Genomic DNA, 57,671 nt, shown 5'->3' with positions numbered 1-57,671 from the left:
CGCTGATAGTGTAATAACGCCGTAAATAAAAATGAAGTTTTCCTGAAAGGCAAGAAAAATCGGATTATTTACTGATTAACTTTTATGAGCTGTCGAAAACGTCCTCAAAAAATTAAAAGGCACGTATACACTTTATATGATTAAAATTTAAAGAGTTAGTTATTCTTATTGCTCCCTAACGCATAGTACTAAGTACACATCATTGATCACGTAGATTAGAAGAATTCATAGGCAACCTGATTGAAGTGTTTTATCCTGCCAGGTAAAGTTGCGCTTAGCACGGTCACCCGTTCGGGCAAGAACTGATTACAGATTGTTCATATTGATATCGAATCGGCCCTCGGTGACGTGCACGATCTCTTTACTCACAATATATTGCGCGTCAAATTCGAAGGTTCCCGACACAATCCGATTGAGGGTGTCCAGGCGCGTGATCACTAGTTTGCCCGGATTTGACTCTATTGTATTAAAAAGCCTGAACTGGTTATCGTAGTAAATAGCGAAGGGGTCATTATATCCATTTGCCAACTTATTCGTACCAATCACCCCATTGGGCAGGGTTAACTGAACGCGGTCTTTGGTGCTGGCATTGGTATGAATAAACAGATAAAAAGAGGTGGCGCTTAATTGCCTGAATTCTACTTCGATTGCCTTGGCCGCTGGTCCCTGGTCGTTACGAATGCCATTGGCTACCCAAACCTTACCATTGATCTTGCAGCCAAATGTATTGAGCCCTTCTGTGGTCGGTGCTGGCAAGACGTCTTCTTTGGGCTTACAGCTTGCGGCCATTAAAAATCCCCAGGCAACCAGTAGCAGAGATTTGAGGAAATAATTCATAGTACAGAAAGGTTATCGGCTAAAAATCAGCACAAAGAAATAGGTTTCTAAAAAATCGTTGACAACTTGTTTCAGCTCTTAGTTAATAAAGTGTATCGTATTGTGCAGTATACTTAAAGGTCAACCTCCAAAGCATGATCGCATTGATTGAGGGCATTGGTGATGCTGGACTTGCAGCATAATACCAGGCAAAAACTTAAGCTACATGTTGGAATTGCTCACTGTTGGACTTAAAAGGGGAAATATAGCTCAGCGCTGACCAGGCTGCCGGCATAGTATCTTTGTTGCCTATTGTACCGCCGGGCGGCTATTCAATCGGACTATTCCAGTTTAATCCTGATTCGATACTGAACATGAGTTTTCATTGAGTAAATCAGGTTTTGTTGAAACTTTCCTACGTATGATCTTGAAGTACAATGATGAACTCATACGGATTTCAGCGAAAAATTGAACTGATTCCTGCGGTCAAGTTTGCCTCAACGGTACTCTTGTCAATTATTGATTTAACCTTCAGTAGATTATAGGTTCTGATTCAGGAGAAGTTACCAGAAAGTAAAAACGTGTAATCGCTTCGACACACTTTAATGAGAATGTTGCTGATGATCAGCCTGGGTATGTTAACAAAAAAAAGTATGGGAAGGCGTAAGGTAGTGGCCATCCTCGGGTATAGTTTATTCGTGCTTCTTTATCGCCCTGACGGATTGGCCTTTGCGCAGAATAAACCCCAGCCTGTGGCAGAATCACTTAATTCTCCCTTTGAGCTTAAGAATGGCGATAGAGTGGTTTTTCTGGGGAATTCGCTATTCGAAAATGATTTTCAGTACGGTTATATTGAGCTGGCCCTGACAACCCGATGGCCCGACCGGGATGTTACTTACCGGAACATCGGCTGGACTGGCGATAATGTGTTCGGCGTTGCCCGCAGCACGATTACAAATCCGCCTACTGCCTATGAATTGCTGATGGAACACCTTACAAAAGCACAACCAACTGTTGTTTTTGTGGCATATGGTGGCATTGAAGCGCAGGACGGTGAGGCTGGGCTTCCCGCTTTTAAAGAAGGATTAACTAAACTGATCGACAAAATTGACCAGCTTGGGGCAAAAGCCGTTTTGTTATCACCCATTCCAATCCTATCCGCCGACTCGGCTCAAAGCGTGGTGAAACGCAATGCCATGCTGGAACTGTATACGGCCACAATAGCTACCATAGCCAGGGAGCGTGGCAAACGGTTTATCGATATTTTCAAACCGATTCAGGAAGCCGGTAAAAACGTAGCACTTACCGAAAACGGCATTCACCTGAATGAAACCGGCTACTATAATCTGGCGAGTATTCTCGAAAAAGGACTGGGGTTGGGCCCACGAACTGAGCCGGTTGCCATATCGATTTCTAAAAGTGCAGCGGAAACTACGAATCCGGCGAAAATTCTGGATTCTGGGACAAATGCTACCGGACTGAAATTCACGATCGAGGAACGTTACCTTCCACTGCCACTGCCTTCGGGCGAATCTGGCTTAACAACTCCTGGACAGGTGGTTAAAATATCGGGCCTGAAAAAAGGATTTTATACCCTTACAATCGACAATTCGGAGGTAATAACCGCATCGGACAAACAATGGGAAAAGGGAGTCGAGATCAAACAGGGGCCTTCAGTTGAGCAAGCGCACGAATTGCAACAGATGGTTTTGAAAAAGAATGATCTATTTTTCTTTCAGTACCGACCGCCGAATACGACCTATATTCTTGGTATGCGTTCCCATGAGCAGGGTCGGCATGCGAAGGGATTGGAAGATCAAAGCCTGATCATCAAATGGTTAGAAGGGCAGATCGCCTTAGTTCGCACACCTAAGTCAAGAGTTTATCAACTTACCCTTCTGAAGTAATAAGAACGTCATGAAAACAAGATGGTCCCTGAAGTTCTTCCGTAGACTGATAATCATCCCAATCATCTTATTGATTACCTCATCCGCCAATCAGATTGATCGAAAAGACGATCCTGATCCAGATGTGAAGCGTGAACTTGAGTCTTTCAAGGTTGCCGATGGTTTCGAGGTAACGCTGTTTGCGGCTGAACCACTGGTGGCCAAGCCCATCCAGATGAACTGGGATGCCGATGGCCGACTGTGGGTGGTGAGCAGTACGGCGTACCCGCACCTGAAAACGGGTGAGGAGGCAAACGACAAGATTTTTGTTCTGGAAGATACCGATGGGGATGGTAAGGCCGATAAATCAACCATTTTTGCCGAAGGTTTGATAACACCCACTGGTATTCTGCCAGGAGATGGTGGCGTCTATGTGGCCAATTCAACGGAAATTCTCCATTTCGCGGATACCGATGGGGATGGCAAGGCCGATAAAAAGCGTCGGATTTTAAACGGCTTTGGTACCGCCGATACGCATCACCTAATTCATACTTTCCGATGGGGACCCGAAGGCCTGCTTTATTTCAACCAGTCCATCTACATCTATAGCCACGTTGAAACGCCGTCGGGAATCAAACGCCTGGAAGGTGGTGGTGTCTGGCAGTTAAATCCTAAAAAACTCGAACTTGACATCTACGCCAAAGGATTGGTTAATCCGTGGGGCTTGCAGTTTGATCGCTGGGGGCAATCCTTTCTGACAGATGGGGCTGGTTTTGAAGGAATCAATTATGCATTTCCGGGAGCCACATTTCTTACCTCGCCGGGTGCTGCCCGAATTCTTCGCGGGCTAAATCCGGGCCAGCCCAAGCACAGTGGCCTGGATGTGATTTCGGGCCGTCACCTTCCTGAATCCTGGCAGGGTAGTGTCATTACCAACGATTTTCGGGCTAACCGCATTAACCGATTTAAGCTGGAAGAACAAGGCAGCGGGTATGCCTCCAAGCAGGCCGAGGATTTATTATGGACGGACCATGTTGCCTTTCGGCCTGTAGACATCTCGGTTGGTCCGGATGGTGCTATTTATGTGGCTGATTGGTATAACCCCATTATTCAGCATGGTGAGGTAGATTTTCATGATCCGCGCCGGGATCATGAGCATGGCCGTATCTGGCGGATCATTGCCAAAAACCGCCCTTTAATTAAAAAACCGCAGTTAAGTAAGGCCAGTGTCAGCGAGCTTTTAGAAACCCTGAAGTTGCCGGAAAACTGGACTCGCTCACAAGCCAAGCAGGTTCTGAAAGCGCGCGGTGCTAAAGACGTGATCCCAGCCCTTGAAAAATGGATTCAGGATTTAGATAAAAAGGATGCTGACTACGAGCACCAACTGCTGGAAGGACTTTGGGTGTATCAAACGCTTGATGTGGTGAACGAGCCACTTCTGCTTCGGCTGTTGAAGGCAGAAACGCACAATGCCAGGGCAGCTGCATTGCGGGCACTTGAATTATGGTATCCTAAATTGACCAATGTGCCAAGTCTGCTTACCGTAGCCGTAACGGACAAGCACCCTCAGGTGCGTCTTGAAGCCGTGATTGCCCTCCGGAAAGTACAAACGGCCGAGGCCGCCCGTACAGCTTTATCGGTACTGGATAATCCAATGGACGAATTTCTGGACTTTGCCCTCTGGCAGACGGTTCGTGAACTGGAACCGTTTTGGATGTCCCGGCTGAAAACAGATCCCGAATTCTTTGGTGATTTCCGCAAAACCACCTTTGCGCTCAAGTCGGTCAGCAACCCTGCTTCGGTTTCTCGACTGGCTCAGTTGTATCAACAGAATCGGATTCCCGAAGAATACCAGAAGGACGTGCTGGGTTCGCTTGCTAAATTCGGCAGCGCTGCCGATTTGACGATTCTTTTTGATAAAGCCGTTCAGGCGAATACGGGTTCGGGTAAATCAGTGGCGACTCAGTTGGGTGCCCTCGAAGAAGCCGCTCGACGGGGCCTAAAACCTGAGGGCAAGTTGAATCGGATTACCGGTATTATCGAAAATGATGATGAAGCCATCTCTACAAGCGCCATCCGGTTGATTGGTTTATGGCATCTGGATGAGCAGAACGCAGCCCTGGTCAGCCTGGCTCAAAAAGAAGATAAAAGCAAGCGAAAAGCCGCTCTGGAGTCATTGGCCGCTTTGGGGAATGAGCAGGCCAGAAAGTCACTGGTTGACATGACCAGCGGAAAAAATCCGGTTGATCTGCGGCTGGCAGCGGCTTCTCAACTGGTTTCTCTGAACGTTTCGGAAGGGGCCAGAATTAGCGCTGATCTGTTGCGGACTTTACCAGCACAAACGGACGTATCTGAACTTTTTCAGGCATTTTTAGTCAATAAGCAGGGCGTGCGTGCGCTCGCTGACGAGCTGACAGCCAAAAAGATACCAGAAAACAGGGCAAAGGAAGGTCGGCAGATCGTGCAGCGTAACCTGCCTTACAACCGGCGTAATGGCGAAGATGTTAAGCTCCTGACGCAGGCACTGGAGGCCTCAGGTGGTGTTTTACTCCCCGAAAAGATGCCTCAGGAGCTTACTGCTCAGGAAATCAGCAGTCTGGCGAAAACAGCAAAAGAAACCGCTGATCCTGTTAAAGGAGAACTGGTATTCCGGAAAAGCAACCTTACCTGCCTTACCTGTCATGCGATTGGCGGAGCTGGAGGGCGTATTGGTCCGGATTTGAGCAGCCTGGGAACGAGTTCTCCCGCCGAAACCATCATCCGATCCGTTCTGTACCCAAATCTATCCATCAAGGAAGGATATGAACTTCAGCGTATCGTGAAAAAAGATGGTAGTGAGCAAATGGGCTATCTGGTTGGTAACGGCACCTCCGAACTAGTGATACGCGATGTGAGTGGTTTAGAAGTTGCCATTCCCAAAAGCCAGGTCAATGCCATTGAAAAAGTACCTGGTTCGCTGATGCCTCCGGGATTGACAGCCAGTTTAGACAAAGAAGAGTTTGTCAATCTGATTGGATTTCTGTCGAAAATGGGCGAGTCGGGGAAATTCCGCGTCCCCACAGCCCGATTTGTGCGTCGCTGGAACACCGTTTCTGCCACTAAAGAACTGACCCGGAAAATCCTGGCCGATGGACCAGGCTATGTTACGAAGGATAATGCAAAAGTGGCCTGGCAACCAGCTTATAGCAAAGTTTCCGGCGACCTGCCTTTGGATGAACTGGCGGTCGTTGATGTGAATGCTGGTAAACAATACAGCTTCGTTCGGTTCGATATTGAAGTGATCAGCAAAGGCAATGTAAATCTGGCCATTAACTCAACTGCTGGTTTAAGTGCCTGGGTAGGCTCAAAACCGCTAAAACTCACCGATCAGGGAATCGTTGCCGATTTTGCTCAGGGTGTTCACTCGATCACGGTGGCTATTGACAGAACCCAGCGTAAAGAAGGTCCACTTAGCATTCAACTCCTGGATGCTGAAAGTTCACCCGCTCAAACAAGGCTTGTAATTGGGCGATAGAACAGGCCGAGGGAGAAGAAGACTGCCGGTCATTTAATCAGAGGGGTTTAGACTACAAATCAAGTCTACAAACTGACTTTGCCGCTATTAATGCAGCTTGTAATAGTGTTTGGAACAAAAGTCAAACGTTAAAATTGAACGATAACCGGGTAAAATAGTACTGTGCTATTGGTTGTATCTTCACTATTTTTGTAAAATAGTATCATAATCAATTGGTTCACTTGTATGCCTGTCTGGTCTGACATACGATTTCGGTGTATTCTGTTCAGCTCAACGGTTGGGTTGTTCTGTACGTCAGTCTGGCTTACGTCCTGTCAGAAATCGGTTGAGAAACCCGCCGAATTGATAGCTGCTGAGGTTCACTTACCCGAAAAAGTCGATTACAACCTGCACGTTAAGCCTATTCTTTCGGATCGCTGTTTTGCGTGTCATGGTCCCGATAAAGCAAAACAACAGGCCGGTTTACGGCTGGACACACCCGAGGGTGCTTATGAAGCCTTAGCGAAAAGCGGTCATACGGCCATTGTACCGGGAAATCTGGCCGAGAGCGAGTTAGTACGTCGCATCATCAGCACTGATCCTGAGGAGATGATGCCTACGCCCAAATCGAATTTAAGCCTGAACGCTGAGGAAAAAGCCATGCTGTTGCGCTGGGTCGAGCAGGGGGCCGAATACAAAAAGCATTGGTCGCTCATTGCGCCAACAATGCCCGAAATACCGAAGGTTAAGGATGAAAAGTGGGTAAAAAACGAAATCGATCGGTTCGTATTGGCTAAGCAGGAGGGTCAGAAAGCAGGCCACGCACCTGAAGCCGACAAAACAACGCTGCTTCGTCGGGTAAGCCTGGATTTGACGGGCCTCCCACCGACTGCTGCCGAGGTCGATGCGTTTCTGGCCGATAATTCCCCAAATGCTTACGAAAAAGTCGTAAACCGGCTGCTAAACAATCCGCATTATGGTGAACGACAGGCAGTAGAATGGCTCGATGTAGCTCGCTATGCCGATACGCATGGGTATCAGGACGATGGACTGCGAACCGTATGGCCATATCGCGACTGGATCATTCGGGCTTATAATCGTAATCTTTCCTTCGATCGGTTCATTACGTGGCAGTTGGCCGGTGATCTATTGCCAAACCCGAATCGGGATCAACTGATTGCGACGGCGTTTAATCGGAACCACCAGCAAAGCCAGGAGGGCGGTATTGTCGATGAAGAATACCGGGTTGAATACGTAGCCGATCGGGCTAATACGTTCGGTAAAGCCATGTTGGGGTTGACGGTCGAATGCGCCCGCTGCCATGATCACAAATACGATCCGATCAGCCAGAAAGATTATTATTCACTGTTTGCCTTCTTCAATAGTAACAATGAACGTGGACAGATTCCCTACAATGGCGAAGCTGCGCCAACCGTTACACTCACTAAGCCCGAAACCGACGCTAAACTGAAATTCATTCGTGAAAAACTTACGCCCTTAGAGCAAAAGTTAAACCCGAATCGTCCCGATTATCAGCAACGGTTTGGGCAGTGGCTGGCAAGTGCACCGCAACATGTAGGCTCGTCAACCGATTCAGGATTAATCGCGCATTATACATTCGATGAAGCTGATCGGACCGACATCAGTGCGTATGTGAAAGCCGAGAACGAAAAGAAAAAACTGGAAGACGCTAAGCGTAAAAAAGAAGAAGTGAAGAAGGCTCAAACGACGAAACCAGACAGTAAGAAACCTGAAAAGAAGGAAGCTCCTAAACGTAAAACAAAGGAAGAACTCTGGAAAGATCCGCGTAATGCATTTGTAAACACGGTAAATGATACGCTTCCGGCGCGGCTCGGTGGCGACCCCGATAAGGTGCCTTATGCGGTTCCTGGCCGCTTCGGAAAAGCCCGTTTCCTGCCGGGCGACAGTTTTATTGAGCTTCCCTGGGGGTTTGGCGCTTTTGAGCAAAATCAGCCGTTTACAGTAAGCAGCTGGTTTAATCTGGCTAAGCCGCAAACGGCTCTTACACTCATGGGACGCACGACCGGACCCATGGACGGTCAGCGCGGTTATCAACTCGATCTACTGGCCGATGGACGACTGAAACTTACCTTTAACCATGTATGGCCAGCCAATGCGATCGATATTGAGTCGGTTGATAAAGTGCCGGTTCACCAGTGGTTTCAGGTCGCCTTTACCTACAATGGTATGGGTCGTGCCAGCGGCCTGACGCTTTATCTGAATGGCAAAGCTGTACGCACGAAAGTGGTGGCCGATAATCTTATTCATAGCATGGTGTATGGAAAAGATCGTACACACTGGGCGCAGCATACGTTCTATGTGGGCCGGATGCACGATTATTTCTACAAAGATTTCGCGGTTGATGAGTTGCGTATCTACGACCGTTGCCTGGCACCGATCGAAATGCCCAAACTAGCTGGTCAGCCCGATGCGCTTACCGCAGCCCTGCGCACTCCGGTAACAAATCGTAGCCCCGTGCAACGGACAGGTCTGTACACCTATTACGTAACCACCCAGGACTCTGTATATCGTGATGAGTATGCCAAAGCCATGAAACTCCGTGGCGAGCAACTGATGCTTTATACGAATTCAGATCAGGTAATGGTCATGCAGGAGCGGTCGGTGCCGCGCGAAACGCACTTATTGAAACGGGGGGCTTATGATGCGCCGGGAGAAGTTGTTACGCCTGCTGTATTGCATAGCCTGAATCCTATACCTGAAGAATGGCCTAAAAACCGACTTGGTCTGGCCAAATGGTTATTGATGCCCGAAAATCCTTTGTTCGGACGGGTAATGGCCAATCGGTTCTGGCAGCAATATTTTGGGCAGGGGCTGGCCAAAAATAGTGATGATTTTGGCAATCAGGGCGCACTGCCGACACACCCGGAATTGCTGGATTATCTGGCTGTAAAATTCCGGGAATCTGGCTGGAATGTCAAAGCGATGCATAAACTGATCGTTATGTCGGCCACTTATCGGCAGTCATCGAGTGTTTCCGAAAAAGCACGGGAAGCCGACCCTGATAATGTTTTCCTTACTCGGGGGCCAAGCTATCGGATGTCGGCCGAGCAGGTTCGTGACAATGCACTGGCCGCCAGTGGCTTATTGAATCAGCGCATTGGTGGGCCAAGTGTTCACCCTTACCAGCCGGCTGGGATCTGGGAGGCTCTGGCTACACGCAACGCCGTAAAGTATGTGCAGAACCATAATGATAGCCTCTATCGGCGGTCGATGTATACGATCTGGAAGCGGAGTTCGCCCCCGCCCATGATGCTCAATTTCGATGCTGCCGAACGGCATACCTGTATTGTGAAGCGTCAGAAAACCAGCACGCCCTTACAGGCATTGGTGACGCTCAATGATCCGCAGTTTGTGGAAGCTGCCAGAGTACTGGCGCAGAAAAAACTGGGCGAAGGGAAAAAGGAAGAGCCAGAGAAAGGAGTGATCGAATCCGTCTTTAAAGCGGTTATCAGTCGTCCCGCCCGAGTGGAAGAGCTTAACCTGATGAAGCAGCTCTACGCGGAAGAACTGGCCGATTTCAGGAAGAACCCAAAACGAGCCACGGAACTGCTGGCAGTGGGCGAATATCCTGTTGATAAAACACTCAATCCGGCCGAGCTAGCTGCCTGGACAGTCGTTACGAGTACAATAATGAATTTCGACGAAGCGATTATAAAACGATAGTCATACGTTCTGCGCGCTGTCCATTCGTGGCCTGCGATAAGGACTACTATTGACGACTCTTATGGATATTCAGGACGAAATACATGATCAACAAAGCCGCCGGACATTTCTCGGTCAGGCCAGTGCGGGGCTAGGCACGATTGCGCTGGCGTCGCTGCTGAATCCAACCAGTTTATTTGGCGGTACCACCACGTCGGCAGACCGGCCCGGCGAAAATCCGGCGGTGGGTAAACCACACTTTCCGCCGAAGGTGAAGCGGGTCATTTATCTGTTTCAGAGTGGAGCTCCCTCGCAGCTGGAACTGTTCGATTATAAGCCCAGACTTGAAGCCATGTGGGGGCAGGATTTACCCGAGTCGGTTCGCAAAGGACAGCGTCTGACAGGTATGACTGCCGGGCAAAGCCGTTTTCCACTGGCTGCATCGAAGTATAAATTTGCTCAGTATGGCCCCGGTCAGATGTGGATTAGTGAATTGCTGCCACATACGGCTCGGATTGCCAGTGATCTGACCTTTATACGTTCGTTGCACACTGAAGCCATTAATCATGATCCTGCCGTAACATTCTTTCAAACGGGGAGCCAGCAGGCTGGCCGACCCAGTTTCGGGTCATGGATTAGTTACGGACTAGGCTCCGATAATCAGAATCTTCCTGCTTTTGTCGTTCTGCTTTCTAAAGGCCGCAATGGTGATCAGCCGCTTTATGCCAAACTCTGGAGTAATGGCTTTTTGCCGTCAGTGCATCAGGGCGTCGTGTTTCGGTCAGGACCAGATCCGGTTTATTACCTCAATAATCCGCCGGGCATCGATAAAACCAGCCGCCGTCGGATGCTCGACTATCTGACGAAACTGCATCAGGAGCAGTTTAAGCACGTATTGGACCCCGAAATCAACAGCAGGATGGCACAATACGAAATGGCTTATCGGATGCAGACCTCCGTGCCTGAAACGCTGGATATTTCTAAGGAGCCAGACTATATTTTTGATATGTATGGCCCCGAGAGCCGCAAGCCCGGCACATTTGCGGCCAATTGCCTCTTAGCCCGGAAGTTGATCGAAAAAGACGTAAAATTCGTGCAGTTATACCACCAGGGCTGGGATCAGCACGGCAATTTGCCCAACGATATCAAGATTCAGACGAAGAGCGTCGATCAGCCGTCGGCGGCCTTGATTATGGATCTTAAACAACGGGGCTTACTGGACGATACGCTCGTGATCTGGGGTGGTGAGTTCGGGCGTGGTGCCTATTCGCAGGGTAAATTGACAAGAGATAATTATGGCCGGGATCACCATCCCCGTGCGTTCTCGGTCTGGATGGCGGGAGCCGGTGTTAAAAAAGGGATGGTCTACGGTGAAACCGATGATTTTGGCTACAACGTTATCCGTGATCCGGTGCATGTGCATGATTTTCAGGCAACGGTGCTGCATCTGCTCGGTGTCGATCACGAAAAATTGACCTTCAAAAGTCAGGGCCGACGTTATCGTCTGACTGATGTCCACGGGAAAGTGGTCAAGCCGCTGCTGGCGTAGAGTTAGGTAGCATTTGTTTAGTTGCGGCAATTCGTGGTGTAGGCCCGGATTGCCGCAATTCGTTTTTATAACCTGACGCCAACCGTCACATCTCCAATACGCGATCATCTGTTTTCAGAAGAAAACACGGATTGGCCAGGACGTAATTTATAAAGCCCTGATGGCTAGTTTGTTTGACTGGTTGTGCCGCATGTACCTAATCATAATCAGGTACATGGCTGATCTGCATCATATAGCAGAAGGGCTACGGACTGTTGTTTTGTAGCATAATCTAACGCTTAAGACAATGGCAACGCTCACACACTCAACAACTGCTTATACGCACTCCCAGGAGGCTAACTGGATTACCACCTATAAAAACTTTGTCACTAAGGCGGAGTTCAACCGAATTGGATGGGCCGCTACGTTTGTAGCCATTCAGGGCTGTATACTATCTCCGGCTTTGCTACTGGTCATGGCCTACATGGGTGGTGGCGACTGGCAGTTTTTAGTCAGCAATCTGTGTTTTTTAGCCGTGTTGATTCCCGTGCTATCCGTATTGCCGATGAAGTACATTTTCCCATCATTTGCCATGAGTACGGTAATTCATCTGGCCATAATTCTACTCGATATCCTATCGTAAAGAATCGGTTAGCGTATCCCTAAACCGACTAATTCACCACTATTCATCGGCCCGTGTAGTTGGCCACTCAGATTTGTATTGTTATGAAAACGATTGTTCTTGCTACTGATTTTTCCCACAATGCCAATCAGGCCGCCCGGTTTGCTGTTCAACTGGCTCGTGACTGGAAGGCCGAATTGATTCTGCTTAATGCGTATCATTTCTGGCCCGATAATCCAGCTAAATCCGGCGATTTCCCATTGAGCGAAGAGGCCATTCGGGAAACCAGCGAAAAGAAGCTCAGGCATCTGGCCGATGAATTAAGGGAAGTAGCTGTTGTGCCTATTCACTGTCTGGTACAGGAAGGGCATACAATGAATGCTATTCGGGCTGTAACGAAAGCGAAAAATGCAGACCTGCTCATTATGTCGACGGTAGGGACAGCGCCTAAAAGTACGCAGCTACTGGGCAGCATAGCGACCGGAATGGTGGAAGAAACCGAGGTGCCACTTCTGTTGATTCCTCCCGGCATTGGCTATGCGGGTATAAAAAATATCGTACTGGGAGTCGACCTGGCAATTCCGCCTAACGCTATAGCCTTAGAAACGGCACTGGAATTCGCACGGGCCTCAGACAGTTTGATCAATGTAATTTGCATTACCGAGAAACCGAATAATCCTGAATTAAGAGATCGAGCCGAGCATATCCGGCGACTATTGCTTCAGGTACCCCATACCATGAGCCTGATAAATGGAAGCGAAGTGTATGATACGTTACTCCAGTTTTCTCACGACAATAAAGCCGATCTGATTATGATGCTACCCCAGACCCGAAGCTGGCTCTGGAAGTTATTTTCAGAAGGTGAAACGCAGCGTATGGCCCGGTTGACAGATATTCCGCTTTTGGCCGTTGTCTGATTTTTTATAGAACAAAACTTTCGCAAAACCCCGTACCACGGTTATTAGAGCGTCATGGTTAACCGTGGCACGGGGTTTTGCGAAAGTCCTGTATAATTCCGTTTCTAAACGCACCAATCCGATCAATCTGCTATCACAGATTGACCGGATCGAATTTTATAACACGAAACAAACCCGCGAAAGTCTGCTAATTGGCAGAAAAGTGGGTTTTTATTTGTAGTTCAACTGGCTGGTTTGTTTTGCCCGTGAGCTAATTAGACAGTTTGCGAGAATAACCGGGTTTGAGGCTGGGCATAGTTAAGTCGTTCATCGAACGCCATGCAGATATTTCGCAGAAACGGCCGACCTTCGGGGCGCACCGATAGTCCTTCAACATCATAGTCCAGCAAGCCGTCGAGCCAGAATTCTTTCAGGCGGTTGTTCAAGGTTTCCCACTCTCGTTTTGACCAGCTGCCCAGCGGCCAGCAGGTTTTTCCCTGGCACATGATATTCAGAATTTGCTGGCGCAGGAATTGATCCTGATCATCGAGAATGTGGCCGCGCAATAAGGGCAAATCACCTGCCAGAACTCGATTCATATAGCGATTAGGGTCTTTTTCATTCTGGGCAAACGCTGACCAGCCATCACTGATCGACGATGCGCCAAGACCGAGTAAAACGCGTGTTTTAGTCGTCGTATAGCCCATAAAGTTCCGGTGAAGAGTGCCTGTTTGTACGGCATTATAGAGCGAATCATGAGGGCGTGCAAAATGATCCATGCCGATTTCTGCGTAACCTGCCTGCTCCAGTAACGCTCTTCCGGTTTCGTACAGAACTCGTTTTTGATCTCCGCTGGGGAGATCTTCCTCACGAAATCCCCGCTGTCCGTTTATGCCTTCAATCCAGGGCACATGGGCATACGAATAAAAGGCAATGCGGTCGGGTTGAAGGGTCAGCGTTTTATGAATTGTGTCGATTATAGAATCGGGCTTTTGGAAAGGCAGGCCAAATACTAAATCATGGCTGATCGAGGTATACCCAATTTGGCGAGCCCAGCCGGTTACCTGTCGAACATTCCCGAACGGCTGAAGGCGGTGAATGGCCCGCTGCACAATTGGCGTGTAGTCCTGCACACCAAAACTCACCCGTCGAAATCCAAAATTGTAAAATAACTGAAGATGTTCGCTGGTTGTGTTGTTAGGATGTCCTTCCCAACCATAATCAGGCGATTCTGTTGGCGTGGTCCGCTTAAAAATACCCGTCAGCAATCGGTTAAGTTGTTCGATAGAAAAGAAACTGGGTGTTCCTCCGCCCAAATGAAGTTCGGCGATGCGGGGCCGGTCTGGCAATAAGTCGCAATATAGATTCCATTCTGCCAGTAAAGCATCAACATAAGGGCCTTCAACGGTATGATTGCGGGTAATGTGCTTGTTGCAGCCGCAAAATGTACACAGACTTTCGCAATAGGGCAGGTGAATGTACAGACTGATGCCTGTAGTGCTGTTGCTGATCGAAAATGCCCGTTGCAGGTGGCGCACCCAGGCGGTTTCACTGAACGTGGTTTCGTCCCAGAACGGTACGGTCGGGTAGCTGGTGTAGCGTGGACCGGGTACGTTGTATTTCTGAATTAGCGAGTTCATTGTCGTTTCAGGGAGCCGTTTTGTCGGCCCCTGTGCTCCCTGCAAAACTGGATAGGTTATGGGTGTCAATCCCTGAGTCGTATCAGGTCAACGGCTGATGCTGGTCAGGGTTTGGCTAGCCACACCATGCCAACTTGCTTCAAAATTCAGAGGTATGAGCACAGCAACGATTCCATCGACCAGTTGCTATCATTGTGGTAACGATTGTGCAGGAAATAACATACTAGTCGAAGACAAGCGCTTCTGTTGTGAAGGCTGCAAAACGGTGTATACTATTCTGAGCCAGCATCAGCTTTGCCAGTATTATACGATAGAATCTGGCGAAGATGGCCTTCGGCGAGGTAATATGATCAAAGCCAGTAATCAATCTCAATCAGAACAATCGCGACTTGTCTTTCTGGACCATCCGGATATCATAGCACAACTGCTGGAGTTCTCAAATGAGGCCATTGCCAAAGTTACATTTTACATTCCGACCATTCATTGCAGCTCATGCCTGTGGCTGCTTGAGCACCTCTATCGAATACATCCCGGCATTCAGCAGTCACGGGTGGATTTCCTGAAAAAACAGGTTCACTTTACCTACCAGCCCGATAAGCTAACGCTGCGCCAGCTTGTTGAACTGCTCAGCTCCATTGGGTACGAACCGCTGATCAGCCTCAATGATGTCGTTAAAGAGCAGCAACAGCCATCGGACCGGCCGCTATTATACCGACTGGCCGTTGCCGGATTTTGCGCGGGTAATATCATGCTGTTCAGTTTTCCTGAATACCTTGGCCTGAACGATCCATCGTTCAGGCAGTTGTTTGGTATTCTTAATATCCTGCTCGCTCTGCCGGTCGTAATCTACTCCGCGTCGGGCTATTTCGAATCCGTCTGGAAAAGCCTGAAGAAAGACATTATTAATATCGACTTTCCTATTTTACTGGGTATTCTGGTAGCTTTTTTTCGGGGCACCTACGAGGTTCTGTTTTTGGCGGGTGCGGGCTACTTCGATTCGCTGACAGGTTTGATCTTTTTCCTGTTATGTGGGAAGTGGTTTCAACAACGAACCCACGATTTTCTATCGTTCGAGCGCGATTATAAATCCTATTTTCCGCTTGCCGTGACACTACTTGGGCGAAGAGCGGAGCAGGGGATGGAGGGGCCAATTGATAAGGTTGCCCAGCAGTCACCAGATACCTCGTTTCTTACCGTAAACCCTATTTCTTCTGTTCCTGAGCAGATCGTACTCGTATCCCAGCTTCGCAAGGGCGACCGCATTCGCATACGTAATCACGAACTGATTCCAGCCGATGGTCTTCTTTACAAAGGCAAGGCCATGATCGATTATAGTTTCGTAACCGGCGAATCGGAACCAGAAGCGAAGACACCAGGCGCGTTAGTATACGCAGGCGGCAAGCAACTGGGTGAAGCCATCGAGCTGGAGGTTGTTCGCGATGTATCGCAAAGCTACTTAACCCAATTGTGGAATAACGATGCCTTCCGAAAAGGGAATTCATCCCGGATGCTCACTTTTGCTGACATCGTCGGAAAGTATTTTACCCTGATGGTCATTATGGTTGCCACGTTGGTCGGTCTGTACTGGTATCATGAAGATCCGTCGCGCGCCATCAATGCGTTTACGGCCGTACTTATCATCGCTTGCCCGTGTGCGCTTTCGTTATCGTATCCATTTGCCCTCGGCAGCGGGCTTCGTAAGCTGAGCCAACAGAAATTATACCTGAAAAACGCAGGCGTAATTGAGCAAATGGCTGCCTGCGACACGATCGTTTTTGATAAAACCGGTACACTGACCAATACGGGGCAACACGATGTTCAGGAGTCGTTTTTGCAACCATTAACGGCCTACGAACGAGCACTTATTGCCTCGTTGGTTCGTCAGTCGGCCCACCCGCTCAGTCGCAAACTGACGGCTTATCTGGCAGATAGTCAGTCATTTTCTATTGACGGATTTGCCGAATTTTCAGGACATGGTGTTCAGGGGCTCGTCGATGGCTGGTTTGTAAAGGCCGGATCGCGCTCCTTCGTCAATCTGGATTATAACGCATCGACTGATACGGATGATCCCGCTGGAGCAACGGTCCATATTTCTATTGCGCAGATATACCGGGGGTGTTTTCATTTTTCTTCTCACTATCGGGCAGGAATTGATACGATGCTACAGAATTTGCGCGGGCCATACCGGCTTTATCTGCTATCGGGCGATACTAAAGCCGCTCAGACGCAGTTAAAACATTGGTTTCCCAAAGCCGGGCAGATGCATTTCAATTGCCGTCCACAGGAGAAGTTAGCGTTTATTCAACATCTACAGGTCCGGGGACGGCGGGTATTGATGGTAGGCGATGGGTTGAACGATGCCGGAGCACTGAAACAGGCCGATGTTGGCATGGCCGTTACCGACGACACGATTCAGTTCACACCTGCCAGCGATGCCATTCTGGAAGCATCTTCGTTGAATCAACTGCCTGATATGCTGCGCTACACCCGTTTCGGAATGCGTCTGATCCGGTTCAGCTTTGGCATTTCACTCCTGTATAACTTCGTCGGTTTATCCTACGCGCTGACGGGCAGCTTATCGCCCGTGGTAGCCGCCATTCTCATGCCCATCAGTTCGGCTACCATGCTGGCGATTGCTACGTTGGGTATGCGGGGATATAGTCGATGGAAACCTACCAGAATGCCCTGATAGACGTCTGATCGACTTGAATGGCTATCTTTGGGAATGCTCACCTCTTCCCGTATCAATGCTCAATTACTGGTCGTAGTATTCGCTCAATTTGCCGGCACTTCACTCTGGTTTGCCGGTAATGCCATTCTCCCTGAACTTCAACCCCTGCTAAAGACGGCGGGACTTACCAGCTGGATTACGTCGTCTGTCCAGATTGGATTTATCGCTGGCACACTGATCTACGCGGTCTTAGCCATACCCGATCGTTTTCGCTCAACCCAGGTCTTCCTCATCTCCGTAACGCTGGCGGCTGCGGTCAATTTGATCTGGCTTGTTCTCCCGCTAAAAGCGGAAACGGTTTTAGCCAGCCGATTCATGACGGGCTTCTTTCTGGCGGGTGTTTATCCAGTGGGCATGAAAATTGCTGCCGATCGATTCAGACCCGTTCTGGGGCGGGCGATGGGTTTTCTGGTCGGTGCGCTGGTATTGGGAACAGCCTTCCCGCACCTGATCCGGGGTTTAGGGAGTAGCTTACCGTATCGTACACTAATTGTATCGGTCAGTTTGCTGGCTATTAGCGGTGGCGTTTTGCTCGCGGTCGTTGTCCCCGCAAAATCCGTACAGGCCAGCGGCAATTTCTTCCGCTTCCAGGCATTGCTTTCGCTATGGAAGCCCTCGGCCTTTCGCCCGGCTATGCTGGGTTATTTTGGCCATATGTGGGAACTGTATACGCTTTGGGCTTTTCTGCCAACCCTGATTGGCTACTACAGACAGCAACATCCCGACGCAGCCATAACGACTTCGTTATGGGCGTTCGGGGCTATTGCTGCGGGAGCCGTGGGTTGTGTGGGTGGTGGCTATCTTGCCTTACGGATCGGTAGCGCACGAGTTGCCCGGTATTTACTGCTGACGTCGGGGCTTTGTATTGCCCTGACGCCGTTTCTGGTGGCTGCACCGTACTATCTGTTCGGGCTGTTTCTGCTTGTGTGGGGGGCGGCAGCCGCTGGTGACTCTCCGCAATTTTCAACGCTGGTTGCCAGTCATGCTGCGGTCGACAATCGGGGGAGTATTCTAACGCTCGTTACCTGCTTTGGTTTTCTATTGACGGTGGTATCCATCCAGCTGATGGCCTGGCTGGTCACTTATCTTGGTATATCGGGTGGGCTGTTTTATGTGCTGCTTCCCGGACCGGCATTAGGTCTTTGGGCGATGCGCCAAATGTCGCGGCCTGATCGTTTATAGCTCTGATATGTGAGCGGTACGGATAGCTCACATATAGGCTTCGTCGCGTCCTGTGCGCAACTTGATGATCTTAAGCCCATTCAGCACCTTTAGCAGCGGATAGGCCGGATCGAACTCGTGCCAGCGGAATCCGCCGAAATTGGCCCGCCCACCATATTTGTGGTGATTGTTGTGATACGATTCGCCCATCATCAGAAAGTCAAACGGTAAGAGATTCTTCGCGGTGTCATCCAGCTTGAAGTTGGTATAACCGTAGCGGTGAGCATACCAGTTAATAATGGCTCCATGAACTGGCCCCATCAGAAACTGCACGGGTAACAAAAGAAATAACCACGGCGATGTTGCAAACTGGATATAGATCAAGGTGTAAGCTGTTCCCCAGGCCAACCGAACCGGCCACCGATCGCCGAAGTGTTCCATCCACGGCCAGTTTGGTACTCCTTTCTTGAACTTTGCCGGAATCGTATCCCGATTATTCAGGATGTCATTGTAATAGATGCGGGTCTTCCACATCATATCGAACAGATTTTTAGAAAACTCCGGCGAATGCGGGTCCTGGTCCGTATCGGCGTGAGCATGGTGTAGGCGGTGCATGATTCCGTAAGCGCGTGGACTCAGAAAGGATGATCCCTGCCCGATGAATGTCAGGACGTAAAAGACTTTTTCCCAGGCTTTGCTCATGGTGAACATCTGATGGGCCGCGTAGCGATGAAGAAAGAGGGTTTGCATTGACACTGATAAATACCAGTGCGCCAGAAAGAAAGCGAGAATGATCATTAGACAAAAAGCAGGAGAACAGGGCGTTTAAGCGCCACCGAATTAAAATAGATTCAGGGTTACCATAACCGACAAAAACTGATAGCATCCAGCCTTGATCCGGCCGAGCTCATCCATCAGGGAGCGCAACTGTGAATCGACGGCGAGGGTAGCGTATAGACCAATCCGTGGTTCGCGGCAGGCCAGGCGTTCCGAAGGATTACAAGCCACACCTTCACAGATCATATCGAGCTTTAAGCGTTGAAATCGACTTTTCAGGTGGTTCAGATCACCGTAGTAATCAACCGCACGCTGGCGCAGGCTCTTGTACTGTTGATAATCCAGCAAATCGGACAGAATTGCCAGGAGCTGGTCTATTTCCTGTTCGTTCTGAGCAATCGTCATTGCCCAGGTCTGATGCTGGCTCCGGCAGGTCTGGATGTGTAAGGGGTCATCATCCTGAGGGAGCGTAATACGTGTGTCGGTCATAGCCTGAAACGGAGTAGAGAATAACTCCTGACGGTAAAAGTAGCCGCTTCAAAAAAGACCGTTACTGATGGTTGTCAGGTTTTCGATTGAGTTTTATTAGCTCTTTATTATCCTGAATTCTATCAGCCATTTCCCTGATAAATCTCATATACGGCCGGTCAGATCCTCCGCACATTTGCCTCATCAAACGCTTTGGGGTATGCACATTATCTTTTTTATGATTGGCATTAGCCTGCTGATGGCCCTGGGATTTCTCGGCGCTTTTCTGTGGTCGATACGAACGGGTCAGCAAGACGATTTATATACGCCCTCCATGCGCATACTACTTGATGACAATGAACCAACCGCTACGGATACGACCGTTTAACCGCCTGTTACCGCTATGAATGTTTCGCAGAAACCGCCCACAATCATCTCGTCCGACCGGTCCCTTCTGGGGCAGGGAACTGCTCCTGCCGTGGAGTACTTCAACTACGATAACCGTACGGTTCGCAATTTTGCTATCGCTACGATTATCTGGGGAATCGTAGGTATGCTGGTGGGTGTACTGATTGCCAGCCAGTTATTTGCACCATCGGCCAACCTCGGCAACCAGTACACTACCTTCGGCCGGATTCGACCCCTGCATACGAACGCGGTCATTTTCGCCTTCGTCGGCAACGCCATTTTTATGGGCGTTTATTACTCGCTGCAGCGACTTTGCAAAGCCCGGATGTTCAGCGATTTGCTGAGTAAAATCCACTTCTGGGGCTGGCAAGCCATTATTGTGGCAGCTGCGATAACGCTGCCTCTGGGGTTGACTACCTCACACGAATACGCAGAACTTGAATGGCCAATCGACATTGCCATTACGCTGATCTGGGTTGTGTTCGGCATAAATATGTTCGGTACGATTATCAAACGTCGGGAGCGGCATCTTTACGTAGCTATCTGGTTTTACATTGCCACATTCGTAACCGTGGCCGTTCTGCATATTGTCAATTCGTATGAGATGCCGGTCAGTTTATTCAAAAGTTATTACGTCTATGCCGGAGTGCAGGATGCGCTCGTGCAGTGGTGGTACGGTCATAATGCGGTGGCATTCTTCCTGACAACGCCCTTTCTGGGTCTGATGTATTACTTTTTGCCCAAGATGGCCAACCGGCCTATTTACTCCTACAAATTATCAATTCTGCACTTCTGGGCGTTGATCTTTATCTACATCTGGGCGGGTCCACACCATTTACTATATACGTCTTTGCCCGACTGGGCGCAATCGCTGGGTGTTGTGTTCTCCATCATGCTCATTGCTCCGTCGTGGGGTGGTATGATCAACGGGCTGCTGACACTGCGCGGAGCCTGGGACAAGGTACGCGAAGATACCATCCTGAAATTCATGGTTGTGGCCGTTACCGCCTATGGTATGGCCACGTTTGAAGGGCCGATGCTTGCGCTCAAGAATGTAAATGCCATTGCCCACTTCACCGACTGGGTCGTTGCCCACGTGCACGTAGGTGCCTTAGGCTGGAATGGGTTTATGACGTTCGCTGTTCTGTACTGGCTCATTCCGCGCGTATATCGTACTCCGCTGTACTCCAGAAAACTGATGGGCGTTCACTTCTGGATCGGTACCCTGGGCATCTTGTTTTACGCCGTTCCCATGTACATATCCGGCTTCACGCAGGGGATGATGTGGAAAGAGTTTACACCCGAAGGTGTCCTGAAGTATCCCAATTTTCTGGAAACGACCCTACAGTTGATACCCATGCACAAGATGCGGGCAGTGGGTGGTACGTTCTATCTGTTAGGGGCAATACTGATGGCGTTTAACCTGTTTAAGACGATGGCCGCCGGAAAACTGGTTGCTAACGAACCCGCCGAAGCACCCGCTCTGGTGAAAGCCTATGTGCCAACCGGAAGCGATACCTACTGGCATCGCTGGTTTGAGCGGAAGCCTATTCCGTTGCTGATTGGTTCGCTGATCGTCATTCTGATTGGTTCGCTGGTCGAATTGGTACCAACATTTATGGTGAGTTCCAACGTGCCGACCATTGCGTCTGTGCAGCCCTATACCGCCCTCGAAGTACAGGGCCGCGACCTCTATATCAAGGAAGGCTGCGTCAATTGCCATAGCCAGATGGTCAGGCCGTTCCGCAGCGAAACAGAGCGCTATGGTGAGTACTCCAAAGCGGGTGAGTTTGTGTATGATCACCCGTTTTTGTGGGGAAGCAAGCGCATCGGGCCTGATCTTCACCGCATTGGTGGTAAATACCCCAACTCCTGGCATTATCACCACATGCGTGATCCGACGTCGATGTCGCCGGGGTCCATTATGCCATCATATCCGTGGCTGCTAGCGAATAAACTGGACATCTCGAATACGTCGGATAAACTAAAGGCCCTCCAAAAAGTAGGTGTTCCCTACGATGATGTAACCATTACCTACGCGAACGAAGACCTCCAGAAACAGGCTCAACAGCTAAGTAGTCAGTTGGCTAACGATGGTATCAACGTAAAATCCGACCGCGAGATCGTGGCCCTGATCGCTTACCTCCAGAGACTCGGAACGGATATCAGGAAAATGGAACCGTCAGGCAAATAAGTGAACAATGGATAATAAGGAATGATTGACAACGGCTCAGCAAAAGACGGCTGGCTGTCAGTATACGTTCCTTTCAATCAGGAAATTATGTTCAAGCAATTCATCTCCAGAATTCCCGGCGCTGACGTCTACATGGTCGGCTCATTCGTTACCTTCTTAAGTTTTTTTGTGCTGGTCGGCCTGTATTTGTTACTGGTCGATAAAGCCCACATCCGGCAAATGGGTCGGATGCCGCTCGATGATTCCTCCACCGATTAACACCACTCTCCACCGATGAACCTATTTATTTTAATCGATAGCGGTCTTCTTTCCCTAAAACCGGCTCAATCAATCTGGGCCATCTCGTCGGGTCAGGATTTAGTGATGCTCATCCTGGGCGTGATCGTGCTGGTTGGTATGGTATTAATTGGGCTGGTCGCATTCTATCTGTTGCTCATTCTCAAAAAAGCCCTAGAACCCGAATCTGTTAAGAAACCTGTCGATACCCGTTCGTTATGGCAACGCCTATCGGGCCTGCATGCACTGAGCCAGGAAAAAGAGCTGGTGATGGAGCATGCCTACGATGGCATTGCCGAACTCGACAATCCAACGCCACCCTGGTTTATGTGGCTGTTTTACAGCACAATTGTCTTTTCGGTGATCTACCTGTTCGTCTTTCATGTCATCGGATCGGGCGACATCATGGCGCAGGAGTACACGCAGGAAATGGCTATTGCCGACCAGCAACGGGAGGAATACATCAAGAAAGTGGCAGGTTCCATTAATGAAAATACTGTAACCCTGCTAAAAGATGCGAAGGGCGTTGAATCAGGAAAAGTGCTTTATACCCAATACTGCGTGGCCTGTCACGGAGCCAATGCCGAGGGTAAAGTCGGCCCGAACCTGACCGATGCGTACTGGCTGCATGGCGGTGACGTTAAGGCTGTTTTTCACACCATTACCGAGGGCGTACCCGAAAAGGGAATGATTTCCTGGAAAAAACAGCTTAATCCGCTTCAGGTACAACAGGTTGCCAGCTATATTCTGTCGCTGCAAGGGTCAAATCCGGCTGGCGCGAAAGAGCCGCAGGGTGAGAAAATAGCAGGTGCTGTACCGGTGGCACTACGTAATTGATCAACCGAATGAACACTAGCGTAGTACCTTCTTCATCCAATTTTCGCAATGAACTGCCAACGACCGATTCGGCAGGTGGTCGGCGGTGGTTATACCCTCGTAGTGTTACGGGTCGGTTTACCCGTTGGCGCACAGTGGTAGCACTGGTACTGCTGGTTGCGTTGTTTGCCGGGCCCTTCGTATGGGTGGATGGGCATCCACTGTTTCTATTCAACGTGCTTGAACGCCGGTTTATCTTTTTTGGTGTATCATTCTGGCCGCAGGATTTTTATCTGCTTGCTTTTGGGCTGGTTACTTTTATCGTATTTGTTACCCTCTTCACCGTTGTGTATGGACGGGTATGGTGCGGCTGGGCTTGTCCACAGACGATTTTTATGGAAATGGTTTTTCGTAAAATCGAAGTCTGGATCGAGGGCGACTATAACGCCCGCAAACGGCTCGATACCAGCCCCTGGACAGGCGAAAAAGTAGCTAAAAAAAGCCTGAAGCATGGTGTCTTTTTGCTGATTTCATTCGCTATCAGTAACACATTCCTGGCGTATCTCATTGGCCGTGACCAGTGGCTGACGCTTATTACTGATAACCCGAATGCACACATAGGCGGCCTTGCATCGATATGGCTATTCACGGGTGTTTTCTACCTTGTTTTTGCCCAGCTCCGTGAAATTGTCTGTACCACGATCTGCCCTTATGGACGATTACAGGGTGTTTTGCTGGATAAAAATTCGTTGATTGTTGCCTATGATTTCATTCGGGGTGAGCCGCGTGGAAAGAAGGTGCGGGGTGAGGAGCGGGGAGTCAGGAGCACAGCTATACAAAATACGTTTTACCCACTGCCAATCGCCAAAGGCGACTGCATCGACTGTAAACTGTGCGTACAGGTTTGCCCTGCCGGTATCGATATTCGCAACGGTACACAATTGGAGTGCATCAATTGTACCCTGTGTGTTGATGCCTGCAACGAGGTAATGCACAAGATCAATCGGCCACTCGGGCTGATCCGGATGGATTCGCAACAGGGTATTGAACAGGGTAAACCGTTTCGGTTCACAAGCCGGATAATGGCCTATAGCGGGGTACTTATCGTTTTACTGGGTATTCTGGGGTTTCTGCTCGTCAGTCGCCCATCGCTGGATGTGACAATACTTCGGGCACCGGGGCAACTGTTTCAGCGCGAAACCGGCAAACAAGTGTCGAACCTCTATCTGGTGGAGATTATGAACAAAACGTACCGGCCAATTCCCGTGCGTTTCCGACTCAGTCGGTCTGACGCTAAGCTGATTTTTGTTCAGCCTCTTTCCACCGTTCCGGCAGGCGAACTAACAAAGGGAATGTTCTTTATTAACCTGCCCGAAAAAAGTATCCGCCAAAACAGCACGCCACTTCAGGTTGACGTTTTAGTCGGCAATCAGGTCGTAAAACAACTGGAAACGACCTTTTTAGGGCCCGTCCATTGAGTGAATGGGTGGTATTTTTCACCCTTTCGCTCATTCATCCTTTCACACATTAACACTATGAACTGGGGGAAAGCAATCATACTCACCTTTGTCCTGTTTGCCGGATTCATTGGCACGATGATTTACCAGATGTGCCGTCAGCACATCGATCTGGTACGGGATGATTATTATCAGACCGAAATTGCTTACCAGCAACAGATAAATCGAATTGTTCATGCCAGTCAGCACGAACCTGTTGCTATGGACTATCAGGCCGACAAACAACAGCTGATCTTTGTGCTGCCTACAACGCTCCGCAAGGGTGAAATTCATTTTTATCGTCCATCTGACAACCGGATGGATTTTAGCGTGCATCTTCCCGCCAGTCACGCTGGTCGGCAGGTTATTTCAACGGCCAGGCTGGCGCGGGGTTATTGGCGCGTGCAATTTACCTGGTCTGACGGGCATCGCGACTATTACACCGAACAGAAACTGTCTTTATAACCACCCCCATGAATCTACAACCGATCTGGTGGACAGTAGCCCTGGCGACGGGTGTAGTCGGCAGCCTGCACTGCGTTGGTATGTGCGGGCCATTGGCTATGGCTTTACCCGTTGGGCGACTGGCTCGTTCACAGCGTGGGTTGGCCATAGGTCTGTATCATAGCGGACGCGTAACGGCCTATGCCGGACTGGGTCTGCTGATGGGTTCTATCGGCGAGGGGTTATGGCTCGCAGGATTACAGCGCCCCGTTTCTATTGTGGCTGGCCTGTTTCTGTTGTTTTGGACATTGGTTAACCGGGGTCTATTTCCGGGGCTTACTATGAGCCGTGCGACACATTGGATCGTTCAGCCAATGACCCGTTTTCTGCACCAACCTACGCTGCGGGCTTTTATGTGGCTGGGATTTTTAAATGGCTTGCTCCCCTGCGGATTTGTATATGTAGCTCTGACAGGAGCCATTACAACAAGCAATGCGGTTACTGGAGTGGCTTATATGGTATTGTTTGGACTAGGAACAATTCCGGCGCTTGTTACGGTACGTTTCCTTCCTGATTTGTTCCCGGCAAGGCTACGCAGTCGGTTTACAGTATTTATGCCCGTTGTGACTGTACTACTGGGCCTGTTGCTCCTGATTCGCGGGGTGTACAATCCGGTTAGAAATGTTAAGGAAGGCGGTGAGATACCGCTCTGTCATGGACGAACGGCCCAGTTGACACCAAAAGTCCATTAAGTTGATTCTCCAGAATAAGCAATGACAAAGAAAGGCATGTTTAATTATGGAGTAACCGTTGAGAAACGGCTGAGAATGAATTTTCATCCGACGCGCCTTCATACCGCCATAACTCAACGCCTTGCTGCACCAGAACAAATGCAGGTAAGTGGGTTATTGCGAAGCTCCGCACTACTTCCGGATGCATAGGTTCGTCGATCCTTAAGACACGAACCGACTCGCCGACCTGTTGTTGTAGTGACTGAACAAATTTTATTAACGACGCTGGCTGGCCAATAGCCTCGCGCCTGGATACCGATGGTAGAAACACCAGCAATACCGTCGTTTTAGCAGGGATCAGAATTGGATCAGGCATGTTAAGTTTCATAATAAATGGATACAGTCAGTACTTGAAAACCGGAACAGTAGAATTGGATGTAAAATTGAAATTCTGACGAGTAGAACTATATGATACCGGTCAAAAAAAAGGCTGATTTTCGACAGATTTGCTTTAAACTCATGTTAGCTTAGTGCAAATCTCCATTTAGGTACGGCTCATAACCCAAGCCATTTTTATTTATGCTTTCAAACCAGCCCACAAATACCCTCATCGACCTGCTTTTTGAACAGAGCGACGATTTTATTGGCGTATACGATACCGAAAATGAACGGTTTATACGGATCAATCAGGTGGGCGTTCGTATGCTGGGATTTCTTTCGGAACAGACGTTGCTGGATGACCCCATCTGGTCTAAATCGTTGCTGATTGCTCCGCAGACGGATGAGCAGCGGGTTAATTTAATTCATGAAGTTAAACAGGCGGGTCATTATGAGCAGGAGACCGAACAGAGTAGTCAGGATGGTACACGATTCTGGGGGCGGCTGGTTATTATGCCCGTTACTGACGAGCATAACGCTTATTTTTTGGTACGACTGACCAACCAGAGACGGCTCCATCAGGCCGAGCAGGAACTAATCCAGAGCGTTCAGCGCTACGAAGCCGTATTTACCCACGCCACTATTGGCATCATCGTTTCTGACCAGCGGGGCAGGATCGTGTCGGTCAATAAACTGGCCAGGAAGCTGTTTGGCTACCCCGATGATGAACTTCTGGGGCAGCCAATAGAGGTGCTCGTGCCGACCGATGTGAGCCAGTATCATGAGCGTCTCCGGCAGTCGTTTGCCGATAATCCACAAGTCAGAGCGATGGGGCATAATCGCGATCTGCATGCGCGCCGGAAGGATGGTTCGGTGTTTCCGGTTGAAATTAGCCTTAGCTATTTTCGGCTGGATAATGAACTCTATGCCGTTGCCTACATCATTGACATTACCTTAAAAAAAGAAGCGGAACGGGAACTGCTGGCCCATCGCGACCGCATCGAACGGCTCAACGTTGAGCTGGAACAGAAAGTGGCAGAACGCACTCATGCGCTCATGAATACGCTCGAACAACTCCAGCAGTCGAAAGATGAACTCGACAAAGCATTGACAGCTGAGCGCGAACTGGGCGAACTGAAATCACGCTTTGTATCGATGGCCTCACACGAATTTCGTACGCCACTGACAACCATCCTCACCTCGGCAACCCTGATTGAAAAATACGCCGACAACGATCAACAGGATAAACGCCAGAAACACCTGCAACGTATCCGGTCGTCGGTTAATCACCTCAACGATATTCTGGAAGAGTTTTTGTCGGTTGGCAGGCTCGAAGAGGGTAAAATTGAGGCCAGGCCAGTGGCCGTCGACCTGTCAAAACTTATTCAGGACGTTATGGGCGAGATGCAGGGTATGCTCAAACCCGGACAGACAATTCAACCCGATATTGACTGCCCGGATCGGGTCTGGCTTGATCCGTCGCTACTCAGAAAGGTGATCGTAAATCTGCTTTCCAACGCCATTAAGTATTCCGATGCGGGATCGATTGTTACCGTGCGGGGCGAATGCGCCGATACGCTGATAACATTAACCATAACGGATCAGGGTATTGGTATTTCGCCAGACGATCAGGAACACTTATTCGAACGCTTCTTCCGGGCTAAAAATGCGGCCAATAAACCTGGTACTGGCCTTGGCCTGCACATCGTAGCCCGATACATCGACCTGATGGGAGGCACCGTCTCTCTCCGGAGCGAATTGAACATCGGAACAATCGTAACCTTAACATTACCGTATGAAAACGATCCTGCTGATTGAGGATAACGACGCCATCCGTGAAAATACCGCCGAAATTCTCGAATTAACCGGCTATACTGTACACACGGCTGAAAATGGGAAAGCAGGTGTAGAGAAAGCCTTAGCTTCCAGGCCTGATCTGGTCATTTGTGACATCATGATGCCCGTACTTGATGGGTATGGTGTGTTGCATATTTTTAATAAAAACCCGAATCTGTCCGGTATTCCGTTTATTTTCCTGACGGCCAAAACCGAGCGAACCGACTTCCGGAAAGGCATGGAGCTGGGTGCCGACGATTATCTGACAAAACCCTTTGATGAATCAGAATTGCTCAGCGCTATTGAAGGGCGACTCAACCGGTTCCAGCATGTTGGGCCACAGTATCAGGAATCGGAAGACGATCGCTCTGTAACCAACGATTCGGCGGAATTTTTAGACCAGGCACGACAGTCGGGAAGTCTGGAAAGTTTATTAACGGGTCGTAAGGTTCACTCGGTACGAAAAAAGCAGTATATCTACACGGAAGGCGACGACCCGACCCGGCTATATTTCCTGAAATCAGGTAAAATCAAGACTGTCCGGAGCAATGCTGATGGCAAGGAACTGATTACTGGATTCTATAATCCTGGCGAATTTTTTGGCTATCTGGCCTTACTTGAAAATGTAGACTATACGGATTCTGCCGTCGTGCTGGAAGATTCAGAACTAGTTTATATTCCCAATGAGGAATTTAAGCAATTGTTGCTGGCCAATAATGAAGTGAGCCAGCAGTTCATTCAGTTACTGGCTGGGCGAGTCAGTGAAAAGGAGAAACAACTGGTAGCCATGGCTTATAGCTCATTGCGTCGACGGGTGGCCGATGCACTACTGCGACTTTATGAAAAACATGCCGCTGACCCGACAAGTCGGGCCGAGTCATTGGACCGTGATCCACAAAGCTTGATTCAACTCTCGCGGGATGACCTGGCATCGGTAGTTGGTACAGCGACCGAGTCATTGATTCGCACACTGAGTGAGTTCAAGCAGGATGGGTTGATTGAACTGGTCGGGTCGGGTATTCGCGTGTTGCAACCCGATAAGTTGCGCCGGGCCAACTGGTAGTGTTGACCCGTTGCTCAAACGAGCCATCAGATTTAGATAAAATTACGGATTTATAAAAGACCCGTTTTCCGTTGATAGTTTGAGTGCTTACGATAAAGCCCGGCCACGATTATGAAGTGGCCGGGCTTTATCGTAAGCACTATCTGGTTCGTTGTGCTGGCATTTGAACTATGATGAGCGTCTGTAAAGAGAGTGATAATTCTCATAGCCAATGGTTCTGCGTATCCCTAGGTTTGTGTCATCACTTACCTACTACTCCGATATGATTCCGTCAACAATGAAAGCCGCAGTTCTCCATGCGTATGGTCAGCCATTACAGATTGAACAGCTACCTGTACCCGCTGTAGGCCCAGGTCAATTATTGATTAAAGTGGCCGCCTGTGGTGTTTGTCATACCGATTTACACGCAATCGATGGCGACTGGCCCGTTAAAGCTACCTTACCATTAGTGCCGGGTCACGAGGGCGTTGGCACAGTCGTAGCGATTGGGGCAGGCGTAACAAACATTCGCGAAGGGGATCGGGTAGGCGTACCCTGGCTCTATTCTGCCTGTGGCCACTGCGAATACTGCTATACGGGCTGGGAAACCTTGTGCCATTCTCAACAGAATACGGGCTATTCGGTACAGGGAAGTTATGCCGACTATGTTCTGGCCGATGCTAATTATGTTGGGAAGATCCCGGATTCGCTGTCGTTTCTCGACGCTGCGCCCATTTTGTGTGCTGGTGTAACCGTTTATAAAGGTCTTAAAGAAACGGAAGTTCGTCCCGGCGAATGGGTCGTTATTTCAGGGATCGGTGGACTGGGTCATCTGGCCGTTCAGTATGCAAAAGCAATGGGAATGCACGTTGTGGCCGTCGACATTAGCGATGATAAACTGCAATTAGCCAAAGCCGTAGGCGCTGATCTGGTTATCAATGCCGCAGAGGAAGACGCCGTGGCTATTGTCCATGATCAAATTGACGGAGCGCAGGGTGTGTTGGTGACCGCCGTTTCGCGATCTGCTTTCGCGCAGGGCGTAGCGATGTTACGCCGACATGGTACGCTGGCATTGGTTGGCTTACCCCCCGGCGACTTCGATTTGAACATATTCGACGTAACCCTGAATCGCAAAACGATTAGAGGGTCAATCGTTGGAACGCGCCAGGATTTGGTCGAGAGTCTGGCATTGGCGGCTGAAGGTAAAGTGAAAGTACACTATCATACCGAGCGTCTGGATGCCATTAATAAGGTGCTAAATGACTTGAAGGCAGGTCGGGTAGATGGGCGGGTTGTGCTCGATATGCAATGATGATTATCAGGTCGATGCCTAAGCCCGCTCATAGAATATAGCCATTGGGTAAACTAGTTTTGAACGGTCAAGTATTTCCAGATAGCCGCCATGAAAACCGCTTTTTTTTCTACAGATTGCTCGGTCGACTCAGCTCTTGTCCTGCGTCGTTGGCTGGAATCTAATCCAGATAAAGCACTCTATCTGACGGTCGTGCATCCGTATGACATCGCGGAATGTGCTGTGCTCAACAAGGAGACGTTTCGGGCGGCTAAACAGCAGGCCGAATCCCGACTCGAACATTGGCTGGATATGCTGCCACAACTGAGCAGGCTAAAAGCAGAGACACTTTTTTCATCTCCTCAACTGGCGATCAAAATGCACGTACTGTTACGGTCGTACGATTACCTGCTCATGAACGAACAAACGCTCACCTGGCCGACCGATACTGAAATCTTCCTGAGTCAGACGACGGCAAAATTATGCTGGCTGACGACGTACGACTCCTCTAACCAAATTGCCTAACGCTATGAAAATCGCCTTTTTTAGCTGCCATTCCTACGAACAACCGTTTCTGGAAGCGGCCAATAATGACCGACATCAACTGACGTTTTTCCACGAGACGCTCACGCCCGAAACAGCTCATCTCGCAACGGGTTATCAGGCTATATGTGTATTTGTAAACGACGACCTCAGCCGGCCCACGCTTGAGATTCTCATGCGAAACGGTGTTCAGTTAGCCGCACTGCGCTGCACGGGCTACAATCAGGTCGATATACCGGCGGCTCAGGAGTTCGGCATTCGTATTCTACGCGTACCCACCTATTCGCCCCACGCCGTTGCTGAGCATGCGGTTGCGCTACTAATGGCACTGAACAGAAAGACTCATATTGCCTATCAACGTACTAAAAAGAACAACTTTACGCTCGATGGCTTAATGGGATTTGATCTCTATGGTAAGCGGATCGGAATAATTGGGACTGGCAGGATTGGTATGGCTTTCGCCCGGATCATGCTCGGTTTCGGGTGTCGCGTACTGGCGTATGATAAGGTACGCTCGGCGTTATTACAGCAGCTTGGCGTCGAATACCTACCCTTGAACGAATTGCTGTCGGAAGCCGATATCATCTCGCTGCACTGCCCGCTCACCCCCGAAACCTATCATCTGATTGATGCTGCGGCCTTGTCGCATATGAAACGGGGGGCGTATTTGGTCAATACTAGTCGGGGGAGTTTGCTGGATACGCCCGCCGTGCTAATGGCACTACAAACGGGTCAACTGGGCGCATTGGGCATGGATGTATACGAACTGGAGGATGATTACTTTTTCAGTGACTGGTCTGCAACCCCTTTGCCAGATGCCGATCTGGATGCGCTAACGCATGCTCCAAATGTGCTCGTAACGTCGCACCAGGGCTTTTTTACTCGTGAAGCCATGCAGCAGATCGCCCATACAACGCTCAACAACCTGACGTATCTGGAGCATATGCGTTTGCCAGAGGATGCGATCGTGGTTGGTTAACGAAAATGATCTGGTGCTGAGAATACACATTGCCAATAGCCTGCCGACACTAGCTGGAAGGGTATTGGCATTTTTTTTACCAGGAGGTGGCACATATCAATACTTCTGCTTGTGGTCCTACCAGTTTTATTACCTATCGGGCAATGTTTTTCGGTGCATCGTTGACTCAATTAAGCACGACCCGACCGAGTGGGATTAAGTAAGAAACAGGCTAACCAGATCCGCAAAATCAAGGGCTTAAATCTACTTGATAGCGTATTTCAGGTGATTACCTATTACGATAATTGACAACAAAAAGCCCGAACCGTTTAGGTTCGGGCCTGATGACTTAATTCAATCAATTAACTAGGGTTTGACCAACTTGACCTGCTGATGCTCTTTCTCAGTATGGACCTGTAACATCAGTAAACCCCTGCCGTAGCCTAATGGTACGCTCACGCGATCTGAAGTACCCGCTTCCTGAATACTCTGATGGTGCAGCTGTTTCCCTTGCAGGTCCAGCAGTTCTATTTGTACCGCCTGCCCTGATACGCCACTGATCTCAACGTCAATGGATTTACCAGAAACAGGGTTTCCTAATACACGTACCTGTAGCTTTTTGCCCGATTCAACCACACCAATTCGGCTTGATATGGAGCAGACATTCAGCCAGTTATACGCATACGTTGTCGATATACTCCCCTGTTTAGCACTTAGCGTAATAGTCGGATTATCGGTGTATAAATCCAGTGTATACGGTCCAGGATTAGTCGTAGGCGCTTTTTCGCTAACGACCGAAAAGCTAATTGGCTCTCCAGTGACACCAGCGTACTGTGGATTAAAGGTAACCCGACGTGAAGAAGCGCTTATGTACTCGCAGTTTATAGTTGAAACGCCCGTAATGGTGAACTCAGACGTTTCAGACCCAGACGTCACTGTTAACTGGAAACTGGCATTGGCCGAGAGCCCGCCTGGATCAGTAGCTGTGATGGATACTGGCGAAGTACCTGAACTGGTAGGCGTACCACTTATGACACTGCCAGACAGGTTTAAGCCGGCAGGCAGACCCTGTGCCGCAAACGTGAGCGACTGCAGATCAGGGTCAGAGAAGTAGTTTTTGAGGTCCAGCTGATAGGGCTGTCCCAGCAAAATAGTCTGATCGGCAATGCCCGAAGTGGTCGGAGGGTTGTTTGGCGTACTGCCCGATTGGCAGGCTGCCCACCATTCATAGCGGAAGTTGGTTTCATTATTAAATTGCTGCGAAGCTACCAGAGTGATCGCTGGATTATCCGTATACAAACGGATCGTATAAGGTGGAGGATCGCTCGTTACCAGCTTTTCGTTAACGACAGAGAACGAAATGGGTTTCGAATTCTGACCGGTGTACTGTGGTGCGAAAGTGACATAATATCCACCTTTAACTGCGTCGAACAGTTCGCAGTTAAGCGTGTTGACCGTAGTAATAGCAAAGGTTCCACCCTGAATGCTCAACGTCACTGCATTGGAAGCTGAACTCGTACAGCCATTCTGCGTACATGTAGCCGTTAGCGTATAGTTGCCCGGCTGGCTAAACGTGTATATTGATCCATTCGCTGTTCCTGTACCACCCAGCGGCTGCCAGTTGATGGTTCCTCCAGAGCAACCCGAAGCCGTAACAGAAATAGGCTCGTTGGTTGTCGATAGCGTACTGGCCGCCAGGGTGGGAGGGGCCAGAGAGCAGGAAACGCTGAGCGAGAAGGCATTTGACGTCACGCTGTTGCAGGGGCTGGTTGCCACCAGTACATACGACCCTGCATCGGCTGGGGTGACACTGTTCAGGGTAAGCGTCGGTGTGTTTTGATTGGGTGCCGGTTGACCATTGCGGTACCACTGGACATTGGTAATGGGTCCGCTCACTAAAACAGGAACGACAACATTGGTACCCACCGCGACATTGGAAGTACTTGCTGGCTGCTGAGTGATGGCAGCCTTCTGAACAACCAGGTTAAAGGCATCACTGAATAAAGTACCTCCTCCACTTGATATCTGGGCATAGTACACTCCGGCATCTGAAGCCTGAACATTATACAACTGGAGAGTAGCCGATGTCTGACCATAAATCGGTGCATCCGTAGTCTGTGCATGCCGATACCACTGGTAATATACCGCCCCATCGCCATCTGCCTGTACCGTCGTACTGACTGAGCTACCGACGCAGGTGACTACATTAGTAGGCGTAGGCTGCTGAGTGACCTGAAGTACATTTTTTATGTACGACGCAGAGCCTGAGTATTGGCCTCCTACAGCATCTAAATCGCCGTCTTTATCCAGATCGCCTAACTCTAATTGAGAACCAAACCCTAGATCAATACCATCAAACGGATTGGCTTCACCGACTATCTGAACAAAACGAGGGGCTGAAGGTGTGCCAATGTTGCGGTAATACAAGATAGGAACCCCAGATAGAGCCACATCCAGATCGCCATCGCCATCCATATCACCCACAACTGGATTGGCGTAATTACCACTTCTGACAATGCCATAAAATGGGCTGTCGCAACCCGTGATCTCCTGAAAGTTGGCAGCTGACGAGGAGCCTACATTGCGCAGGTAATGGATTGCCACGCTGGTAATAACCACCATATCCAGATCGCCATCGGCATCAAAATCAGCCAGGCTTACATATGCATAACCTTCGTTGGGATAACTGACATCGTTAAACAGCGCCGACACACGGGCACCAGTGTTTCGTTTGGCAGCAGTAACAGTGCGAGCCGATGATTGAGCAAAGATCGGATTGGTCTTTGTGCCGTTATTGATATAAGGTGTAATGATGCCGTCCAGGCCACCCGTTACGGCATCCAGATCACCATCGCCATCCAAATCACCAAAAGAAAATTTGAGGTTTTGGATAGAACTTCCACTAGGTGGGGGTAATGGACTGATAGCGCTAGTAAAGACAGTTTGTTCACTTTGAGGAGGAGCCCCTGTGTTCGTGTAATATTGAATCGTTCCGTCAAAATTCGTTATAATCAGATCCAGATCGCCATCACCATCCAAATCGGCTAACGAGGGAGACGAACCCGGCCCCGTATTATTAACAGGAGCAAATGGATCACCTGATATTTGTCTGACGAATCCCTGTCCCTGGACTGTTAAGGTCAGCATAGACCAATAGAGGAGGAGAACCCCACCTAAACAGGCAAGCCTGACTCTGGGTAAAAAAAAGTTCATAAAAAAGTGTGTTTTAGTTATTTATAAAAGAGGGCAATGTAATTTGTATACTACTTATTAGGGGGTTTAAGTAAAATCGGGTATTTTGTAACTACATTATCCATCAGCCATTAAATTAGCAATATGCCCTAAATAATGCGCTTTGGGGTTCGTTAATGCCTAAAAGTATCTTACGTGTAACTAATAGGTAGAGTCTGACGGGTATTCACTTATCGGCAATAAACATGAAATATGGGACATTTGTTATAGACATTAATGAATATATTCCTGTATTGCCTATTGCCTGTTTTTTTAATACAACAATACCCATAAAACTGAATTTTACCTATTAACTTGCCTAGTAGTGAATCCTTTAAAAGTACCTACTTCGCTTGTCTATTCCCAATGCTGATTGAAAAACCACTAAAGATCTTATTTAACGATTCTTTAGTGAATAGTCGTTTGCAGCCTCTGTTAATCTCAAATTACATGAAACCGTTTTTTACAATATCCTTATTTTTGATTAGTCTTCAATTTGTCGGGGCGCAAACGCCCAAATTAGACAGCTTGAACCGGCTTATCAGCCAGGCACCTACCGATACCGCGCGAATAAATCTGATTAATAAAAAAGCTGCCTTATTGACGGATATCAACCTAGATTCGGCCATAAGTTTAAGCCAGAAGAATATTAGTGATGCGAAACGAATTAAATACAAACAGGGGGAAGCAACAGCCAGATTACGTTTAGCCCATTGCTTTAATTTTAAGGGAAATTATACGGCCGTTAAAGAAAACCTGAAGTTAGCCGAATCGCTGTATGGTTCCCTGAAGGATTCCGCTTATCTGCTTAAAGTTTATAATGCCTATGGCACAATGTATGGCATGCAAAGCAAATACGACAGCGCCATTACATTTTTTGAAAAGGGTATTGCTATCGCTGAACGGAATGGCTACAAGGCAAATTTGGGGAATACCTATTTGAACGTTGGCATCGCCTATGATATGCTGTCGAATCGGCCGCAGGCATTACGGTTTCAACAAAAGGCACTGACCCTTGCCGAATCGGAAAATAACCTCCGTGATCAGGCATTTTGCCTGGTCAATATGGCCAACCTTTACAAGGGAATGGATGACTTGAAAGGCGCTGAACAACGATATCATAAAGCCTTAAAACTGGCCAGACAAGAAGGCGTAAAGAGCATAGAACTCTATTCATACACGAACCTGGCCAGTATCTATACCGGCCAGCATGCCAACCAGAAAGCCTATGAGTTTGCAATGAAAGCAGCCATTTTGGGCAAAGAAATGGGTGATGATGGCATTCAGGCTTCCAGTTTATCGTTGGGCGCTACCAATCTGGCTGAACAAAAAAAGTTTACTGAGGCCGAAAAGCTGAACAAACAGGCAATGGCCATTGCCGATGCTTCCCAGCAACCACTCAATATCCATCAGACCTATTCGACGATGGGGACGATTCTGAAAATGCAGGGCAAGTATGCCGAAGCTATTCCTTATTATGAAAAAAGCTTCGCCGTCCTGAAGGATGCCGATATTTATGATTCTCAGACGGGCGAAATTTATGCCGAGTTATCGGCCTGTTACGAAAAAACGGGCAACTATAACAAAGCCTTAGCCACTTATAAGACAGCTGCTGCTATCACTGATTCGGTTCGGGGTAAAGAAAATATTCGGAAAGCTACCGAACTGACGATGAACTACGAATTCGATAAAAAACAGCAGGCAGTCGAGGCCGAACAACAAAAACAGAATGCCATTGCTAAGGCCCGTCAATTGGCTCTGCTGGCTGGCCTGGCGCTAACACTCTTATTGGCGGGGGTTTCTTTCTATGCCTACCGCACCAAGAAAAAAGCCAACACGCTGCTGGAATCACAGAAACTTCAGCTTCAGAACCAGAAGAACCAGCTTGAACAACAGAAGGAACAACTGCAAAAGACCCTGACTGAACTTCGCCAGACACAACGTCAACTAGTGCAGGCTGAAAAGATGGCAACGATGGGTAAATTGACCAAAGGTATTGTCGACCGTATTCTCAACCCGCTTAATTATATCAACAACTTCGCACTGGCTGCCAAAGAGCTTCTCAATGAACTGGTAACGGTGACCCAAAAGTATCAAACCAACTACTCCCAGAATGATCTGGAAGATCTGGAAGATTCGGGGGCTATGCTGAATCAGAATCTGGAAAAGATCAATGAGCACGGCAGCAGTACTGCCCGGATTTTGCAGGATATGCAGAAACTGCTCAAAGAGCGATCATCTGATATGGCTGTTGTTGAAATTAACTCGTTTCTGGAACACAAGATTAATGATTCGCTGAAAATAGCCCTGAAAAGTAATGCTAGCTCACTACCGATAAATCTAGACTTTTCGCTGGCCCCTCAGCCACTGGAGGTAAATCTGCTACCCCATGAGTTTACACAGGTACTGGTTAGTCTGATCGACAATTCCTGTTATTCGCTGATGGAAAAGAGCCGTCGGGCCACTGGGTTTGCCGCTAAAATCGATGTGCAAACGCAACAGATCGATGATCATGTACAAATTCAGGTACGAGACAACGGCAGGGGCATTCCTGCTAAGGAATTGAGTCAGCTTTTCAGCCCCTTTTTTACAACCAAACCAACGGCAAAAGGAACCGGACTCGGTTTGTTCATGAGCAGAGATGTGGTAGAACACTTGCAGGGTCAGATGACAATTGACTCTGTGGAAGGCGAATATACAGTTGTTACAATTCTGTTGCCTCTCACCACCGCCGATAGCCTGGTATAAGCAGAGGCACTCAACGAACCAAGGGATACTAACACCTATAAAAGCAATTCGTTAGTATCCCCTGGTTTCAGTTTATTCCAGCCAGCAATGCGCTTACAACAAGCTGTGATTATTGCCGCCAGCAGGCCATTTGAGCCTGATTAACAACCAGGTTGCGGCTTATTCCGCTGAGATCCATCACATAAGCCCCCCGCTGGTTTTCATTGGCGTTATCGACATTTGTAAAAATAATTTTAGCCCCATTCAGCGAAAAACGCGGGTCGATATCGTTTGTCCCGGCTGGCTTGCCACTGCCCGACAGATCGGTAATAACTCCCGTTTGCAGTGTAAGTAGTTGAATATGAGCATTTAGTTGCCGACCCTGTTCATTCTGGAACTGACTAATATCATAGCTGTATAGCAGTTGTTTGCCATCAATTGAAAAAACAGGATTGCTAATCCGACCTTTCGGGGCAATCAGAAGAGTAACCGAATCGACCTTCGAACTTATCAGGACAAGGTTATTGTCATAGACATCACTGCTCGATGATCGGGCTACAATCAGATTGCCCTGTTCGGCCCAATCACAGCCTGAAAAAAATTGACCCGACGCTAATTTCGAAACGATGCGAAGGCCGGTGCCATTCGTTTGGATCGCATACAGTTTGTTATTGCTCGGATAGAGTAACTGAGTACCATCCGGTGACCAGCAAAATGACAGATCTGTCGGTATAATACCAGCCAATGGAATACTGGTAATCTGGCGTAAATTACTTCCGTCTCTGTTCATGATAAACAGATGCAGATCCGTTTTCATGTTCGAGATGAAGGCTATCTCCCGCTTGTTAGGGCTAGCGACTGGTCGCCAGTTACTGCCTTGTGTGGTCAATTGAATCTCTTCTCCTGTACCCGTAGAGGTGAAAAGCTGTAACCGTCCATTTACTGGCTTCACATAAACATACGGGAACTCTGGAAAAGGCCTGGTTCGAAACGTAGAAATATCGCCCTTTACAGCATTAAAACCATCTTTAACCGTCACCTGCCAGTAATAAACTGCGTTATAAGCCAGGTTTTTCACCTGAAGCGAATCCGCTTTCTGATCCAGTGATTGCAACACGGGCTCAGCCACCCCATCCTGAAATACCATAACATCATACGTAAGCGAGTCCTTATCGGGATCCGTGGCCTTCCAGCGTAATGTTAACGATGTTTTAAGGGTATCGGAGCCAGACTTGGGAGTAATGACGGTGGGTGTTGTCGACGGCTTGTTCTGGCTCTTGTCGTCGCGTAGCAACAGGGTTACGGCGGTCAACTGCTGGTCGCCAACCTCAATAGCCGCAAATTCGTTGAGAAACCCCGTTAACATAGCCTGTAAAGTGTACTTGCCTGTCAGTACGCTATCGAACCGGAAATAGCCTAACGAATCAGTGTCCAGACTACGGCTGGTTGGGCTAAGTCTGACTAATACGTGAGCGGCTGGTTTTCGGGTACTACTAAACAAGACCTGCCCACGGATGGAACTATAGGTACTTGGCTCAATAAACAAATCCTCATTACAACTCCAGGTTGTTAATAGAACTACCCCTACCAGTATACGCAAAACCAGGTTATTCATAAATAGATAAGATTGAAGGATGGTGTGGTATGAAACCAATGGATGACTTGACTGTAGGCTGATCGTTTTCAGGGACGACCAAAATGGCCTAGAACCAGAACTAACCCGGCATTGGCCCGAACATAATAATCGTTACGGGTACCAGCCGCAAGGCCGTCCAGCACGTCTGTAAAAGGTTGATGATATTCCAGTGTGCCGCGCAGTCCCAATGTTCCTGACAAACGGTATTCGAGACCTCCACCTCCACTAAGGGTGAAATATCGCTGGTTGGCTGGCTCCAGCATTATACCCGGTTTTCGGATCGTATAGCCAGCACCGGCATAAAACAACGGTGTGAATCGCTGATTAGGCAAGGCTCTAAATAAAATATTGCCCGTAAACTCGTTGACATCTATCGACAGAAAACGCTTGGTTGCCAGTGTGCCCGTCGAGGCATTTGCCTGAATAGCCAGATAGGGCGTCAGATAGACTTCCAGCGAAGCACCATAGCCGATTTTATTGAGTGGCGAGGAATAATCACCCTGATAGCGCCAGGCTGAACCGTAGGGCTGGACAATGATTCTTGGAACGGCCATCTGTTCACGGGCGCCGTATACATCGGTCTGAACCATCTCGGATCGTTCTTCCTCGTAGGCGTTCACCATGTTTTTGGTTCGCGCAGCCGATCGGGGCGATGAGGTCCATAAACTGTCGCGAATTCCTTCAAGAACCATTGAATGAACCGCTTTCTCGATGGCTTCTGTAACTGCTAAGTGTGCTGGTTCGGTCGTAGTAAAACCCGTTTCTGCTTCGAGCAATCGCTTAAAATTGACGAACCGGAACACGCCCCCGTCTACAGACTGCGACAGAATCGTTTTGGATGTGTAAATCGTTTTAAGAATTTTTCCGGTTTTGGTTGCCACAGCCCGCAGATAAACGGTAACCCGGTCCTGCCGATATTGTGTAGATCCGCCCGTACCAAAATAACGCAGGCCAGCACCTCCCGTAATTGTGTTTGCATCATAAGACACGACCCCGCCCTCCATAATAAGCCCGGCAAACAGCAAGGGAGGCAGGCTATTGTCTTCGTTTTTAAATTGCGCCATGCTCGACCGGATAATTTTCCGTTCGTTCAGCAGGTTGCTCACATTCTCCCGTTCGACCGGAACAAACCAATTGCTTTCTTCCAGGGCTTTCATCAGAATGTTGGTTGCTCCCTGTGTAACGGCGGTTGAGAAGTTGGAGCCGGTTTCGGTCAGTTTATACTGGCCTGTCAGGTCGCGGAATTTATAGACCGCTGCGTAGATTTTTTCATTCGGTTCGGGAAGTGTCCGTAACGAACCTGTTACGGGAGTTTCTTCCCCTAGTCGGGCCGGGCGGATACCTTTGGGCTGGTGCATATAAGCACTACAGCCACTCAAAAGCCAGCAACAGGCCACTGGAGCCAGCCCGTAGGCTGCCCATTTTAGTAAGTTAGTAAACATGGGAAAGGTCGGTTTAGAGCAAAATAGAACTACTCAACATGGCTATTACCTATTAAAAATAGGGTACCGTAATCGTCGTTTGCCCGCCTTTACCATCCGTAATCTGGATATTTATGCCGTCAGTGCCGTTGGCTACGATCACCTGTAAGTCGCCGAACTGGAACGTTCCTTCCTTCAACCCCTGTTCACCAAACTGACTCGTAAACAGGTTGCGTGATAACTGACTAAGTAGTTGGTTCTGAAGCGTCTGGGAGAAGCTTGTTAGTGCGCTATTCTGTGTGCTCGACGAGGTCGTCGCTTTAGGTGTCGATGGGTCCTTGAGCTTATCCTGTGCCTGCGCCGAACTAAGCATCCATGCATAATTGAACGTATTGCCCCCAAACGATGGATTGTTGGGATGATAAACAAATGATTGTGCCTGCCCTGCCAGACTTAGCAGGAGCAAAAAACAAATAGGTAATGACCGTACCATGAGATGAAGTTCCAGTTAAATGTGGTGTGAATTGTATGCCTACTAAAGCCGGTTTCGACCGGGCGAATATTCATTGGCCGGATGTTGCCAATGTTCCTTATTTTATGCCCGTACCGCGCTGGTCTTCGTCGCCAAGCTGATTGGTTACCGTTTGTATCGTGGCAAAATAGCCCCGAACAATCTCTACGGCATAGGTAGCATATTCGTCGATGACTTCGCGCCGGGAAGGAACAAATTGCTGCCAGAGTAACTCGTTGTCAACGCTGACCGAAATGATATTCGCCAGTGAATTGCCGGCCGAAGGCAATTCTTCTATCGTTACGACAAACTCGCTCAGATTGAAAACCGCCGATGCGTTCGAATTCGCAACGGTTGAATCGGTGAATACATTTGCCGCTAAACTAAGTGGTAAACTGCTCCACTGCTGGTAGAAAGATTCATAAAAATCCCGGCCAATTTTTGTTCGGGTAATATCCAGGACAATACTGGAAGGGCCATTTTCGTCCATCATTCCCTCAACGAGCGAATCTTCGACCATGATTTCAGCAAACTCATCCACAGAACTCTGGGCATGGGCCGAAACCGTCAACAGCCTCAGGGCTATCCACAGTATCATCAGATACAGTCGCACGGCGGATCAGAAATGATTATTGGTCAGAATCACTTTCATGCCACCCGTTTGCTCGATTCGCATGGGCACACCAACAGACAGGCTGCCTTCCCGGATCAGTTGATTGCCGTCACCCCGCTGAATGAGCTGGACGTCGACATTGTTTGATCGCACGTCAGGCATGGTCAGCACGTTTTGATTGCCAATCTGATCGACGGTATAGTGATTGCCGTTGCCGATCAGGTTTAATTCGAGCTGATTCTGATTACCTGTTTGTCGCAACAGCATCGCGTTGGCACTTCCCTGACTGCTGGTTAGTAGCTTATTCCCTGTACCGGCCTGGTCGATGAGTACGGTTGACCCTGCGGTTACGTTTCCCGACACTATGGCCTGTTGCACAAGCGTGTTTGTTCCGGTGCCTGTCTGTTTCCAGAACGCGTCTGACTGAGCCGACGCGCTCAGCGCAATAATACCTAAGCAAAAAGTCAGTAGATGCCGTATCATAGCTTTTGAATGAACTGTGAGGGTGGATATAAGTCTGAAAGAGCATAGAAAACTCAGACTGCTGCCTATGGCGACAGCCTGAGTTGCACCCGTATGAATTAGTTGCTCTGCCGAACAAACCCTAGATTAGAGTTACCATTCTGGTTGATGTACAGCGTTTGACCATTGCCCGTCTGTAGCGATTCCAGACGGTTATTCGCTCCATCCTGACGCGCATTAATGCCATCAAACCCTCTGACGAGGTGGTCTGATCCATACTGATTTATATCGGCGTAGTTATTTGGACCAAAAGCCTGTACCAGTCTGATGGTATTTCTAACCCCATCCTGATAGGTCTTGGCCTGGTTCAAATCGCCTTCCTGCCGAACATACGCGTAATTGCGATCATACCAGGTAGGTGAACCCTGCTGGTCGATGCGTAGTTTATTGCGACTTCCGTATTGCTCACCGATGGCTTCGTTCCAGTTATTATTCTGGTAAATTTCGCCCGTGTTCGCATCGCCGATCTGCGTAAGTCTCGCCAGGTTATCATTACCCCTTTGCCGAATAAATGAGTTGGTAATGTCAAACCCCACGATCTGATCCGACTGATAGTCCAGAAAAATCCGGTTGCGATTACCTTCCTGCAGGAACTCCGCTTTTGCCGCTGTTCCATCTACGCTTATCTGGCTGGAAGAGATGTAGTTACTCCGTCCAAATTGCCGCGAGAAGGCCGATGAATTCGCCTTTTCCTGTTTAAAATAAGCCCAGTTGATTTGATCTCCGCGTTGGAATGAATTAACCTCATGGCCGTGCCCGTTTTGTCTGGACTCGGCAAATTGGTCATAACCCTCCTGAGCTAACGTTGATTTATTGAACGACGAACTAGTACCGTTACCGTTCTGATAAATGTATGCATCGTGTAGCTGACCAGTCTGGTACACTTTGCCATCATTATAGAGACCGGCCTGATTCAGGAAGGCTTCATTATACTGAGCAAAACTTGTTGCGGCAACAACCAGTAAGGTTGCTCCTGTCAATAGTATTTTTTTCATTGTGAATAGAAAATAATAAGTGAAACATAAAACTAGATAGAAGCGTGCGTAATCACCGGCGTTGACGCCGTTTGGAAGTGCGGGGCTGGTGGTTGACCGGCTTCTGGCCAGGAAGCAGCGTCACCGTATTGTTGTCCGTTCCTGACGGTTGGTTAATAATCGCCGAGGATTGACCCTCCTGCGACAGTTCGACCAAGTTTGGGCCGTCACTGCGCTGATTGATCGTCGTTTGGGTGTTTGTATCCACCCGTAGGCTAATTCGGTTCCCGGTTTGCCCACTGCTGCTCGAATCGGTACTGTTTTGATTGATAATGACGCTGTTACCACTACCCGATTGCGAAACCATGGCGTGGTTGCCCGGAGAACCCTGTTGACTAATGGATATATGGTTCTGGGCAGTTGAGGCTAATGCAGATAGCATAGCCAGGCTGGAGAGAGCTAGTTTTTTCATACCGGAAGATCACTAATGGTGTATAGGATAGCGTCAACTAAGGTTCACGACCCGCTAACCAACAGAAACAATGACTCATCAAGCCATTCAAAAAATCGTACTGCTTACGGCCATCGAACAAGAATTTACTTGTCTGTTTGGCAGATTGCGGCTGGATGAGTTACTGTTTAACTGGGTCAGTAGGGTTACCCTGATGACGAAACAAAGGTGAAAGGTAAAAGAACGTCGTGCTTGAAAAGGGTAGTAAACGACCTGTTTTGGTTATTAAACAGCTTTTTTTTGTACGTAAGCAGTATACCGTACGGCTAATAAAATGGCTTTTTGTTACCGCAAAATAAAACGTGTATAAGGAAGAATTGACTTTTTCCTTTACGACGCCCTATTTTACCTCTCGTCCTTCAATAGGGCAAATGCTTGATTATCAAAAGCATAAACTATCACACCATGAAAAATAATAAACGTAAAGTGCTGCTCATCAGCCACGATACCTCGTCGACCGCTTATCTGGCGCAGGTTTTGGAGAAATCAGGAAGTTATGCTGTCAAAACCGCCACAACAGGTCGAGCGGCAGTAGGTATTCACAAACAAACAGCCATTGATCTGGCATTTTGTGACGTTGAGTTAAAAGGGAACTGGAGTAGTGCTGAAACAGTACGTCAACTCAGGCTCCTAAATCCGCTTGCCATCATTTACCTGACAGATCCGGCCTCCGAGCAATTACCGCCACCAGCCCAAACTAATCCTGCAAATCCGGTAACCTACCTGCACAAGCCAGTAAGTTTTGATGAACTATTTCAGACAATTGATGCGGTAGTTGGCTCATTAAATGATAAAAGTGTTGCTAAGTTGCCTACGGAAAGGCTGGAGGAGGTTGAACTGGAGGATAGAAGTGAACTAAAAAAACACAAACTTGGGCGTGAAGCAATCTTTATGATTGACGATAACATATTCATAAAATATAATTATCAATTTGTCAAAGTAGCCCTCAATGACATTATTCTACTGGAAGCCAATAACATGTACGTTACACTAATTACAACCAATCGGAAGTTTGTTCTCCGGCTAACGCTAAGCTCTTTATTGGAGCGACTCAATCTGGAGACTTTAGTTCGCGTACATCGATCCTTTGCTATAAATATTCAAAAAGTCGACTTATTCACTGAACATGAGGTCATTATAGGCCAGCATAGAGTACCCTTAGGTCGGCACTTCAGGCGGCAGTTCATTGATCACTTTCAATTTCGATAAACTAATGAACCCATAACCCTTGCTAAACCAACAAAACTGCCAGCCCGATTGAAGAGACACAACGACCGTATGAGTATAGCCAAAGTCAGTTAGTAATCTGCCAAAGTTTATTAACTCCACCCCATCATGCACTATTTGGTCCGCTGAGAACTGAAACTGAGTCAGCGCATACGATATTAGAAGATTAAATGCCCCGGATAAGGCCCACTTAGATCATGGCCCTTATTTTTGTGACCGTGATTACAAATTTTTGTAAATCATCTAAATCGGGGCAGGAGGTCATGCAGCAACAAGTAGAGTCATGGATACGAGCTATAGTCCGTTGGTTCGGGTATGTCCCGAACCGGGATCTATCGGGTTGGGTTTTGCTGACAACGGCTGTCGTTTTGGGGCTGGCAGTTGATCTTGTCGTCACTCAGCTCATCCGATTTATTGTTCGACGTCGTGCTTTTCAAACACTGGATTTTCTCAAAACCCATGTGCGTTGGGCATTCTGGGCGTTTGTACCCTCTTTGTTTTTTCTGCTGGCTACCAACATTCAGCCAGAGCGTTTTTTGCGTCGGCATCCGATTGCCGATAAAACGGCGGAGGTTTTATTTCTGATTACGGCAACCTGGCTAAGTATTACGTTGCTGAAAGTTGGGGAGTTAATCGTCATTCGACAGTACGACACAACGAAAGATGTTAACCTCTCGCAGCGAAAGTTTGTAACGCAGGTGCGGTTTGCAAGGCGTCTGGTCGCCATTGGGATCATTATAGTGGGTGTGTCATTAATATTGATTTCATTTCAGGGAAGCCGAAAAGTGGGGCTCAGTGTGCTGACTTCGGCGGGGGTTGTATCGGTCGTAATCGGTTTCGCAGCTCAAAAAACACTGGCTAACTTGCTGGCTGGGATTCAGATTGCCTTCAATCAGCAAATACGATTAGACGATGCCGTAGTTGTCGAAAAGGAGTGGGGACGTATTGAGGAAATCAACCTCACCAGTGTCATCGTTCGGCTTTGGGATCGCCGTCGGTTAATTTTACCGATTACGTACTTTGTCGAAACGCCGTTCGAAAACTGGACCCGCTCCGACGCGTCTATTATTGGTGCCATTTTTCTGTATCTGGATTACAACGTACCCGTCGATAAAATCCGCGAAAAAGCCCGTGAAATAGCTGAAAATGACCCACTCTGGACGGGCGAAAGTTTTGCTGTTCAGGTTACCGACACAACGCCGACCTGTATTCAGGTGCGCGTATTGGCTTCTGCTCCTGATGCTCCTTCTGCGTTTGATCTACGCTGTCACCTGCGTGAACAACTGATCGCTTTCATTCGTGATGAATACCCGCAAAGTCTTCCGCAAACGCGCCTGATGCTGGCCGAAGAATTACGGCCCAAAGAAGTATAGCCACCCTAACTCCACTTAGCTTATGCCTATCCGAATTGTTGTGGCAGATGACCATCCGGTGGTTCTCGATGGGATCAGACTGATGCTTAACAGCATCGAAGGCTATGAATTGGTTGGTGTTGCTACCTCACTGAAAGAAATCATATCGGTTTGTACCAGTATGCTGCCAGCCGTATTGATCCTTGATTTGAACGTGGAGGGAAAAAATAGTCTGGATTTAGTCCCAGAGTTATATCATCGTCATCCCGGTCTGAAAATCATTATATTCTCGGCCTATCAATCGACAGGTCTGGTTAAAAAAGCGTTGGAAACTGGAGTTCACGCGTATCTGTTAAAAGATGCGTCGAAAAGTGAATGGGTGGAGGCACTGAAGGCTGTCGAAGAAGGAAGAACATACCTGAGCAAGTATCTGAAAGCTACCGTTACTCCCGTATTTGAGGTGGTACCCGATATGGTTGATTTCATACAGATTGCCGGGCTGTCGGAGCAGGAGAAAAAAATTATCCGGTTAACTGCGGCAGGATTATCAGAACAGGAACTGGCTGACGAACTCTTTATCAGCAAGCATACAGTTCATACACACAAGAAAAATATCTTTAAAAAACTCCACCTGCACACAAACGCCGATTTAGTGAAGTTTGCCTATAGGAACAACCTGGTTTGAGCTGGAATTTCGACAGTATGCTGCATTCCTTTGGTTAGGCGGGACACCGTAAACCGGCCATTGAGCACCTGCACGCGGGCGGTGATATTCTGCAGCCCGATCCCCCGGCTGGCCTCCTTAAAATCATAGCCTATTCCATTGTCGGATACAGACAGAATAAGTATATGCTCTAGCTGATTAAGTTGTATAGTAACTTCCTGGGCATGTGCATACCGGGTGATATTGTTCAGTAATTCCAGCGTAATCTGATAGACCATTTGAGTCACCAATGGCTGAATGTTTTCGGGATGGTTTACATCCTGATCAAACAATACGATCAGGCCAGGATGACTATTCTGTACATCCTGAATAAGTTCTTCCAGTGCGCCCATCAACCCATATCGTTCCAGTAAGACAGGCGATAGCGCATGGGAAAACTGTCGGACGTCCTGCCCTACGTTGCCCAGTGCTTCCACCAACTGTTCGGCTTCCACCTGGTGACCATTTAAGTTTTCGGCCAATAGCGAAAGCCGTAGCCGGATGTTAGCCAGAGCCAGGCTAATACCATCGTGGAGCTCCTGAGAAAGCCGCTTACGTTCTATAATCTGCCCTTCGAGGAGTTGAATGGCGTTATGCTGGCGCTGTTCGGCTAGCTCAGTTGAGATCTGGGCATTTTCGATGTAAATATTTTTAAATCGATTGGCAAGCAGCATCGACAAAATAACGGTATCGAAGGCATTGGCAACCAGTGGCAGATTGTGCGTAATGTAATTGTCGGGCAGATAGCCAGCGTGTACCAGTAAGATAGATGATCCTGATAAGAGGATCATCATATAGCCGATTGACACCCAGAGCCCTTCGGGTTTTCGGTTTGTTCGATACACGAACAAGCCAATAAATACGACCGATGAAAGGCATATAGTAGCCAGAATATGCATCACAATCATTAAACGCAGCAAGCCTTCACCACTGTAATATACGGGGTTATACCAGTAGTTTTTGACCAGTCCGAGCGCAGGATTGTGTGACCAGAACAGGATGAGCACCAGGGCCAATAGGCCAAGCAGCACTTGCGTGTATCGATGTAAAAACGGGTGCGTTTTCCTCAGGAGGAAGAAGTTCTCGATAAAAAGTAACGAGGATACATAAATCAGCATCGCGGAGGTTGGTCGGGCCGCACTGGTCCACCAGGTAGCCGAGGGCCAGAGAAATGCAAAGCCAAATCCGGTATGAGCCGTCAGAAAAAGCCAGGTCCAGACGGTATAGAAAAAGTAGTAAAGCGTGAGCCGAAGCCGAAAAAAAAACAACGTCAATAAGCTAACGACGCAGTATAACCCGCCAATGCCCAGCATAAGGCCCACAAATAAATACAATTTGTAGGTGTTTGTCGAAAAGTAGTTCTTATCCCATAATCGGAGCGGAATCTGAACCTGTTCACCATGCTTGTCGACCCACAAATAGCCAGTGAGTGTTTGCTGGGGGCCAACCGTGATCGGGAATAAAAAATGAGGATGCTGGATAGGGCGTTGGCGAAATGGAAAATGATCACCCGTCAGTAAACTGGTTTGCCAGCGTCCCTGAGCCACTGTAAAGAGCCGAAGTTTGTTTATGTGCGGATTTTCTACCTCCAGCAGTAATTCTTTCGGGGTAGAATCAGAGTTGAACAGCCTGAATCGTACCCAGTAATAGCTATTTGAGAATCCCGGATTAATTGATGTTCCATGATAAGGCTGGAAGGGTTGATTAACAACTTCCCGAAGTGTCAATCGTTTCGTCGAATCTTCCAGTAGTTGTACCTGGTCGCTCAGCACGACTTCCTGAAAACGTGCCCCCACCGCTACGGGTGTTTGCGCGTTGATTGGTGAGGATGTGATAGTCAGGACTATACATCCAATCCAGTGCCAAAAGAGCCGTTTCATTGGTTTAGGAAAGTTCGGCCTTAAGATACGAAAAATACCCTGCTGAGGGTATTGAGGATGGGGGCTTTCGCTAAGTAATTTTCACCATTGAAACACAACACTCATTCCACACACTTAAGCTGTGATCTATGAAAACATTTTACCGAAGCGGGCTCTATCTATGGCTCTTTTTTACGGCTCAGTTTGGCTATAGCCAGACGCTGAACGACTACTTAAGTGCCTATCAGGGGCCGAATAAGGAGGGTTATCTGCAACCTCTGGCCGATCTGGTAATTTCGGGAATGAATACCGGTCTGCAACCTTCGGTTCAGATCGAGAAACGATTCTACGTCCGATTTAATCTGACAGCACTGGACGCCATGCCAATGGGTTCTCAAAAAACCTTCAGCGCTACTACGGAGGGCAGCTTTACACCCCGGCAAACGGTTACTGTACCAACCATTGTCGGTGATAATGATCCCGTATCGGTGGCTGGCACGAAGGGATTGACTTACGTATTTCCGGGTGGTTATGGGCTGAAACAATTGTTTTGGGCAGTCCCGCAACTAACTATTGGCGGAATTCGGGGTACGGAGCTATCGCTTCGATTGCTCCCCTATGATTTTGGCGGAGATTTTGGCAAGCTGCAAATTCTGGGTGTAAGCCTTCGACACGACGTAGGGCAGTATTTTCTGAAGAATTCACCCCTGACGCTCAATGCAGGCTATGCTTTTAACAAATCGGATATCGGCAACTACATAGCCATACAGAGTCATTACGGCTATGTGCAGGCCGGGGTGAGCAACAAACGGGTGGGCGCTTTTGTGTGGGCGGGCTATCAGACCGGCACCTTCGATGTGCGCTATACCTATATTGAAAATACAACATCGCAATCGGTTACGGCTAATCTAAAAACTAAACAGCCATTTCTGGGCGGTGTTGGGGTACATGCCCAACTCGGATTTTTCTCGCTGGGAGCCGGTGTGGGCGGCCCGTCTCCATTGACTGGCTATGCTACTCTCGGTTTACGATTCGGATCTTCAAAAGAGTAAGACTATGAAAAAAATACTATATGCACTTGTATTGATAAGTATGCTTTGGGGAGGATGTGTCCGATACGACATTCATACGATAAAGAAGGGCACTAAAACCCTGACCTATCGGATTAATTCCACCAATACATTTAGTGAGAAAGCGTATTTTCAGGCATCAACGCTGGTGAGCGGCATTCTTGACAAAGACTACGAAGATGTTCAGATTAAAAGCTTCACCATTAGCTCGATAAAGTTTGATCTGTCGCCTAATACGACGAATAAAGCGTCGTCGGTAGCTGTGGAATCGGTTTATATTACGGGTTTCCGATCAGGCAGACTCACATCGTTCGAGAATTTCAATCTGGATAAAGGGACAAATACGGAGGTAAAAGATTTTTTGGATTCCGCCGGTCTTATTGTCGTTAATCTGGAGGTTACGAACCTGTTAAAAGGACTTAATAAGGATGATCTTCGACTAGATATACAAGGTAATGTTGTTCCGAGGGGGCAATTAGCCTCCTTTACACTCAACGTCCAAATCGATTACTCAGTAGATTTTACCCATTGCGTTGATAGCATCCATCCTTCGTCTGCACCCCGATGTATTATTTAGATTCGGGCCTATAGTATGAATTAACACGACTTACTGAATGTATGTGACCTATTCGGCCATAGGTTCGGTCTGTAATGCGCAACCGTTTGCAGGCATAGCTCCGACAGACATTGGGAAACAGATATTTATACCGATGATTCCTCGATCTATACGGCAGCTGTACATGCTGGCCTGATTTCATACGCCGGTGGAGTGGTCACGGTTGAGATTCGCCCCGGACAGACATCCTACAATGGTAACTCCCGGAATGGTGTCAATAGTAAAAATTATAGCGGTTGGTCCGGAAGTTTCGTTTTTGTTCGGTGAGTTTACGGTGCCAGATGGTATTAGGCCTTTGGCTTCGAGCCGTGCCACGGTTTGAATGCCCATCAGTAATAACCGTGGCACGGCTCGAAGCCAAAGGCCTAGGGATGAACGACAGGACTTTTTGTATACGCATACCTTCTTTTTACTCTTGCCGAATCGAGTTCAGCGGGTTTGTTAAAGCAGCCCGTACCGTTTCGTAGCTGACAACGACGGCCGTCAATAGGACAACCAGAAGGATGCTTAGCAGGAAAATGAATGCATCGATAGGCACGCGATAGGTAAAATCTTCGAGCCATCGGTACATCATGAACCAACCCAACGGCACGGCTATCAGACAGGCAACGGCCAGTAAATTAAGGAAAGGTGTAAACAACAGTCTGAGGATCTGGAGCAGAGAAGCCCCCATCACTTTGCGGATACCGATCTCTTTGGTACGCCGTTCGGCCAGGTACGACGACAGGCCGAATAAGCCCAGGCAGGCAATCAGAATGGACAGCAGAGAAAATGCTTTAAATAAACCCGACATCCGGTTTTCGCCTTCATACATCCGGCCAAACTCCTCGCTCATGAACCAGTGATCGAAGCCAACATCGGGCAGCACCTGCTTCCACTTTTTTTCTACCTCGGCTATCTTTTCCTGAAACTTACCGTTTGGCAATTTTACATACATGATCCGATCTTCGGGGTCAGGTCGGGCGCTGATCGCTAAGGGCGAAATGGTATGATGTATGGATCTATAAGGAAAATCGCGGACAATGCCGATCACGGTTCCTTCCCTCTTCTGATTCGATTCTTCCATGGGCCGTTTTATGGTCAGATGCATGCCCAGCACCTTATCCAGCGGAAGACCCAGCGCTTTGACGGCGCTTTCGTTGAGCAGGTACGCACTGGAATCGGCCGGATTATCCGACCTGAATTTTCGACCCGCAACCAACTCCAGGTTAAAGGCGTTCGGGAGGTCAAAATCGCCTTTCATGCCTGCCCACCGGTGCGGCTGATTACCGAGTTGCGGAAACGTAACATCATGATCCAGCGAGCCAAAATAATCCTGATTCGGTAAGTGATTGGCCAGCGTGACGACCTGTAATTCAGGGTCTTCCAGAATGCGCTGCTTCAGGGAACGGTATTTATCCAGCGAAGCCATACCCGACCATCGAATCGAAAGTAGTTGATCGCCACTCTGGCTTAAGGTCGAGCGATGAATAAAATTCATCTGCTTCATCATAATACCAGTCGAGACAATCAGCAGAATCGTAATGGTGTATTGCAGGACAACCAGACCTTTCCGAAGCCAGTCGGAGCTACGGCTGGTGAACCGGACATTTTTTAATACACTGATAGGCAGCAGGCCCGATAAATACAGCGCGGGATAACTGCCCGAAAGCAGGCCAACCAGCAACGTAGTTCCTAGAGTAACGCCGATCAACTTCCCCTGTGCCAGATGGGCCAGCGTAAAATGCTTCCCCGCAATGACGTTAAACAAGGGCAATAATACGACAACCAACACAAGCGCAGCGAGCAGCGCGATGAACGTAGTGATCAGGGATTCTCCCAAAAATTGCAATACCAACTGACGCCGGTTACTTCCCAGCACTTTCCGTAAGCCAATTTCTTTCGCTCGTCGAACGGCCCGAGCCGTAGCCAGATTCATGTAGTTGATGCTGGCAATGATGATCACGAGCAGGGCCGTTGAGGCAAAAATGTAGAGGTATTTAATATCACCAATCCGGCTGTTGTTATAGCTCGACCGCAGGTCCTGATTGAAATGCACACCTTTTAGCGGAAGAATTACGGGTTCAGTCAAACTGGCGGGATCTTTGGGGAGATTGTCCTGTACGACCTGATTGAACAATTTTTTGATTTTATCGATATCGGCATTGGGCTTAGTATGGAGATAGGTCAGAAACCAGCCCGGCCCGGCTCCCCAGTTTTCCAGCCAGTTTTTGTTGTTGGCCGTCATCATCGAACGCAGCATACCCGTGCTGATCAGGTAATCGGGCTGGATGTGCGAATTACTCGGATAATCGTCAAGAACACCGGTTATTGTCAACGGAACGTATTTATTGTCCGTTGAATAGATATGACTTATTTCGAGCGGTTTACCGACTGGATTCTGATCGCCGAAAAATTGCCGGGCAATCGTTGCGCTAAGCACAATCCCATTTGGTTTCTCAAACACCGTTTTTGGGTTTCCATAGAGCAATGGGAAATGAAAGACATCCTTGAAGTCGGAATTCACCCAGAACACATTCTCCGACAATAGGATTTTATCCGTTTTTCGATCGCGAAACGAGGCTGGATAGCCCATCGAAATGACCTGCGTCCCGCCGATTACATCCGGAAACCGATTCAGAATTGCTTTCTGCCAGGCACCCGCTGCGTAAGCCGATGTGTATTCGTATCCATTTGATTTTCGGTGGGTTCCCAGCACATAGAGGTTATCGGAGTCGGGGTGAAAGCGATCAAAACCCTGTTCGTCAATAATAAACAGGTAAATGAGCGTAACGCTGGCCAGGCCAATGGCCAGGCCCGTAATATTGAGCAGGTTAAATCCTTTCTGGCGACGAAAATTGCGCAGGGCAATGGTTAGGTAATTTCGAAACATGGCAGGTTTAAGGATTATTGCTTTGGTGTTTTAAAAATGCCAGCCTTAAGGTCATAACCAGCAGATTGGGGCAGCAGATTCAGATAATCGGTAGGTAACCCATTGGTCTTTACCTCACTGAACAGGACAGTGCCTGATTTTTTTATCCCCTGTTCAACCTGATTTGTTGCACTGGCCTCAATAGGTCCCTTAGGCCCATAGAACCCCATATAATGGGCATTCCCGGTAATGACTGACGTGGAGAACGAATATTTGGGAGCCGTATTCTCGGGTCTGAGCCAGAAATAAGCGCAATTGGTGACGACGTTGTTGCGGAAGAGGAAGTCTGGCTCGTTCGGGCCAAACCACACCGCAGCTTCATAAGACCCTGAAACAATCGAGTTGGTCAGCGCGAAATCCTTAATCGACTTGAAAAGAAGCAGCGCATTCTTACAACCATAAAAGATGGTATGATCTACATGGGTTCCGCCACCATGCGCCCAAATCGCGCCCTGAATGGGTGCCGAATTCCGTTCGCCGATGAAATAGCACTGGCTTATAGTAAGCCCCTGTAAGGTTTCGACCTCCCGCGTGATGGGATAATAATAGCGGACAGTAGGATTGGCGTTTCCTAAAAACTTGAGACCCTTAAAACTCACGTTGTTTTTTGCCACCAGGAACCCTATCGCATGTACAAACTGATTTACGGAGTTGTCGGGGGAAGTGGACTGAATGACGGGCATTTTCGTCGGTTGCCACTCTGGATCGTCCGGCATAATAGCGGCTTCAAGGCTGTATTGTACCGTATCTGCTGGGAGCCTGCGGGTTTTGATTTCCAGTTGATGCTGAAGCACATACAAGCCGGGGTAAATTTTGATCATTATGGGCTCGGTGCCTGAAAATTCGTGGGTTAGGCCAACGGCTTTTTCTAAACTGGCAAGGGGATCAGTAGCCGTCCCTTTGGCTTCTTCCCTCCCTCGTACGGCATCTACATACAGGGTCTGGGCGTTTATAGAAAAGAGAAAACTTCCCCATAAAGTAATGGTTAAAAAGACTACCTTGTTCATGTTGTTTACCAGGATTTACTCACTGAAAAAGTAAGGATTCGTTAGCAATGGCCTTTTGTACCTTTAGCGAACCAGTGGAAGCGCATCGCTGATCGTAAACCTAACCACACTACTCAATACCTTGCAATTCATTTGCCGATCAAGTTTTTTCAAGTTTTATCACGTTGATTGACAATGCTTTCCGATTCGACCGATTTGCTCCGATGCAAACAGCTTATTGAACAAAAACTCGACTGGGGAGCGAGCGAATCCTGGATAAGTGCCGATTTTGACAATCTCCAGCAACGTATTCTGGATGAGACGGGTGTTTCCTTGAGCGCAAGCACGCTACGACGCATCTGGGGCCGGGTCGATTACCAGCATTTGCCGAGCAATACGACCTTGAATACGCTGGCTCAATTTGCGGGCTATTCGGATTGGCGAGCCTTCATCAAGTCGCAGGCGACTAGTGATTTGCCGCCTGATCCTGTCGGTCAATTGCCGGTTCTACCCGCCAAATCATCCATCAATTGGGTGAAACTTAGCTGGATTGCGGGCCTTGTTTTACTTATTGCCCTGATCGGTATCGTTGCGTTTGAGCAAAAACCGTCTCAATTGAATGTAAACCAGTATAGCTTTAGCAGTAAACCGTTGACCCGAGGAATTCCCAACTCGGTTATTTTTACCTATAATTCCTCGGCATCACCCACCGATTCGGTTTATATTCAACAATCGTGGGACCCGCGTCTACAAACCCTGGTGGATAAAGATGGCCAGACGCATACGTCTATTTATTATGAACCAGGGTATTATCGGGCTAAGCTGATTATCGGTAAGCAGGTTGTGAAAGAACATTCGCTAATCATTCCAACCAATGGCTGGCTTGGCTGCATTGCAACGAAACCGATACCTGTCTACCTGAAGCCGTCTGAGTTTATCGGTCCGGATATGATGAAGCTGCCTGTTGCAGACATTCAGCAGAAAAATGTGGCTTTACAACCTCAGCCTCCGTTGGTCAAGTACGTCAATGTCGGAAACTTTGATCCAATCGCATTGGCCGATTTCTCGTTTACCAGCGATGTGAAAAATGAATATGGAGAGGGAGCTGCGGCCTGCCAACTGGCCTGGATCGTTCTGATAACCAACGATATGCCTGTTACAATGCCCCTTTCTGCCAAGGGTTGTGTATCGGAGCTTACGCTACTCGATGGAACGAATACGATTTCTGGAAAAAAGACGGATTTATCCCGGTTTGGCGTTGATTTTTCAAAATGGGTACATGTATCCTGCAAAAGCGACGGACACAAGCTCTATTATCACATTAATGGAGAATTAGCCTACGAAGCGACCCTCCCCCAAAAGAAGGTGTCTATTGTGGGGGTTGCATATGGTTTTCTGGGTACGGGTGCCGTGAAAGATATTAAACTTCAAACGAGGAATAAGTTAGTATTTCAGGCTTTTTAGCGATTCATAGCGACTATACCTGATTTATTGACGTAGAGGTCAGGTTAATAAACCTGACCTCTACGGGTCGACAAACCGAATCCGGCATCTACGACCAGGTTTTGCGGATCGCTGGCGAACCGTCTCCCTGTGTCGGTTTTGAGAAACCGACATCACCTTACTGACGAATTCAAGCATCAATAGGCCGTAAGTCAATTCTGTTGAAGCCTTAATAAAGCTTATCGACACATTAACAAGGCTCAATCCTCCCAGCCAAATGACCGTTCGACGGCTTTTTGCCAGCCGTGCATGAGTCGTTTTCGCTGGGCGTCGTCCATGTTTGGTTCGTAAGTACGGGCAACTCCCCAGTTCTGACGTAAGTCGTCCAGATTTTTCCAGTAGCCTACGGCCAGTCCGGCTGCGTAGGCAGCGCCAAGAGCGGTTGTTTCGGTCATTTGCGGACAAACAACCGGCCCGTTGAGCACGTCGGACTGGAATTGCATCAGCAGGGAATTGATCACCATGCCACCATCGACACGCAGTGATTTGAGAGAAACACCAGCATCCTGCTCCATTGCCCGCACAACGTCTACGGTCTGGTAAGCCGTTGCCTCCAGAACAGCTCGTGCCAGATGGCCTTTGTTCACAAAGCGCGTTAGTCCAGCTATAACACCCCGCGCATCGGCTTTCCAGTGAGGAGCGTATAGGCCAGAAAAGGCAGGTACGAAATAAGCTCCGCCGTTGTCGTCTACAGAGCGGGCCAGCGATTCGATATCGGTGCTTTTCTTGATAATGCCTAAGTTGTCGCGCAACCACTGCACCAGAGCGCCCGTAATGGCAACACTGCCTTCGAGTGCATAATGAACCGGTTCATCTTTGAACTGGTAAGCCACCGTTGTCAGCAGGCCGTAGGTCGACTCCCGTAGCTCAGTACCTGTGTTCATCAGCAGGAAGCAACCGGTGCCATAGGTGTTTTTGGCCTGACCAGGTTCGTAGCATGTCTGACCAACCAGCGCAGCCTGCTGATCACCAAGGATGCCCGCAACCGGAACACCGGGCAATACCTCTGAGGAGACGGTTCCATACACTTCGCTGCTCGGCCTGATTTGAGGTAACATGGTGCGCGGAACGGTGAAGGTTTCCAGTAATTCATCGTCCCAGTTCAGCGTTCGCAAATTCATCAGTTGCGTTCGGCTGGCATTGGTCACGTCGGTGAGATGCAGACCGCCATGTATGCCCCCTG

45 protein-coding genes and 1 pseudogene (1 of these 46 running past the window's edge) are annotated in these 57,671 nt (G+C 48.5%); 29 read left to right on the top strand and 17 right to left on the bottom strand.

What is annotated here, in order from left to right; genetic code table 11:
* Window positions 1-306: 306 nt before the first annotated feature.
* Window positions 307-837: a DUF6252 family protein gene (locus GJR95_RS11370; RefSeq protein WP_162385974.1), complete on the bottom strand. Its 531-nt coding sequence runs from the start codon at window positions 835-837 to the stop codon at window positions 307-309.
* A gap of 632 nt (window positions 838-1,469) precedes the next feature.
* On the opposite strand from GJR95_RS11370, the gene GJR95_RS11365 reads away from it, so the two are divergent.
* From GJR95_RS11365 to GJR95_RS11335, 7 genes are all read left to right on the top strand, one after another.
* Window positions 1,470-2,723 carry a GDSL-type esterase/lipase family protein gene (locus GJR95_RS11365; protein ID WP_162385973.1) on the top strand — a complete coding sequence of 418 codons (1,254 nt, stop codon included), beginning with the start codon at window positions 1,470-1,472 and terminating at the stop codon, window positions 2,721-2,723.
* A 10-nt stretch (window positions 2,724-2,733) separates the two neighbouring features.
* Window positions 2,734-6,216, top strand: coding sequence for a PVC-type heme-binding CxxCH protein (locus tag GJR95_RS11360; protein WP_162385972.1), 3,483 nt, complete (start codon window positions 2,734-2,736; stop codon window positions 6,214-6,216).
* A 225-nt stretch (window positions 6,217-6,441) separates the two neighbouring features.
* Window positions 6,442-9,900, top strand: coding sequence for a DUF1553 domain-containing protein (locus GJR95_RS11355; protein ID WP_162385971.1), 3,459 nt, complete (start codon window positions 6,442-6,444; stop codon window positions 9,898-9,900).
* Between the two features lie 61 nt (window positions 9,901-9,961).
* Window positions 9,962-11,428, top strand: coding sequence for a DUF1501 domain-containing protein (locus GJR95_RS11350; RefSeq protein ID WP_162385970.1), 1,467 nt, complete (start codon window positions 9,962-9,964; stop codon window positions 11,426-11,428).
* A gap of 286 nt (window positions 11,429-11,714) precedes the next feature.
* Window positions 11,715-12,050, top strand: coding sequence for a hypothetical protein (locus GJR95_RS11345; protein WP_162385969.1), 336 nt, complete (start codon window positions 11,715-11,717; stop codon window positions 12,048-12,050).
* An 83-nt stretch (window positions 12,051-12,133) separates the two neighbouring features.
* Window positions 12,134-12,946: a universal stress protein gene (locus GJR95_RS11340; protein WP_162385968.1), complete on the top strand. Its 813-nt coding sequence runs from the start codon at window positions 12,134-12,136 to the stop codon at window positions 12,944-12,946.
* Window positions 12,947-13,010: 64 nt separating this feature from the next.
* On the top strand, window positions 13,011-13,166 hold the full coding sequence (locus tag GJR95_RS11335) for a hypothetical protein (RefSeq protein WP_162385967.1): 156 nt from the start codon (window positions 13,011-13,013) through the stop codon (window positions 13,164-13,166).
* A 34-nt stretch (window positions 13,167-13,200) separates the two neighbouring features.
* Here the strand turns inward: GJR95_RS11335 and hemN are convergent, their stop codons facing one another.
* Complete coding sequence (gene hemN / locus GJR95_RS11330) at window positions 13,201-14,565, bottom strand: oxygen-independent coproporphyrinogen III oxidase (protein WP_162385966.1); 1,365 nt, start codon at window positions 14,563-14,565, stop codon at window positions 13,201-13,203.
* A gap of 154 nt (window positions 14,566-14,719) precedes the next feature.
* Between hemN and GJR95_RS11325 the strand changes: the two genes are divergently transcribed.
* Together GJR95_RS11325 and GJR95_RS11320 are read left to right on the top strand one after the other, a co-directional pair.
* Window positions 14,720-17,254 (top strand): heavy metal translocating P-type ATPase, encoded by a 2,535-nt coding sequence (locus GJR95_RS11325; protein ID WP_162385965.1) that lies wholly within the window; start codon window positions 14,720-14,722, stop codon window positions 17,252-17,254.
* Between the two features lie 36 nt (window positions 17,255-17,290).
* Complete coding sequence (locus GJR95_RS11320) at window positions 17,291-18,478, top strand: MFS transporter (protein ID WP_162385964.1); 1,188 nt, start codon at window positions 17,291-17,293, stop codon at window positions 18,476-18,478.
* A 27-nt stretch (window positions 18,479-18,505) separates the two neighbouring features.
* Here GJR95_RS11320 and GJR95_RS11315 read toward each other — a convergent pair whose 3' ends face one another.
* Together GJR95_RS11315 and GJR95_RS11310 are read right to left on the bottom strand one after the other, a co-directional pair.
* Window positions 18,506-19,255, bottom strand: coding sequence for an acyl-CoA desaturase (locus GJR95_RS11315; protein ID WP_162385963.1), 750 nt, complete (start codon window positions 19,253-19,255; stop codon window positions 18,506-18,508).
* A gap of 42 nt (window positions 19,256-19,297) precedes the next feature.
* Window positions 19,298-19,723, bottom strand: a complete 426-nt coding sequence (locus tag GJR95_RS11310) for a hypothetical protein (protein WP_162385962.1) — start codon at window positions 19,721-19,723, stop codon at window positions 19,298-19,300.
* Between the two features lie 199 nt (window positions 19,724-19,922).
* On the opposite strand from GJR95_RS11310, the gene ccoS reads away from it, so the two are divergent.
* The 7 genes from ccoS to GJR95_RS11275 all read left to right on the top strand — a co-directional run bounded on the left by ccoS (window position 19,923) and on the right by GJR95_RS11275 (window position 26,088).
* Window positions 19,923-20,090: a cbb3-type cytochrome oxidase assembly protein CcoS gene (gene ccoS / locus GJR95_RS11305; protein WP_162385961.1), complete on the top strand. Its 168-nt coding sequence runs from the start codon at window positions 19,923-19,925 to the stop codon at window positions 20,088-20,090.
* Window positions 20,091-20,105: 15 nt separating this feature from the next.
* Window positions 20,106-22,304: a cytochrome-c oxidase, cbb3-type subunit I gene (gene ccoN, locus GJR95_RS11300; protein ID WP_162385960.1), complete on the top strand. Its 2,199-nt coding sequence runs from the start codon at window positions 20,106-20,108 to the stop codon at window positions 22,302-22,304.
* Between the two features lie 87 nt (window positions 22,305-22,391).
* Window positions 22,392-22,562: a hypothetical protein gene (locus GJR95_RS11295; protein ID WP_167204991.1), complete on the top strand. Its 171-nt coding sequence runs from the start codon at window positions 22,392-22,394 to the stop codon at window positions 22,560-22,562.
* 15 nt (window positions 22,563-22,577) lie between these two features.
* Window positions 22,578-23,417, top strand: a complete 840-nt coding sequence (locus GJR95_RS11290; protein WP_162385959.1) for a cbb3-type cytochrome c oxidase N-terminal domain-containing protein — start codon at window positions 22,578-22,580, stop codon at window positions 23,415-23,417.
* An 8-nt stretch (window positions 23,418-23,425) separates the two neighbouring features.
* Complete coding sequence (gene ccoG, locus GJR95_RS11285) at window positions 23,426-24,874, top strand: cytochrome c oxidase accessory protein CcoG (RefSeq protein WP_162385958.1); 1,449 nt, start codon at window positions 23,426-23,428, stop codon at window positions 24,872-24,874.
* Between the two features lie 57 nt (window positions 24,875-24,931).
* Window positions 24,932-25,357 carry a FixH family protein gene (locus tag GJR95_RS11280; RefSeq protein WP_162385957.1) on the top strand — a complete coding sequence of 142 codons (426 nt, stop codon included), beginning with the start codon at window positions 24,932-24,934 and terminating at the stop codon, window positions 25,355-25,357.
* An 8-nt stretch (window positions 25,358-25,365) separates the two neighbouring features.
* Window positions 25,366-26,088: a sulfite exporter TauE/SafE family protein gene (locus GJR95_RS11275; protein WP_162385956.1), complete on the top strand. Its 723-nt coding sequence runs from the start codon at window positions 25,366-25,368 to the stop codon at window positions 26,086-26,088.
* Window positions 26,089-26,128: 40 nt separating this feature from the next.
* Here the strand turns inward: GJR95_RS11275 and GJR95_RS11270 are convergent, their stop codons facing one another.
* Window positions 26,129-26,455 (bottom strand): thioredoxin domain-containing protein, encoded by a 327-nt coding sequence (locus tag GJR95_RS11270; protein WP_162385955.1) that lies wholly within the window; start codon window positions 26,453-26,455, stop codon window positions 26,129-26,131.
* Between the two features lie 191 nt (window positions 26,456-26,646).
* On the opposite strand from GJR95_RS11270, the gene GJR95_RS11265 reads away from it, so the two are divergent.
* From GJR95_RS11265 to GJR95_RS11245, 5 genes are all read left to right on the top strand, one after another.
* Complete coding sequence (locus tag GJR95_RS11265; protein WP_162385954.1) at window positions 26,647-28,263, top strand: sensor histidine kinase; 1,617 nt, start codon at window positions 26,647-26,649, stop codon at window positions 28,261-28,263.
* Window positions 28,241-29,344, top strand: a complete 1,104-nt coding sequence (locus tag GJR95_RS11260; protein ID WP_162385953.1) for a response regulator — start codon at window positions 28,241-28,243, stop codon at window positions 29,342-29,344. The genes GJR95_RS11265 and GJR95_RS11260 overlap by 23 nt, the downstream gene beginning before the upstream one ends.
* Before the next feature lie 277 nt (window positions 29,345-29,621).
* Window positions 29,622-30,635 carry an alcohol dehydrogenase AdhP gene (adhP, locus tag GJR95_RS11255; protein WP_232541153.1) on the top strand — a complete coding sequence of 338 codons (1,014 nt, stop codon included), beginning with the start codon at window positions 29,622-29,624 and terminating at the stop codon, window positions 30,633-30,635.
* 90 nt (window positions 30,636-30,725) lie between these two features.
* Window positions 30,726-31,139 carry a hypothetical protein gene (locus GJR95_RS11250; RefSeq protein ID WP_162385952.1) on the top strand — a complete coding sequence of 138 codons (414 nt, stop codon included), beginning with the start codon at window positions 30,726-30,728 and terminating at the stop codon, window positions 31,137-31,139.
* A gap of 4 nt (window positions 31,140-31,143) precedes the next feature.
* Window positions 31,144-32,136: a 2-hydroxyacid dehydrogenase gene (locus GJR95_RS11245; protein ID WP_162385951.1), complete on the top strand. Its 993-nt coding sequence runs from the start codon at window positions 31,144-31,146 to the stop codon at window positions 32,134-32,136.
* A 345-nt stretch (window positions 32,137-32,481) separates the two neighbouring features.
* Here GJR95_RS11245 and GJR95_RS11240 read toward each other — a convergent pair whose 3' ends face one another.
* Window positions 32,482-35,262: an FG-GAP-like repeat-containing protein gene (locus GJR95_RS11240; protein WP_162385950.1), complete on the bottom strand. Its 2,781-nt coding sequence runs from the start codon at window positions 35,260-35,262 to the stop codon at window positions 32,482-32,484.
* A gap of 534 nt (window positions 35,263-35,796) precedes the next feature.
* On the opposite strand from GJR95_RS11240, the gene GJR95_RS11235 reads away from it, so the two are divergent.
* Window positions 35,797-38,094, top strand: coding sequence for a tetratricopeptide repeat-containing sensor histidine kinase (locus GJR95_RS11235; protein ID WP_162385949.1), 2,298 nt, complete (start codon window positions 35,797-35,799; stop codon window positions 38,092-38,094).
* A gap of 109 nt (window positions 38,095-38,203) precedes the next feature.
* Here GJR95_RS11235 and GJR95_RS11230 read toward each other — a convergent pair whose 3' ends face one another.
* From GJR95_RS11230 to GJR95_RS11200, 7 genes are all read right to left on the bottom strand, one after another.
* Window positions 38,204-39,688, bottom strand: coding sequence for a carboxypeptidase-like regulatory domain-containing protein (locus tag GJR95_RS11230; RefSeq protein ID WP_162385948.1), 1,485 nt, complete (start codon window positions 39,686-39,688; stop codon window positions 38,204-38,206).
* Window positions 39,689-39,756: 68 nt separating this feature from the next.
* On the bottom strand, window positions 39,757-41,151 hold the full coding sequence (locus tag GJR95_RS11225; RefSeq protein ID WP_162385947.1) for a CsgG/HfaB family protein: 1,395 nt from the start codon (window positions 41,149-41,151) through the stop codon (window positions 39,757-39,759).
* A 52-nt stretch (window positions 41,152-41,203) separates the two neighbouring features.
* Window positions 41,204-41,623, bottom strand: coding sequence for a curli production assembly/transport component CsgF (locus GJR95_RS11220; RefSeq protein WP_162385946.1), 420 nt, complete (start codon window positions 41,621-41,623; stop codon window positions 41,204-41,206).
* A 97-nt stretch (window positions 41,624-41,720) separates the two neighbouring features.
* The gene (locus GJR95_RS11215; RefSeq protein WP_162385945.1) at window positions 41,721-42,239 is read right to left on the bottom strand and encodes a CsgE family curli-type amyloid fiber assembly protein; all 519 of its coding nucleotides are present in this window, start codon (window positions 42,237-42,239) and stop codon (window positions 41,721-41,723) included.
* 21 nt (window positions 42,240-42,260) lie between these two features.
* Window positions 42,261-42,737: a hypothetical protein gene (locus GJR95_RS11210; protein WP_162385944.1), complete on the bottom strand. Its 477-nt coding sequence runs from the start codon at window positions 42,735-42,737 to the stop codon at window positions 42,261-42,263.
* Between the two features lie 98 nt (window positions 42,738-42,835).
* Window positions 42,836-43,771, bottom strand: coding sequence for a hypothetical protein (locus GJR95_RS11205; RefSeq protein ID WP_162385943.1), 936 nt, complete (start codon window positions 43,769-43,771; stop codon window positions 42,836-42,838).
* A gap of 52 nt (window positions 43,772-43,823) precedes the next feature.
* Window positions 43,824-44,222 (bottom strand): hypothetical protein, encoded by a 399-nt coding sequence (locus GJR95_RS11200; RefSeq protein WP_162385942.1) that lies wholly within the window; start codon window positions 44,220-44,222, stop codon window positions 43,824-43,826.
* Between the two features lie 444 nt (window positions 44,223-44,666).
* On the opposite strand from GJR95_RS11200, the gene GJR95_RS11195 reads away from it, so the two are divergent.
* The 3 genes from GJR95_RS11195 (at window position 44,667) to GJR95_RS11185 (ending at window position 47,525) form a co-directional block, all read left to right on the top strand.
* Entirely contained in the window at window positions 44,667-45,470 is an 804-nt protein-coding gene (locus GJR95_RS11195; RefSeq protein ID WP_162385941.1) for a LytR/AlgR family response regulator transcription factor, read from the top strand.
* Window positions 45,471-45,751: 281 nt separating this feature from the next.
* On the top strand, window positions 45,752-46,861 hold the full coding sequence (locus GJR95_RS11190; protein WP_162391666.1) for a mechanosensitive ion channel family protein: 1,110 nt from the start codon (window positions 45,752-45,754) through the stop codon (window positions 46,859-46,861).
* Window positions 46,862-46,883: 22 nt separating this feature from the next.
* Entirely contained in the window at window positions 46,884-47,525 is a 642-nt protein-coding gene (locus tag GJR95_RS11185) for a response regulator (RefSeq protein WP_162385940.1), read from the top strand.
* On the opposite strand, the gene GJR95_RS11180 is transcribed toward GJR95_RS11185, so the two are convergent.
* Window positions 47,504-49,423, bottom strand: a complete 1,920-nt coding sequence (locus GJR95_RS11180) for a sensor histidine kinase (protein ID WP_162385939.1) — start codon at window positions 49,421-49,423, stop codon at window positions 47,504-47,506. The genes GJR95_RS11185 and GJR95_RS11180 overlap by 22 nt on opposite strands.
* A 128-nt stretch (window positions 49,424-49,551) precedes the next feature.
* Here GJR95_RS11180 and GJR95_RS11175 point away from each other — a divergent pair, with 128 nt between their 5' ends.
* From GJR95_RS11175 to GJR95_RS42780, 3 genes and pseudogenes are all read left to right on the top strand, one after another.
* The gene (locus GJR95_RS11175; protein WP_162385938.1) at window positions 49,552-50,454 is read left to right on the top strand and encodes a DUF6588 family protein; all 903 of its coding nucleotides are present in this window, start codon (window positions 49,552-49,554) and stop codon (window positions 50,452-50,454) included.
* A gap of 4 nt (window positions 50,455-50,458) precedes the next feature.
* Entirely contained in the window at window positions 50,459-51,049 is a 591-nt protein-coding gene (locus tag GJR95_RS11170) for a hypothetical protein (protein ID WP_162385937.1), read from the top strand.
* Window positions 51,050-51,136: 87 nt separating this feature from the next.
* Window positions 51,137-51,355 (top strand): annotated as a pseudogene (locus GJR95_RS42780) (LCCL domain-containing protein); the annotation flags it as partial.
* A 142-nt stretch (window positions 51,356-51,497) separates the two neighbouring features.
* Here GJR95_RS42780 and GJR95_RS11160 read toward each other — a convergent pair.
* Entirely contained in the window at window positions 51,498-53,960 is a 2,463-nt protein-coding gene (locus GJR95_RS11160) for an ABC transporter permease (RefSeq protein WP_162385936.1), read from the bottom strand.
* A gap of 14 nt (window positions 53,961-53,974) precedes the next feature.
* Window positions 53,975-55,006 (bottom strand): hypothetical protein, encoded by a 1,032-nt coding sequence (locus tag GJR95_RS11155; protein WP_162385935.1) that lies wholly within the window; start codon window positions 55,004-55,006, stop codon window positions 53,975-53,977.
* A gap of 174 nt (window positions 55,007-55,180) precedes the next feature.
* Between GJR95_RS11155 and GJR95_RS11150 the strand changes: the two genes are divergently transcribed.
* Window positions 55,181-56,449 (top strand): hypothetical protein, encoded by a 1,269-nt coding sequence (locus GJR95_RS11150; RefSeq protein WP_162385934.1) that lies wholly within the window; start codon window positions 55,181-55,183, stop codon window positions 56,447-56,449.
* A gap of 239 nt (window positions 56,450-56,688) precedes the next feature.
* On the opposite strand, the gene glpK is transcribed toward GJR95_RS11150, so the two are convergent.
* Window positions 56,689-57,671: the 3' portion of a glycerol kinase GlpK gene (glpK, locus tag GJR95_RS11145; RefSeq protein WP_162385933.1), read on the bottom strand. The gene runs 517 nt beyond the window's last position; 983 of the gene's 1,500 nt are visible here — the last part of the coding sequence; its start codon lies off the right edge, out of view; it ends in the stop codon at window positions 56,689-56,691.

The sequence above is a fragment of the Spirosoma endbachense genome, from assembly GCF_010233585.1.
Lineage (GTDB): Bacteria > Bacteroidota > Bacteroidia > Cytophagales > Spirosomataceae > Spirosoma > Spirosoma endbachense.
This window is presented reverse-complemented; position numbering and strand designations above follow the sequence as displayed.

Excerpts from the sequence above, each read along its gene's own strand:
- GJR95_RS11370 (WP_162385974.1), bottom strand. The coding sequence starts at position 837 with ATGAATTATTTCCTCAAATCTCTGCTACTGGTTGCCTGGGGATTTTTA.
- GJR95_RS11365 (WP_162385973.1), top strand. The coding sequence starts at position 1,470 with ATGGGAAGGCGTAAGGTAGTGGCCATCCTCGGGTATAGTTTATTCGTG.
- GJR95_RS11360 (WP_162385972.1), top strand. The coding sequence starts at position 2,734 with ATGAAAACAAGATGGTCCCTGAAGTTCTTCCGTAGACTGATAATCATC.
- GJR95_RS11355 (WP_162385971.1), top strand. The coding sequence starts at position 6,442 with ATGCCTGTCTGGTCTGACATACGATTTCGGTGTATTCTGTTCAGCTCA.
- GJR95_RS11350 (WP_162385970.1), top strand. The coding sequence starts at position 9,962 with ATGGATATTCAGGACGAAATACATGATCAACAAAGCCGCCGGACATTT.
- GJR95_RS11345 (WP_162385969.1), top strand. The coding sequence starts at position 11,715 with ATGGCAACGCTCACACACTCAACAACTGCTTATACGCACTCCCAGGAG.
- GJR95_RS11340 (WP_162385968.1), top strand. The coding sequence starts at position 12,134 with ATGAAAACGATTGTTCTTGCTACTGATTTTTCCCACAATGCCAATCAG.
- hemN (WP_162385966.1), bottom strand. The coding sequence starts at position 14,565 with ATGAACTCGCTAATTCAGAAATACAACGTACCCGGTCCACGCTACACC.
- GJR95_RS11325 (WP_162385965.1), top strand. The coding sequence starts at position 14,720 with ATGAGCACAGCAACGATTCCATCGACCAGTTGCTATCATTGTGGTAAC.
- GJR95_RS11320 (WP_162385964.1), top strand. The coding sequence starts at position 17,291 with ATGCTCACCTCTTCCCGTATCAATGCTCAATTACTGGTCGTAGTATTC.
- GJR95_RS11315 (WP_162385963.1), bottom strand. The coding sequence starts at position 19,255 with ATGATCATTCTCGCTTTCTTTCTGGCGCACTGGTATTTATCAGTGTCA.
- GJR95_RS11310 (WP_162385962.1), bottom strand. The coding sequence starts at position 19,723 with ATGACCGACACACGTATTACGCTCCCTCAGGATGATGACCCCTTACAC.
- ccoS (WP_162385961.1), top strand. The coding sequence starts at position 19,923 with ATGCACATTATCTTTTTTATGATTGGCATTAGCCTGCTGATGGCCCTG.
- ccoN (WP_162385960.1), top strand. The coding sequence starts at position 20,106 with ATGAATGTTTCGCAGAAACCGCCCACAATCATCTCGTCCGACCGGTCC.
- GJR95_RS11295 (WP_167204991.1), top strand. The coding sequence starts at position 22,392 with ATGTTCAAGCAATTCATCTCCAGAATTCCCGGCGCTGACGTCTACATG.
- GJR95_RS11290 (WP_162385959.1), top strand. The coding sequence starts at position 22,578 with ATGAACCTATTTATTTTAATCGATAGCGGTCTTCTTTCCCTAAAACCG.
- ccoG (WP_162385958.1), top strand. The coding sequence starts at position 23,426 with ATGAACACTAGCGTAGTACCTTCTTCATCCAATTTTCGCAATGAACTG.
- GJR95_RS11280 (WP_162385957.1), top strand. The coding sequence starts at position 24,932 with ATGAACTGGGGGAAAGCAATCATACTCACCTTTGTCCTGTTTGCCGGA.
- GJR95_RS11275 (WP_162385956.1), top strand. The coding sequence starts at position 25,366 with ATGAATCTACAACCGATCTGGTGGACAGTAGCCCTGGCGACGGGTGTA.
- GJR95_RS11270 (WP_162385955.1), bottom strand. The coding sequence starts at position 26,455 with ATGAAACTTAACATGCCTGATCCAATTCTGATCCCTGCTAAAACGACG.
- GJR95_RS11265 (WP_162385954.1), top strand. The coding sequence starts at position 26,647 with ATGCTTTCAAACCAGCCCACAAATACCCTCATCGACCTGCTTTTTGAA.
- GJR95_RS11260 (WP_162385953.1), top strand. The coding sequence starts at position 28,241 with ATGAAAACGATCCTGCTGATTGAGGATAACGACGCCATCCGTGAAAAT.
- adhP (WP_232541153.1), top strand. The coding sequence starts at position 29,622 with ATGAAAGCCGCAGTTCTCCATGCGTATGGTCAGCCATTACAGATTGAA.
- GJR95_RS11250 (WP_162385952.1), top strand. The coding sequence starts at position 30,726 with ATGAAAACCGCTTTTTTTTCTACAGATTGCTCGGTCGACTCAGCTCTT.
- GJR95_RS11245 (WP_162385951.1), top strand. The coding sequence starts at position 31,144 with ATGAAAATCGCCTTTTTTAGCTGCCATTCCTACGAACAACCGTTTCTG.
- GJR95_RS11240 (WP_162385950.1), bottom strand. The coding sequence starts at position 35,262 with ATGCTGACCTTAACAGTCCAGGGACAGGGATTCGTCAGACAAATATCA.
- GJR95_RS11235 (WP_162385949.1), top strand. The coding sequence starts at position 35,797 with ATGAAACCGTTTTTTACAATATCCTTATTTTTGATTAGTCTTCAATTT.
- GJR95_RS11230 (WP_162385948.1), bottom strand. The coding sequence starts at position 39,688 with ATGAATAACCTGGTTTTGCGTATACTGGTAGGGGTAGTTCTATTAACA.
- GJR95_RS11225 (WP_162385947.1), bottom strand. The coding sequence starts at position 41,151 with ATGTTTACTAACTTACTAAAATGGGCAGCCTACGGGCTGGCTCCAGTG.
- GJR95_RS11220 (WP_162385946.1), bottom strand. The coding sequence starts at position 41,623 with ATGGTACGGTCATTACCTATTTGTTTTTTGCTCCTGCTAAGTCTGGCA.
- GJR95_RS11215 (WP_162385945.1), bottom strand. The coding sequence starts at position 42,239 with ATGATACTGTGGATAGCCCTGAGGCTGTTGACGGTTTCGGCCCATGCC.
- GJR95_RS11210 (WP_162385944.1), bottom strand. The coding sequence starts at position 42,737 with ATGATACGGCATCTACTGACTTTTTGCTTAGGTATTATTGCGCTGAGC.
- GJR95_RS11205 (WP_162385943.1), bottom strand. The coding sequence starts at position 43,771 with ATGAAAAAAATACTATTGACAGGAGCAACCTTACTGGTTGTTGCCGCA.
- GJR95_RS11200 (WP_162385942.1), bottom strand. The coding sequence starts at position 44,222 with ATGAAAAAACTAGCTCTCTCCAGCCTGGCTATGCTATCTGCATTAGCC.
- GJR95_RS11195 (WP_162385941.1), top strand. The coding sequence starts at position 44,667 with ATGAAAAATAATAAACGTAAAGTGCTGCTCATCAGCCACGATACCTCG.
- GJR95_RS11190 (WP_162391666.1), top strand. The coding sequence starts at position 45,752 with ATGCAGCAACAAGTAGAGTCATGGATACGAGCTATAGTCCGTTGGTTC.
- GJR95_RS11185 (WP_162385940.1), top strand. The coding sequence starts at position 46,884 with ATGCCTATCCGAATTGTTGTGGCAGATGACCATCCGGTGGTTCTCGAT.
- GJR95_RS11180 (WP_162385939.1), bottom strand. The coding sequence starts at position 49,423 with ATGAAACGGCTCTTTTGGCACTGGATTGGATGTATAGTCCTGACTATC.
- GJR95_RS11175 (WP_162385938.1), top strand. The coding sequence starts at position 49,552 with ATGAAAACATTTTACCGAAGCGGGCTCTATCTATGGCTCTTTTTTACG.
- GJR95_RS11170 (WP_162385937.1), top strand. The coding sequence starts at position 50,459 with ATGAAAAAAATACTATATGCACTTGTATTGATAAGTATGCTTTGGGGA.
- GJR95_RS11160 (WP_162385936.1), bottom strand. The coding sequence starts at position 53,960 with ATGTTTCGAAATTACCTAACCATTGCCCTGCGCAATTTTCGTCGCCAG.
- GJR95_RS11155 (WP_162385935.1), bottom strand. The coding sequence starts at position 55,006 with ATGAACAAGGTAGTCTTTTTAACCATTACTTTATGGGGAAGTTTTCTC.
- GJR95_RS11150 (WP_162385934.1), top strand. The coding sequence starts at position 55,181 with ATGCTTTCCGATTCGACCGATTTGCTCCGATGCAAACAGCTTATTGAA.